Consider the following 57671-nt stretch of genomic DNA (forward strand, 5'->3'; position numbering starts at 1 on the left):
GAGAACGTACGGCTGGAGCTGCACAGGTTCGGCTTCGGGATGACATCGGGGACGATCTGGGACGCGGATTCCGAGATCCTCGATGAGGACGAGGCCGGGGAGATCCAGCGGGCCAGGAGCGCCGGCACCGTACGGCTGCCGAACGGTCACGCGCGGGTCGACCTCGCCCGGGATCCCGACTTCGGTGATCATCTCGGCCCGCTCGAGACCCTGATGCTGCGGCTCACCGATTCGCGTGAGCTGTGCGACCGTACGTTCCTGTCCGCCGAGCAGCTCAAGGAGCCATTGGGCCTGCCCGCCGAGGCCAGGCCGCTGTTCACGCTCGACGAATGGCGTCATCCGGGTGCCGGCGAGCCGGCGAGCGACTCCGAAGACCTCTGCCTCGCGGTCGAGGCGCTCCGGTCCCGCCGTGCAATCTCCGCGTCCCTCACCGGTACGTCCCGTGATGTTCCGCTGCGGGATCGCATCGGAATCATCGGCGGATGGGGAGAGGCCTGGTAGCGAACGCGGACGTCGTCCACCGGGAGACGTACGGCCTGATCACCGCCTACGCCGCGCGCCGATGTGACTCGCCGCAGGACGCGGCGGATGTCATGGCGGAGACCCTCACCATCGCCTGGCGGCGGGTGGAAGAGTTGCCCCCGGGCAGGAGGCCACGCTGTGGTTGTACGGCGTGGCGCGCAAGATGCTGGCGAATCATCGCCGTGGCCAGGTCCGCCGCCAGTCCCGCAGCGTCGAGCTCGACGCGGAGATGGCCGATACTACGCGGACTCTCCGGAGAGCCGGGCGGAGTTGATCACCATCGCCCAGGTGTTCCGGGCCCTCCCCGAGGACGACCGAGAGCTGCTGTCGATGGACGGTGGTCGCGGAGGGGCGATCTCGTACGCCAACTCCGCGGTCGAGGTCCGGCTCGAAGGTAAGGATTACGTCGCTCGCGTCAAAGACCCGTTCGCGGACCACGAGAAGTACAGCAGTGCGTTCAGAGCGGTCGGACTGAGCTCATCTGCCGAAGAGTTCGTCGGCGGATGTGGCGAGACCGGCACGGCGGAGCCATTCGTCGAGGAGGGTCAGGTCGGTGCAGGCCTGGATTCGATCACGGTCGTCTTGGGACAGTGGGATGCCTCGTGAGTCGAGCACTGTCAGGACGGCTTGGGCCTCGCCTTCCACGCGGCCTTCGGCGCGGCCTTCGGCGCGGAGCTGGGACACGTATTGGTTGGTCGTGGTCGACATGATGGCTCTCCATACCTGTCGGGCGGCGGTGTCCGCCAGCCCTGCCTCGGTGAACTCGGCGAGGAAGGCGGCGGTGCCGGTGTCGATGGTGTCCAATGCGGTGGCCAGCGCTTTCAGTATGCCATCGGGGTTGGCGTCACGGCTGTGCACCAGCGCGGAGAACACCGACAGCGTCACATCCCGGCTGGCCTGGGCCGGGTCGGTGACCGCGGGGACGTTGTCGGGTCCGAACACGATCGGCCGCACCAGCATGGTGGGCCATTCGGGCAGCCCGATCTCGATCAGGCCACGGGCCCATTCGGCGGTTTTGAGGTCGGAGCAGATCACCAAGAGTGTGACCTCGCAGGAGTACTTGGCCCGCACGTAGGCGATGTAGTAGGGCCAGGAGTAGAGCTTGTCGTCATCGGGGCCGGTCTGGCTTTCGATCAGGAAGGCGTGAGGGTCGTCGGGACCGGCGATCTCGGCCATCAGCAGGGTGTCCACCCGGCGTTCCACTGGGATGATCTCGGTCAGGTCGATGTTGAGGATCGAGACCGAGTGCGGGTTGGGCACGGGGATGTCGAGTAGCTGTCGAAGGGCGCGGGCGAACAGAGAAGTGTCCTCGTGGAAGATCCGGTGGAGGGCTTCGTGGGGGGAGCCTGTCACGAACAGAAAGTTACCATCTGTTGACAGAGCGTGCCCGACGGAGTTCATCGGTGTCCACGCCGATGGCGACCAGTAGCGTGGTGCACGGGTCGTCGGAATCCGCCAGCAGCGCGGTCAGCAGGTGGATGGTCCCGGTGGTCGGATCCTTGCGCTCAACCCCCGCGAAACAGATAGCAAGAATGAGATCTTGCATAAGTACCCATGAACGGGGATCTTGCAAATTGATGACCCTATGTAATTGTCCATCTTCGTAGAGCGGAAAAGTCGGTGAGAAACCCCACAAACGCCGCCCTATGTTTTGATTCACGGTGTGGCCAACGTACGGTCGAGGACTTGTGTGCGGTGCCGGGAGCAGCCGACGTCACGACGGCCGGTGCCGTGCCTGCCGGACATCCGCGCCTGCTGAGGCGGGCGGAGCTTTCGCGGTGTCCGGGGTCCCTGTTCCCGACCAAAGGATCTATTTGTGGGTGGCTCTGGCAAGCACCGGGCGAATTACCGGATCGGCTTGACGACGCGCGAGCAGATCGAGCTCGTGCTCGACGAACGCTGGCGGCCCCCCCGAGCTGAGGGCGGTGCGCGATGATCGATTACACCACGCTGCGCTCGCAAACCTACCGAGACGAGTTGGCGAACGTCGCTGCGGACACTCACGATGAGACCGGCCCGCAGCCGACCGTGCAGGAGATCGAGGCGGTTCTCGCTGATCTCGAGGCGCCAGGCCGAGGATGAGACGAGCGATGAGCGAGTTCCAGGTCGGTGACATCATCGACATCACCATCAAGGGCACGCGGATCGTCGGGACGCCCGACCACACGCTCCACTGAGCTCGGTACAGCCACCCGTTCCAGAAGGCATGCCGTACACCAGTCAGGCGAGCCCGCTGAACATCCGCCTCTTTGTCACGCCAGGCCGGTCGCGGAGCAGGTCCTGCACCCGGCCGGCCGGCGCGCTTCGTCGTACGCCATCTCGTGTCCTCGTACGGGTCCGGCATGTCACCGCGGGTGCGCAGAGGCGTACGGAGGCCGCGTGCCTGTACCCCGATGGCCTGCGCCGCCCGCGTCAGTAGGGGAACGGGATCGTGTGATCCGCAGGGGACCTCTGCGGGCGGCGCAGTCGCCGCTGGGCCCGGTCGAGTCGTGCTCTGTCGGCCACATCGCCCTCTTCCCGCTCGGCCCGGCGCTCGAGAATGCCCTCGACCCATATTCCGAGCGGCAGATCAGGAAATTTTTTCCAGGTCTTCGGCCGACGGGACGCAAGATGCCCTTCGGCCGCGTACGCCGCCGCGGCGTCGGGCCGGCCCATGGCGGCGAGTAGGTCCTGCCGAGCACGGTGCCGGTTCGCGCGGTTCACCTGCCGTTTCCTGGCGGGGACCGTCGTGCGTGCGGCCTTGTCGCTGTTGCCGTAGTTGGGGCGCCGATCCTTGGCGTAGCTGAGTCGTTTCTTCTCCTGTGGGGTCTTCCTTGGCATCACCACACTCCGTTTCCCCAGGCTGCCGTTGCGCGGAGGATACGACCCTTCCGAGAGCACGTCGACGGAATTTGCCGGCGAAGGTGCGGGAGTCAGCTGTGCCCGAAGACCCGCTGGACGGAGCCGAGACGCAGGAAGGCGGTTTCGCCGGTCGCGTCGTTCAGCGCGTCGTTGTCGGTGATCGCGTAAACCCGGCCGTCACCGCCGACGGTCAGGCCCTCGAGCTTCTCCTGGGTCCAGCCGTTCGTCGCCCGCAGGTCCGGCAGCACGTCATGCGCAAGGGTCTTGGGCAGCACCCGCAGCGGGCCCGGCGCCGCTGCGGTCCGCGGCATCTCGACGGTGTAGATCCTCTTGATCTTGGCGTTCGGGCCGTTCAGTTTGTCCCGCTCGATGACCGCGAGCCGGTCACCGACCACCGTGATCTCGGAGAGCCCGAGCCAGTCTCCCGGGGTGGTCGTGGTCTCCAACCGGTAGCCGTACCAGCTCCAGGTGCCGGTCGCCACGTCGTACCGCCCGATCCGGACGACGCCGGCCGGGTCGCCCGCGACCTCGCGCTGCAGCGCCGCCCAGACCGCCTCCCGGCCACGGGAGTCGGTGGTCGCGGTGACCCCCTCGAAGCCCTGCTTGGCGAGCCCGGCGGCGACGTCGGCGGGCAGCGCGACGACCTGCCGGGTGACCCCGCTGCTGTCCAGGCGGACCAGCTTGTTCTCCGCTCCGGTCGCCCCCTCGACCGAAAGCCAGAATCCGCCCTGCGGCCGGGCGAAGATGCCCTCGGCGTCGTAGCCGACCGGCTTGCCGGCCGCGTCCTTCACCGTCAGAGCCTTGTTGATCACGGCCGGCGAGGAGGCCGTGTCGATGGTGAGGATCCTGGTCGTCGAATAGGCCGCGTCGGTGGCGGCGTAGAGCTGGTGCGGCCTGCCACCTGCGGCCGAGAGCGCACCGAGCGCCCCCCAGCCGATCGGGGTGCCGTCGTGGCCTGAGGCCGAGACGATGCTCGGGAAGGCCGGCGTCGACTTGCCGAGCTTGAACAGCGATACCGAGGCACGCACCAAGGCGGTGGCGTCGTCCTCCTCGCTCGAGACCGCGAGCAGGTTCCGCGACGGGATCGGCAGCAACCCCTCGGGACCGTTGGTGGTGGCCAGCACCTGGCGGAAGACCGGCGCGGTCGGCTTGCTCAGGTCGTAGACGGCGACGAAGTTGCTCCGTTCCGAGCCGACGAAGGCGTAGGGAACACCGTTGAACCTGGCGATCGCGAGCCCCTCCGGCTCGGTGCCCTTCTTTTCCGCCCGGCCTTCGTTGTGCAGCCCGTACTTCACGGCGAGCCGCTCGTAGCTGTTGCCCGCGTCCCAGGCCACCCGGCCGGTCCGGCTGTCGAAGATCGACCAGCCCCGGGTGCCGCCGCGCCAGTCACCCTCGTTGGCGGTCGCCAGGTAGCGGTCGTCGATCCAGCCGGTCGCGTCCGGCTCACGCGGGGTGTCGGTGATCGAGCCGGTCAGGTCGATGACCCCGTCCTCGACCGTGTCGATGCCCTTCACCGACGCCGTACCCGTGCTGAAGGCCTTGGTGATCCTGCCGCTGGGCAGGTCCACCAGGACCATCCCGTTGTTCTCCTGCAGGGTCACGGCGAGCTGGTCACGGCCGTTGATCGACACGTACTCCGGCTCAGGGTCGGTCGGCTCGGTGATCCCGGCGGCGGCCAACGCCGGCAGCGCCTTACCGCCGGCGGTGGTGAGCGGTACGGGCCGGGTGCGCCACGACGCGGGCGACTTACCGGCCAGGTCGACGATCTGGACGAAGCCGGCCGGCGCCTGGGGCAGGTCCCCCTCCTCGCCGCCGGGCGGGGTGGCCTCCTCGTCGCGCTCGTTCTCGATCGCGATGGCCGCGTACCGCTTGCCCTTGCTGATCGCGATGGAGTCGGGCTGGCCGCCCAGGTCGTAGCTCGCCACCCGCTTGCGGGTGCGCAGGGCGATGACGTCCAGGCGGCCGGACGGGTCGGTGTAGCTAGCGCTGGTGTTCACCACGACCAGGACGTACTCACCGACGACGGCGACGGAGGTCGGCTCGTCCTCGGCGTTGCCGAGCTCGACGAGGGAGAGGGTGCCGAGCCCGCGCGGGCGGCCCGCGTCGCTGATGTCGAGGAAGCCGATCCGCCGGGCCAACGCGTCGGTGTAGACCAGGGTGCGGCCGTCCTCGCTGACCGCCGAGATCTCGGCGACGGTCGCGGTGGCCGGGTCCTCGCCCGCCGGCCGGTTCTGGAAGACGGGGTAGGTGGCGGTGCGGTCGAACGCCAGGGCCGAATCGGGCCTCTGGTGTGCACTCGCCGTGCCCGCGCCGGCCAGGGTGCCGGCGGCGGTGGCCGCGGCGACGAGCGCCGCAAAAGTCCTCTTCGGGGGCATCTCTGCATCTCCATAACGTTTTGTCGAGCAGAGCGGATGATCGCAGCCGTTGGCGAGCGGGAACCGGCTCGTATGTGAACATCCAGCGAAGATCGCCTTGCGGATGCCCTGGTCATGGCCGATGAGCCGGCTCGTCGACCGATTCACCACACCCGGCCGGATGCGGGTGATGTTTCATCCGGCAGGTTCTCTTCGCCGTTCGGTCTTTAGCGCACGCTCGCCGACGAGATGGAGAAACAGATCACCTGACGCACGTTCGTATGTCCGATTGGACACACTCGCTGTCTTGCCCGCGTCGTATTCTCGTTAAGGCGAGCCCCGCGTGACTCGAGCAGGAAGGCCTCCGTAATGGCCAGCAGTAACCGCCGTACCGGCGTCGGAGTAACCGCCCAGGCGCATTACCCCGAGCTGTGGCCCACCGACTGGGCCCGCGTGGCCACCATCTCGGCGATGAGACTCACGGCCGTACTGGCCGTCTTGTGGCACGTGGGATTCCAGGCCATTGTAAGCATCGCAGGCGTGGTCATCGCCATAGATGCCATGTACCGGGCCCGCCGGCACGACCCTGTCCGTCAGACTGCTGTGCGACGTGGGATCTATAAGCCCTTTTGATATGTAGCAGGGTGAGACGGGACGATCGAGACAGTGACGTTGGCCTTGCCGACCAGACCGCAGTGAGGGGGCGCCGCCGGTTTTGCGCGGCTGCGCCGGTGAGCGCGTAAAGCGCATCTGGCGCTCCGCGGCCCGCTGGAGAGCTCGGGTGGACGGCTATCCGACGAGTGACTGGGTGCCGAGCGTGGTGAGCAGGGCGAGGCGTTCGGCGTCCTCGGTGCCGGGCTCGGCCGTGTAGATCATGATGCGCAGGTCGCTGCCCGCCACGGTCAAGATGTCGCAGTCCAGGGTCACCGGGCCCACGTTCGGGTGATCGATGGTCTTGTGTGCGGACTCGTGCCGGCCGACGGTGCCGGCGTCCCACAGTTCGGCGAACCGGTCGTTGCCCGCGTGCAGTTGCGCGACGAGCCGCCGTAGCCGCTGGTCGGCCGGATAACGGCCGGCGGCCGTGCGCAGGTCGGCGACGAGGGCGGTCTCGAACGCGCGCAGGGATTCGGGCGTGTGCCGGGTGCGGCCACCCGGGCCGAGAAAATGCCGCCACACGGCGTTGCGCTCGTCGCCGCGCCATCCGGACGGATCGCCCATCAATGCCGCGTACGGAGGGTTGGCCATGAGCAGCGTCCAGGACGCGTCATAAACCCCGACGGGTGTGCCGGTCATGCGGTCCAGCAGCCGCTGGACGCTGGGGGTGAGGTAAGCCGGAACGGTCTCCGGGCCCGGTGGCGCCAGCCCGGCCAGCCGGAACAGGTGTGCGCGCTCGGTTCCCGACAGCCGCAGGGCCCTGGCCAGGGCTTCGACGATCTGTGCCGACGGATTGGAGGCGCGGCCCTGCTCGAGACGGGTCACGTAGTCGACCGAGATCCCGGCCAGCAGGGCGAGCTCCTCCCGCCGGAGTCCGGGCGCGCGTCGCTGCCCGCCCGTGGGCAGCCCGGCGGCCTCGGGCAGGACCCGGTCGCGCCAGCGGCGGACCGCCCGCCCGAATTCCCTCGTCGCCATGCTCCCAGTGTGCAGCCGCCGGTCCCGGATCTGCCTGGTACGGCTGGTCCCAGGAAGCCGCGACGACTGGCTGACCGCCCGACCCGGCCGCAACCTGGAGCCATGACGACAACACTCATCACCGGAGCGAACAAGGGTCTGGGTTTCGAGACCGCTCGCCGGCTCATCGCGGCGGGGCACACCGTCTACGTCGGCAGCCGGGACGCCGAACGAGGGCGCCGGGCCGCCGAACGGCTGGACGCGCGCATGGTCCTCATCGACGTCACCGACGACGCCTCCGTCGCCGCCGCGGCCAAGACCATCGAAGCCGACGGCGGACTGGACGTGCTGGTCAACAATGCCGGCATCGAAGAGCGGAGACCGGACAACGGCGTGATCGGCGCCGCGGACGTCACCGCCGACATGATGCGTGAGACATTCGAGACGAACGTCTTCGGCATGGTGCGCGTCACGCACGCGTTCCTGCCGCTGCTGCGGCGATCCGCGGCCCCCGTCATCGTCAACGTCAGCAGCGGCCTGGCCTCGATCACGCGGGTGAGCGAACCCGGCACCCCGACGTACGCCTACCCCGGCGTCGCCTATCCGGCCTCGAAGACCACGGTCAACATGATCACCGTGCAGTACGCGAAGGCGTTCCCGAACATGCGGATCAACGCGGTCGAACCCGGCTACACCAAGACCGACCTGAACGGGAACACCGGCATCCAGACCGTCGAGCAGGGCGCAGAGATCATCGTCCGGATGGCGCGGCTCGGCCCCGACGGCCCGACCGGGGGCTTCTTCGATGCGGAAGGCCCCCTGCCGTGGTGACCGAGGCGGCGTGGTGGCACGGTCCCTGACCGGTTCGCCGCCGCGTCCGCTTCCCCCCGAACAGGCATGTAGCAGCGCAGTGATGTCTCAAGGTTCCGCGCCAGATTCGCCGGAATTGTAGATTTGGCTCGATGCGACGAGTGGAGAGAATCGGCGGCGTACTGGTCCTGCTCGTCATCGGTACCTTCTTCATCGCCCTCGGCAGCCTGGACCGCGCGGACAAGTCCGCCAGCGTTCTCGGCGTCTTCATCAGCCTGATCGGCCTGGGCATCGGAATCGTGAGCTGGCGCGCAGCGCGTGGTGGTCTGGACCTTGACGCGGCGGCGCGTTCTCTCGCCGTCGAAGTGCGTGCACAGTGGGCGGCCGAAGAAGCCAGGATCGGGTCACTGTCCAGGCCGGTCCCGCTGCCCGTCCGGTGGTCCAGCACCGGACGGCCGGTGCAGGCTCCGCCGGAGGCCGTGCTCGGCCGGAACGTGACGGGCGCGCGTCCGGTCCGTCTTCGGCTGCGCGGCGACGTCGGCCGGATCGTCGAAGCCTTCCGGGCCCTCCCCCGGAGGCAACTCGTCGTCCTGGGGAAGCCGGGATCGGGCAAGACAGTCCTGGCGATGCAGCTTCTCCTCGATCTGCTGAAGGGACCGCAGGAGAACGAGCCCGTACCGGTCCTGCTCCCGTTGTCGTCCTGGAATCCCGAAGTACCCCTTCTCGACTGGATGACGCGCCGTATCCGGGCCGACCATCCGACGCTCACCGAGGACGTCATCTCCCGGCTGCTCACCACCGAGAGGGTGATGCCGATCCTCGACGGCCTGGACGAACTCGCCCCTCACCTGCACGCGAAGGCCATCGACGCCATCGACCGCGCCGTGACCACCGGCCCACTGGTGCTGACCTGCCGTGGCGACGAGTATGAGACGGCCGTGACGTCCACTGGCGCGTTCCTCAGCCGCGCCGCCGTCATCGAACTCAAGCCCATCAAGGCCACCGAGGTCATCGACTTCCTCGACCTCACCCATATCCCGGAAGACGACCGCTGGAATCCGGTTCGCGCCCACCTGCGCGCCCATTCCGACGGCCCTCTCGCCGAGGCCCTGTCGACCCCGCTCATGGCCGACCTGGCCCGCACCGTGTACGAACGCCGTCCCGCCGATCCCGCCGAGCTGCTGGACTTCACAGACCGTGCCGCGGTCGAGGACCACCTCCTCGATGCCTTCATCCCCGCCGTCTATGCCTCCGGCCACCCCCGTCGTGCGCGCCGCTGGCTCACCTACTTGGCGGAGAACATGGCCGCACACGGCACCCGCGACCTGTCCTGGTGGCAGTTCCGGTCCCAGGTCGTCGCCCTGACCGTCGCGGTGTTGTTCTGCGCCATGGGCTGGTGGTTCCTGCGCCTGTTGTTCGCGCCGCCGCTGGCCGCGCCCGGTGCGCTCGGGATGGCGGGCCTCGGCTACTTCGTCGTCAAAGACGGCGTCTGGGCCGAAATTCACCGACCGGACCCGCGAGCGATCGACCCGCTCGGCATGTTGCGTCGCCAGCGCCTGACGGCCATCGGTTCGGCGTTGCTGGCCGGGCTCGGAGTCGGACTCGTCATCGCCGCGGTGGTGACGGTCGTCTTCGCCGCGAGCAGCCGCTCGGCGGGGCTGTACGCGGCCGTTTTCGGTTCGGTCTTCATGGCCGTGTCCGCTGTGAACACGCCCTGGGGGACCTTCCTGCTTTCGCGCCTCAGGCTGGCGGCGACGAGACGACTCCCCCTGCGGTTCACCCGGTTCATCGCTGATGCTCACGAACGCGGCGTTCTCCGGCAGGCCGGAACGGTTTACCAGTTCCGGCACGCCCGGTTCCAGGACCGGCTGGCACCCCTTCGGCCTCGTCCCCAGCAGCCCGAGGGCGCACTGGACAGGGCGGAGGGTTTCTGGGGGCGCCAGGCCGGTCTGGTCGTAGCGGTCGCGTTGCCCGCGATGGTCCTCTTCGCCGTCCCCCAGGGGTACCGTCTCGACTACCACTCCGGAGCCGAACCACGTCATTACACTGCCGCGGACAATCCCCGCTGCATGGGTCCTGAATCGCTGAACTGCGGATTCGCGTTCGTCTGGGAGCTGCCGCCCGGCGCCGTCGTCACCACCACGTTGAAGGTCTCGAAAGGCCTCACCGAGCAGCCCGTCGTCGGTTTCCGCGGCACCATCGCAGCCGAAGGGTGCCAAGGGGCGGCGGTCGGGCTCACACTCGCGGGTGCCGGATCCGCCTCGGTCACCAGCAGCCGGTTCGGGGAGGCCCCACTCAAGGACCTCGCTCGGGGAATCGCCTCCAAGCCGACACGGCTGACGTTCACCCTCCGCAGGCTCGACAGCCGCCCCTGCACGGCCCGCCTGTTCTGGGACGGTGAAGGCCTCTCCTACGATTTCGCCTTCAAGCTCAAGCACAGACTCCGCGGTGATCGCCCCGCGGCCGAATGAGGCGCTGGAACACGCCAGGGCCGGGCGCCATCGCTTGGGCGCCCGGCCCTACCGAATGCCGTGGCCGTGGGGGTGGGTTTCGCGGCCGTCGGGGCCTTACTTGAAGGCGGGCATCAGCTCGTCGTGGATCAGGCGGAGCTGGCCGTCCACGTCCGGGACACCCTCCAGGTCGCGGCCGGTGAAGGACTTGACCAGGGCGGCGTCGGTGATCGCGCAGATCATGTGGTTGACGCCGGTCGGGGCGATGTCGGTCTCGATCTTGGCGCGCACCTCGTCGGGGGTGCCGGCGATCGACAGCTTCTCGGTGATCTCGGGGGTGGTCAGCTCGATCGCCTTGGCCAGGTCACCGTTGCCGATGGCCTGGATGATCGGGGTCATGTCCGCCGGGTCGACGCCGTTGCGCTCCAGCTGCTCGGCCGGCATCGCCGAGGCGTACAGGCCGACCATGCTGCGGGCCGCCTCCTTGGCCGCGGTCGAGTCGGGGCCGACCGCGAAGACGACCCAGGCGCCGATGTCGAGCGACCGCCAGTCCTTGCCCGCGCGCTCGGCGCCGATCTTGAAGTGCTTGACCGCGTACTCGTACGCGCCGCGCGAGTAGCTGAGCGCGTGGTGGACGCCGTCGGACAGCTCACCGGCCGCCTCGAACGACTTGGGCCCTCGCATCGCACCGATCTTGACCGGCAGGTGCTCCTGGACGGGACGGGCGAAGGTGAACAGGCCGTCGTAGGAGTAGAACTCGCCGTCGCGGGTGATGGCACCCTCGTCCAGCAGGGTCCGGACGACCGCGGTGGCCTCCTTGACCCGGGTGAGCGGCTTGGTCTTCGTCCAGTCGATCTTGTACTGGGCGAGCACGCCGAAGTTGCCGGAGCCCAGGACGACCTCGGCGCGGCCGCCGGTCAGCTCGTCCAGCGTCGCGGCGGCCTGCGCGATCAGCGAGGGCTCGCGCAGGGTCACCGCCGAGACGGACGGGCCCAGGCGGACCTGGGAGGTGTTCGCGGCGGCGGCGGCGAACAGCAGCCACAGGTCCTTGTGCCACGGCTCGTCGGCCGCGTACACCGCGTAGAACCCGAGCTCGTCGGCGAGCTTGATGGAGGCCAGCGAGTCCGCGACGGGGTAGTCAGGAAGCATGGCGTAGCTGAACTTCACGAAACGTCTCCTTATGGTGTGCGCTCTTGCACACGGTCTGGGGATGTGTGGAGATCAGTGGTGCTGCGGTCTGGTTTGGGCGTCCCCTTCCTGCTCGTTCCCTGCCTGATCGCTGCCCAGGTCTGGGTCCAGCGTGTAAAGGTGGAGATCCAGGCAGTGGGAGATTCGCGGTGCTCGCACTGAAGTGATCTCAGGGAGAGTGATCCGGACAATCAGCCATTCCAGTTGTCGAGTTGCGTGGATCGGATAGGCACTCGGACAAACCACGGGTGCTGGAACAGGCGTGGATCCTCCGAGTAGAAGAGGTTTCACCACCAGATCTTCTTGACCGGAACGCTGAACGTGATCACCAATCGTGCCACGCCGGATGGATTCCCACTGTGGATCTCCTGAAGTCGCCCCGGTTCGATGGACACATCAGGGCCGCTGCCTCGCGCAAGATCTTCTCTCGGCACGTGCCGTCATGCCGCCCGCTCACGGCCATACCGTGCAGGGCTAGGGCGGTGCGCGGACCGAAAATCCTTGGCGATCCGTATGCCCGGTCGGCACACTCCTGGGCTATGGGGAGCGACATACACGGCTTCGTGGAGTGCCGCGCCACCTACCGGATGCTCGATGATGACGACGACGTCGGCTGGGAGGCGGGGATCGAGCTGCCTGTACAGCAGCCGCCAGTACGACGCGGAAGTGGCGCGGGTCGACTGGGACGAGCCCGCCGAAGAGGTGGACGAGCGCGTGCACGAGTTCGCGCTCAAGCCTGGTCGAGGCTGGGTTCTGGTCGGCAAGTCGTTCCGCGATCGGGGCGGCCGGTCCGGGGGTGACGAGTGGCGGGTGGGCGACGAGCTCTACCGCGTCGTGCGGATGACACAAAGGGACGCCGTGCCGGAACACGGCGAGTGGGCGCCGGTCTGGACCGTCATGAGGGCCCTTGCCGGCGTCCACGGTGACGGATGTCCGGCTCGTCGTGTGGTTCGACTGTTAGGGCCGGTTGCGTCCACCGAGGTGCATGTCGCCCGGCAGGATCGATGCCGGTAAGCGAATGTCTCGTTTATTCAACGGAGACTCGGCGCCGTTTGGTGGGTGCGAGCGATATCGCCTGAGCGCAGCATGGGTGGATACAGCAACCGGGCCGTGCCTCGGCGGTAGACGGCGGCGGGCCGGCCGGTCTCTGGTGTGCGGCGCTCACCGGTGGGTTCGAGGAAGTGCTCGGCGCGCGTCACCTTTCGCCGGAAGTTACTCGGGTCGAGAGGGATTCCCCAGATCACCTCATAGATCTTGCGCAGGTCGCTGACGGTGAACGGCTCTGGGCAGAACACGGCGGCGATCGTTGTGTACTCGAGCTGCGACCTGGCGCGCTCCAGCGCCTCCTGCAAGATTTTGAAGTGATCGAACGCCAGGTCGATGCGACCATCGAGGATCGAACTGACCGACGTCCAGCTCGCGTTGCGTGCGTCTGATCCGGCCAATGGGGCAGGCAGGTCCGGGCCGAGTGCGAGATAGGCGACGGTGATGACCCGACCGCGGGGGTCTCGGTCGGGATCGCCATAGGTGCGCAGCTGCTCAAGATGCAGGCGCCTTCCGTCGAGGCCGGTCTCTTCGCCGAGTTCGCGTAGTGCGGCCTGATCCAAGGTCTCGGCCTCCCGTATGTATCCACCGGGCAGTGCGGGCCGGCCCAGATATGGCTCCTTTCCCCGTTCGACGAGCAGCACCTGCAGGTCATCGCCGCGTACCGTCAAGATCACCAGATCCACCGTTACCGCCACGGGGCGGACCTGACCTGCGCTGATGTCATTCGTCATCGCGTCACCCTACTAAAGGTCCCCTTGACCTGAACTCCAGCGCGACTTAAAGTCATTCCTACCTAAACCAGCGCTGGGAGCGACATGGGCAACTCTCCCTTCTCGTTCATCAAGGATCTCCGGCCGATCGATCGCACCGGGGAGGCCACCCGCCACCTGTGCGCCGGGATGTACCTGGAGCGGGAGTTCCGCAACACCGTCATCCGCCGCGTCCACAACGATCCGTATCGCAGCGTCGCTCCCTCCTATGGGTTCGACCTCGTGCCCGTGGTGCACCACGCTTGGCGTGCCTGGAGGTTCGAGACCGCTCAGGACATGATCGTCCTGTCGCTCGTCGTCTCGGCCTGCGTGCTCAACCCGTCGGTTGCTGTCACCGCCATCTGCTGCCTCGGGCTTTGGCATTTCGTTCGGCAGTTGCTCCGGAACGGCCTGGTCGTGCTGAAGTTCAAGGCGCGGAACGCATCCGATCGGTGGCTGAACCGAGAGGGAGGTCGCCGTGAAATCGCGAGCGCGGAAGAACACTTCCGGCTGCTCCGGAGCAACGCATTCCGTTGCGTCGTCTTGATCGCGTTACCTCCGCTGAGTATGGGTGCGCAGGACGCTTCGTCACACCAGGTGATGTGGTCCACGGCGGCCCTTCTGGTGCTCATCGCCGGCGTCGTGATCGGCGCGCGGATGTATCGGCTACGAGCCTTGGAAGAGTTGCGCGGAGCGATACCTCAGTTTCCCCCCGTGCTCAGCGACCGGCAGCGGCATATGCAGCGGCAGCAGGACGACCTCCTCGTCGTCTTCCACCGGCCCGAGCCGAAGCCGGAGACGGACGGACACCCACGAGCCTCTGGTGAGGATGAGACGCCGAAGCTCTTTGCGGGCAGCGGCAGGCTCATTCACCGCTGGCAGCCGCCGATGACGATTCAGCTTCTGAAATCCGGCGAAGGAAGCATCGCCGAGCGTGAGCACACCGAACCGCCGTTCAAGGCGCATGAACTCGTCGACCGCCTCAAACAAGTCATGAAGACCATCGGCCATACCGCCGATCCGGTCCGGCTTCCAGGCTTTCGGGTGAATGATCGCGTGTACGTCTCAGAGATCGATGCCGCGAGTGGCCGTGACAGAGCCCAGATAGAGGCGGGACGGAAAGACCTCAGCAAGATCATCAATGATCCGCACTGCGCGGCCCACCACTACCTGGAGGTGAGCGTCTCCAGCTCTGGAGAGCTCGTCACCACTGTCTTCTTGCGCGTGACGGTCAAGGGCCGGTCGCTCAGCCTCGACTTCGCGGCCTGCGCGCTGACACGTACGCCCAAGGATTTTCAGGTGTACGGCACGTTCCCGCAGGGTGGGCCAGGCGCGTTGCTTCGCTTCGTCATCCACATGTTGTCCGACCTCCCCGCTGAGGTCGGCCGGCTATGGCGGCTGTACGAGGGCCTTCCGCTGATGACCGGCGCCGTGCGGACCCGGAAAGCCGGGCCGGCAGGCCACCGGCCCATGTGCGGGACACAGCCGAGCATTCGTGAGGAGAAGTCCGCCACATGGAATGACGCGAAACTCGATCACCCGGTCATCTTCGACCAGATGAAAATCATCGAAATGCGCCTGCTCAAGGCCACCGAGGACTTCTTGAGAATCAAGAACGTGGACACCTCTGCCTTCAGTAAGCGCGCCGAGACCATCATCAACGCGAGCGTGTTGAACATGGGACAGATGGACGTCGTGGGCTCGGCCATCGGCGACAACGCACAGGTCAACCAGGGCGCCGCGCACGGTGCCCCCGAAGGAGCCCAAGCATGAACGAACAGCCCAAGGTCAGCGGAATTCTGAACTATGGCACCTCGAACGTGACGTCCTCGGCCGTTGGTGATCGCCCCGTGGTGAACATCGCGTCTCAGGGCACCGGAGATGAGTTCACGCACGATCGGCAGGACGGTGAGCGATGGGACGTCGGCGTCATCACGATCCTCCCCGTGGAGGCACAGGCCGTCCTACTCGCGCTCGGCCTACGGGAGGTCCAGGCCGGAGGGCTTCGTTTCTACGAAGGTGAGGTCGCGGCCCCCGGCCAACCGGTCAAGGTGGTCGCGACCCGGAGTCTCGGCCAGGGACAACGGTCGGCCATGGCGGCGTATGACAATCTGCGTCGGCACTATGACCCGAGGGTCGTCGTGCTTGCGGGCATCGGTGGCGGTACCCATCCTGAGGTGCAGCTTGGGGACGTCGTAGTGGCGACGCGGGTCGTCTACTACGACCTCCGGAAGTTGACGCCCGAGGGCACGCGGCACCGGGGCGAGGAGCGCGAGGCCCCGGCTGAAATCGGGCACGCCGTGAACTCTTTCTTCACCGACCACGACCCGGCCGAGTTCCCCACTGAGGATCCCGGCGGTACCAGTCGCCTCCTGTGCATGAGGAACGGTCCCATCGGCTCGGGAGAGGCCGTGATCGCGGACCGCGATGCTGAGACCCTCGAGTACCTGGCGCGGTTCAACGACAAGATCCTCGCGGTCGACATGGAGGCGGGCGGCCTGAGCCAGGCATGCCATGAACAGTCGGCCGGATCTGGGAAGTTGCACGGCTGGGCCGTCATTCGCGGCATCTCCGACAAAGCCGGCGCCGACAAGAACGACGACTATCACCGGATCGCGTCCTGGCATGCCGCGGTGGCTCTCCGGAAGTTGCTTCCGTATTTGCGGGTCAGTTCAAGGGTGAGCTGACGTACGGGGTCACGGACTCGATGACTTCGGTCGGTGAGGGCCAGGGAGTACTGGCGTTTGCGCGGGTCCTCCAGCGACACCTATAGCGTGTGCCGATGGGCGGGCCTGACCGCAGGGCGGTCGCGCTCCTGGCAGGCCAGTCGCTGATGGAGCATTCACCGCAGGAAATCTCCCATCGCGCCGAGCCGTCAAAGCCCCTACAGGCGGGTAAGAGAAATGCGGTGACTGGACATGGCTGAGAACCCCGAGGTGCTGTCGGCATACGTGGCCCATCTACGGCGGATCTGGGGCAGACACGGGTCACCGGGCGCGGAGCAGATCGCCGGCCGAACTCAGGGGCAGCTCTTCCCGATGTCAGCGCTCCAGGTCGAGGAGTGCCTGCGGGGTGAAACGATCCCCGAGAGTTCCCTGGAGCTCCACGTCTTGCTGTACGGGATCACGAATGGTTACGGGCGAGCATGGTCCAAGCGGCCCGAGGAGGCCGAACCCGAAGTCACGCCGGCGTTCCGACTATGGCGTGATGTCACGGGTGCGCCCGCGGAACCGGCCACCGCCCCGCAGCCCGCTGTGCACGACCACGACCCACAACCGTCCGCACGGGGCGTCGTGGAGATGGCCGTCGAAGTCGCCACCTACCTGGGGGCCGCCGGCATCGGCGGGATCATCGGCAACCGAGCCGACTCCGTCGTGACACGGACCGCCTCAAGGCTGTTCCAGTCCGTACGGGACCGCTGGCAGAGCCGAGGAGCGGATGGGCATCTCAGCGAAGAAGAAGCCGTCGACGCCGCCATCGCCGCCGCGCTCGCGCACGACTATCACTTGGAGTCCCTGCGGGTGACCAGTGCGGAAGAGCGGTCTGATGGTTCCTGGCGCGTGTCTTTGGCCGCACCCGGCCTTACTCTGCGTGTCTTGGTACCGACGGGCGATCTCGCCGAGGCCACCATCCTGATCATCCCCGAATGAGAGCCTTTCCCCCATGACGCTCGCGTGGATCAAGCTGAACTCGAATCGTTCGATCCAGTTGACCAGCTTGGAAGTCTTCCCCACTTATGGAGGGTTGCTGGCGGGTTACCCGAGTGCGCGGATCAACGATCGGCTGCTGGCCAGGCTGGCCAGGCCCCTCGAGGACGGGTCTCCGCCAGTGCATGTGATCACGCCGCCGCGCAGCCATCCCGGCACCAGATCCGAACGTCCGCCGCTCGGCCCGGAGGAACGATTGCCTGCGGTGTATTGCCGCGGGCACTTCCAGGCAAGCCCCATCGATAAGAAGCGCGACGACGGTTTCCTCGACTCTTTCCTGACAGTGGTCTGGTTCCAGGACGATCTGGCCGCCCCGATCGCCGATTTCGTGACGGCCGCCGTGGCCGACCTGGCGTGGGAGGGACTTGCGAAGGACTACGAGTTGTAGTTCGGCGGCCCCTGGCCAGCGGGGACCGCTCGTGCGTGCGGCTGCTGCTGGAACTGCGCAGTGAACTGGCGACGCTGCCCGCCGGGACGATCGTTCACCTCATCGCCTCTGATCCGGCGGCGCCGCTGGACCAGCCCGCCTGGTGCCACCTGACCGGCCATGCCTACCTCGGGCTCGTCCCTCCGCCGTACGGTGATGCGCCCGCCTATGCGCTGCGGGTCGCCGCGGCGCCGCGCGCCACCGCACCGGACTCGCCCTGGCGCCCGCAAGCCTGATCCGCCACCGGCCACATCGTGGGCGGCCAGAACCTTACGCCCGCGCTGATCGTTGGAGTCTCCGCTCCGTGTCATGCTCACCTCGAAGCGTACTGGCGAGGGCCGGAGGGCTTGATGGACCGACTGCGGGAAGTCGATCCATTGGCCGACAGGCTGCCTGCGGGGGTGGGCATCGTGCACGACGAGCGGCTCGTGGTCATCCCACGCAACATGCTCATCGCCGCGAAGCCCGATATCCCCGATGCTTGAGCGGCTTCTCGACCTGCGCGGCACGGAGCTCGGTCTCGATACCTATCTCGATGACTTCGAGTCCTGCTTCTGGCGGGTGACCGAGAGCTGGAAGCTGGAGCGGCAGCAGACCTTCAGTGAACCCGAGGTGCCCAGCTGGATGGCGATGGCCGAGGGCGACTGGGCGACGGCGCTCCGGCTCGCGGAGGACATGCGCCCATCGATCAAAGGGCTGCAACAGCGGCTCGACGACCATGGCATCACACAGAATCGGGTGCGGATCGTCGAGTGGCCACTGTCTCCGTACCTGTGGTGGGAACTTCATGTCCTGAGGATCCGGGCTGAGGAAGGTGAACGGATCAGGGTGCTCGACGCTGCGGCCGTTCGCCCGCTCGAGGAAGCCCGGGAGCTCCCCGAGGCTCTGGTTCTCGGAGGTCGAGTCGCCTACGTCATCAGATACGACGGGGTGGGCGTGCTTGACGGGGCTCGTAAGCTAACCGACGCTCAGACCATTGCGGCCTGCCATGAGGAGATAGCGGCGCTGCATCGTCAGGGCGAGGATCTGCTGAGCTTCTTTCCCCGGGAGGTAGCGCGGCTCTCACCGCCCGTCGTGTGAAGGTAAGAGAGCGAGCGATTGATGCCGGACGACGAGCGTCGGTGGTGGCATCGCGGCGCTGGTCGCCGCAGCATTGTCCGCTTGTTCGTCCTGGTCTTCGTCGTGCTGTCGGCGATGTTGGTCGGCCTGTCTCCCCTGGCCCTGGACTCCTTCGGCGGGAGCGCCACATCCTGGACGCGAGGGAGCGCTGATGCCTCATTTACGGGTCGCGGCGATGAGGCGGTGGGCGCCTTGGCGCAGCAGGTCGGCGGCGACCTGCGCGCCCAGCGACACCGGGTCGTCGGACGGTCCTCGGCCGTGTGAGCGGACCCACTGCGTGCCGTCCTGGTTGAACACCATGCCGAACAGGCTCAGCTGCCCGTCCGGGGTGTGCGCGTGCCCGGCGATGGGGCTGTTGCAGTGCCCGCGGAGCAGGTGCAGCATCGTGCGTTCGGCCGTGATGTGCCGGGTGGTGCCGGCGTCGTTGATCTCCTCCAGCAGTCGCATGATCGGCTCGTCGGCCGTACGTGCCTGCACGCCGATGACGGCCGCGCCGACGGCGGGGACCATCGCGAGGGTGTCCCCGTCCGCCCAGGTCGTGGGCAGTACCTCGGTGATCCGGTCGTCCAGGTCGATCCGCTGCAACCCGATGCGCGCCAGCAGGATCGCGTCGTACTCGCCCGCGTCGAGCTTCTTGATGCGGCTGTCGATGCCGCCGCGGATGCGCTCGATGTGCAGATCCGGACGATGCAGCGAGAGCTGCGCACGCCGTCGTACGGAAGAAGTGCCGACCTTGGCACCCGCCGGCAGCTCGGCCAGACCCCGCCCGTCACGGGAGATCACGACGTCATGTACGTCGCCGCGCCGCAGGTAGGCGCCGAACTCGGTGCCCTTCGGCAGCGGCACGTCACCGGGCACGTCCTTCATCGAGTGCACGGCGAGGTCGATCCCGCCGGAGACCAGCGCACGGTCGATCTCCTTGGTGAAATTGCCCTTACCGCCGAGCAGGGACAGGTCGCCGGTCCACAGATCGGCGGAGGTCTCGATCTCCACGATCTCGACGGGCAGGCCGGGAACGACCTGATCCAGCTGCGCGACCACGCGCTGCGTCTGCGCCTTGGCGAGCGGCGAGGTGCGTGTGCCGATCCGCAGCCGAGTGCCGGCCAGCCGGTCGGACAGCTCGCTCGTCATGGTGCCGGACGTCGTGGTCATCGCAGGTGTGCTCCGGTCGGCTGAGGGTCGGGTCATCGTGGTCGGCGCGGCCGTACGGTCTGGACGTCACTCACACTTAACTCCCTTCTACGCGGCAGCCCGCACCGGGGCATGCGGAAACCGAAGTCAGGCTGGTCACGCCGTGGGACACGGCTGCTACGACCCTTGTCCATGAAGTCCTTGGCATCGAAGTGAATCCAGCCTTTGGAGTGCGCAGCCTGAATGAGTAGATCCGGCTAGGCGCGATCGGCGCGTATTCGTTCGCCGTTCTGCTCGACTCGGTGCATTGAGAACCATCCGCACGCATCAGGTGCCGTGACTACTCCCGCCCTTTTGATCCTCATTTGTTACTTTCATGCCATACGCTGCCTAGCACCAATCGCGCCCCGCCAGTCACCGCATGTCGGCGGTCACGGGCGGGCGTTGCGCGTTCCTCTCAGCTCCCGGTCAGCCACCGGGTTTCTCCGTGGGAGTCAAGCACTGTGCGCACGCGCAGCATTTCGACCGCGACAGCGCTCGCGGTCCTCTTCGGTTCGACGGTACTGAGCGTCGCGGCGGCCCGGTCCGCCTCGGCGGCCTCCGCCGTCGTCGCCGTGCCCGGCGGCATCGTCGCGGACGGCGCCCTGAAGCGGGTCTTCGTCGGCGACCGCTCGGCCGGGAAGGTCCTCGCCGCCGACTACAGCGGCGCCCTCGTCGACTCGGTGAGCGGCGTCAGCGGGGTCTCCGGTTTGGCGCTGTCCGACGACGGCGCCACCCTGTATGCGGCCGCGGGGGGTAGCCACGAGATCGTGGCCCTCGACGCGGCCACGCTCGACGTCAAGGCCCGCTACGCCGTCGCCACCACCGAGGGCCCGCGCTACGTCGCCTTCGCCGGCGGCAAGGTCTGGTTCACGTACGGCGACCAGTGGGACGGTGACCTGGGCTCGGTGGACCCGGCGAGCGAAACCGACCCGGTGACCCTCGGGCGCTACCCCCAGGGGTACGGCGTCTGGGGCCCGGCGCTCCTCGACACCGACCCGTCCGCTCCGGGGCTGCTGGCCGTCGGTGAGACCGGCCTGTCCACGGACGCGATGGCCATCATCGACGTCTCCGGCGCAACCCCGCAGCCGGTCGCCTGGCACGAGGGCGACTACACGCTGAACAACGGCATCGGGGACATCGACCTGGTGCCCGGCGTCTCGGAGGTGCTGGTCAACGGCATGCAGCGGAACGCCTACGCGGACGGGAAGTTCACCGCCGCCGGGTCTTACCCCTCCGGGCACCGCGCCGACATCGCCGCGAACGGGCTCGTCGCCCAGATCTACGGCGGCAAGGTGGCGGTCTACCGGCCCAACGCCACCCAGCCGCTCCGTACCTACACCACCGGCACGTCCAGCACTGCCGCCGCCCTGACGTGGGCCCCGGACTCCTCACGCATCTTCGCCCTCGTGGGGACGAGCGGCGGCTACACGCTCCAGACGCTCACCGACCCGACCCTGAACGTCCCGACCCTGACGGTGAACGCCCCGGCGACGGCGGCCCGTGCCAAGTCGCTCACCGTGACGGGCAAGCTGTCGGCGACCGTGCCGCTGCCGAGCGGCGTCCCGCTCCAGGTCACCCGCACCGACCTGGAGTCACCGAATGGCAAGGCGCTGCCGTCCGTCACAGTGCGGGCGGACGGCACCTACAGCTTCACCGACACCCCGCCGGCCGGCGGAAACGTGAAGTACGCCGTCACCTACGCGGGCGACGCCGACCACACGGCCGTCTCCGCCTCCGACACCGTCGACGTCCCCCGCAGCGCCGTCACCCTGACGGTGAACAGGAACGGCGGCGTCTACGCGTACGGCACCGCGGTGAAGTTCACTGCGAACCTCGGCAAGACGTACAAGAACCGGACGCTGTCGCTCTACGCGGACACCGCGGGCGATGACAAGGGCAAGTACGTCGTCAAGACCGGCGCGGTCGACAGTAAGGGCAATCTGCCGGTCACCCTTACCGTGAGGCGCGACACCACTGTGAGCGCGAGCTTCTCCGGTGATGCCCGGACTGTCGCGAAGACGGCGACGAGCCGGGTGGGTGCGAGGGTCTGGGTGTCGCTGAGCGTCAGCCGCTACTACAAGAAGGCCACGGTCAGCGGGCGGACCCGGTACTACTTCAGGAAGAAGACCAACCCGCTCTTCACGACCACGATGACGCCCTATCCCGGGCGCTCGCAGCGGCTGCAGCTGCAGGTGTACTACAACGGCGCCTGGCGGTCGTCGGGATCCCAGTACTTCGCGCTCAACTCCGCGGGCAAGTCGGTGGTGCAACTGGTCGGCACGCATCAGGTCGGCTACGTGATGCGCGTGCGGCCGTGCTATCACGACGGCGCCTCGGGCGACGCCGTGAACGCGACCACGTACGGCTCCTGGCGGTACTACACCTTCACCAGCTGAGGCCGCCCGGGCCTCGCAGACCCGGGTCGTCCGATGACGCTGGGCCTCGGGTTACTTCGGAGGAGCACTCGTCCATGTGGCCTGACGCCTCATGGCCTGCCTATGGCATGAACGCCCCAGACCGTGTTCGGTTCTGGGGCGCTTTCCTGCGCCACACTGCTTGCAACGCGCGCAGCTCCTCGCGTGTGGAGCCGTGTGTGCGGATGGTGTGGAAGCCGGAGTCAGGCTGGTCACAATGTGGGACACGGCTGCTACGACTCACCACGATGACGCGTCCATATCGGAGCGGGTGAGCCGCTGCGCGAGGAACTCGCGAAGGTGCTGCCGTCGGGGTGGTGACGCGGCGGTGCGGGTGCCGGCCTCCGGGGGTGTGAGGTCGTCCGCGCACCGCCGCGCCATCTTCGGCCGTACGGGCCCGGGTCGCTGCTCCGGCGGGAGCTCGGGCCGTACGGCCTCGTCCGGGTCTTCCCCTGGCCCGGACGGTGGGGTGGGCTCGCCGCCTGGCGGGCCCACGATGAAGTGCCACATCACGCCCACGGCTACCGGCCTCCTTGGCCGGGGACGTCCTGGCCCTGTTCGGTGGCTGCCCTCGCCGCCTCGACGGCCGCCGCGTACTCGTGGATCCGTACGGCCTCTTCGACGACGTGGACGAGGTCGGCGATGGGCGTGCGTACGTATTCGCCCGGCTCGCCGGTGGGGTCGTGCCAGCGGAAGATCCCCGGCTCTTCGGCCCAGACGGTCAGGCCGGGGAGCGCGACGAGGGAGTGGCCGTTGCCGTGGTGGCACTGGAGCCTGGTGATGCCGCGGCTCGCGAGCTCGGCCAGCAGCGCCTGGGCGGCTTGGCACACCGGCAGTCGCGGGACCTGTTCGCACGGCACGTCTATCGGCACGCAGAACCAGGCGACCTTGCCCGGGATCAGCTGTGCGGCCAGGCGCGAGCGGGTCAGATGCCATCCCCACCGCTCGGACAGCGCCTCGACGATCTGCGTTCCTCGACCGCACTCGGCGTACGTGCCCGCCTGCTCGGGGCCGGGTCGACGCCAGCCCGGCAGCGGATCGAAGACCTTCACCACGAGCTGGCTCTCCAGCGTCGCGCGACGGTAGGCCCACAGTTCCAGATGAGCGGGTGCGGGTATCGCGGCATCATCGCGCCGCTGGTCTCTGCCGATGCCGTGGCGAAGGCCGTTGGTGACTAACTCGCTGGTGGCGAGTGTGATGTCGTGTACGGCGTCGCGCGACAAGTCGATCGCCAGCAGCTCCCGGCCGAGCAACGACCGCCCGGCCGCCGCACAGATCTCGCCTGTCGGCAATATCCATGCCGAGCAGCCACCGTTCGTCAGATTGAAGTCCTTGCCGTTCCGTGGAGCCGACTCTGTGAAGGGGATTTGCACGCTGCACCACCAGGGGATGTGGCCGGTCTCGTCTCATGCAGCGCCCTGCCTTTACCGGTCTGTGCGCTACCACCCGCAATCGTGGCGTGGCTCATTAGAATTCGCAATGCAGAAATTCAAATCAGTCCTTTTGAAGTTTAAATGTCAGCATATGCTCCACGGACTACCATCATCGTCACCCCTCGTGATGAAGCGGAGACGCAAATGGAACATTCGAGACGAAGTCCTACGGTGCGGCGCCGGAGGCTAGGCATCGAACTGCGCAAACTCCGCGAAGCTGCCGGAATGAGCGCTCTCGACGTGACTAGGGCGCTCGAGTGGTCACCGGGTAAGGTCACCCGTCTGGAGAAAGCTCAGGCGGTCAAGCCGATGGTCGTGGACACTCGCCTGCTGCTGGACCTGTACGGCGTGCCCAAGGAAGACCCGCGGTACGAGGAGTTGGTGACACTCACCCGCGAGGCTCGTCAGCGAGGCTGGTGGATCTCCTACAAGGACGTGCTGGATGACCCGTACGCCGAGTTCGAAGCCGGCGCTGAGAAGATCCAGACGTATGAACTGGCGAACATCCCTGGCCTGCTCCAGACGCCTGCATATGCGGCGGCGCTCTATCGAGGATGGCTCATCCGCGACCCGGCTGAGATCGAGCGGCTTGTCCAGTTGCGTATGCAACGCCAGGCCATCCTCAGTCACGACAGCCCGCCATACATCTGGGCCGTCATTGATGAGACCGCGCTGCTTCGCCCGTTCGGAACCGTGGAGGAGCGTCGCGAGCAGCTGCGGCGACTGATCGACACCGAACGCTTCGACCACATCACTATTCAGGTTCTCCCACTGGACGTTGGCCCGCACCTCGGCATGGCGGGCCCATTCTCCATCCTCGATTTCCCCGAGAACGATCCCAGTCTGGTGTACGTGGAAACTGAGCCCAACAGCCTGTATTTGGAGGAACGTACGGACATCCAACGGTATAGCGTGGTGTTCCAGAACCTGTCCGCGATGGCGCTCAGCCCTGACGCGTCGATCGCGCACCTGACGCAACTGGCTCACCACTGGAGTAGAGGGCGAACATGAACCTGTCCCTCGCGGGCGAGAGCGGCGTCGCCTGGCGCAAGTCCAGCTACAGCGGAGGCAGCGGGAGCGGTAACTGCGTTGAGGTGGCGGCTATCGCTGGGTCCGTTGCCATCCGGGATAGCAAAGATCCGTGTGGCCCCATGCACCTCATGCGGCCTAACGCTTTCCGGTCCCTAGTCGGCCGCATCAAGACCAGAGACCTAGACCTCTAGCTTGGATCTGCCCCAGAAGTTGACGAGCCGGCTTTCGGGTGACATGTGACTTGCCGGAGTCGGGGTGAATGGTCTACGCCCAAGCTGCACGGCAAAGCTACTGAGTGCCCGTGCGCGCAAATCCCGCTTGAGTTGAGCGCAGTTGCGATCCCTCCGGGGCGTTTGTGGCATACGGCGGCGACGATCCCCCCCGCGCGCCGGGCAGTGGCTAAAGATCGATAGGGCCTGCCCCGGAGTGCGTGTATGGCCCCGACCCGAAGCCCAGTCGGGGCGCCCAATGCCGAACCGCGCTGTACCAGCGCCCACGCCGGGCACGAGTCGTCCCTGGTGAGACGACATTCGCGGCCATGCTTTCCGGAGGAAGCGTCCTGTCAAGGGCTTCTGCTGCGGAGCCGCGGCAAGCCTGAAGAAGACGCGGCGCCGAATCCTCGCGCGCCCCCGGCATCGAGCATGCTGGGAGCGCGCAGGCGCGTTTGCGCTTGCATCCCTGCGGGATGTCGGACAGGATCACTTGGCTCGGACGGCCGTTGGTACCCTCGGTCAGCGCCGACGAACACATCGCGGTTCGCGCTGACGGCCAGAGCCGCGCCAGGCACCCATACCCATACCCCCTGTGTGCCAACGCGATCAGCTGCAAGATCACGGCTGGACAGGCTCTGCAAGCGTTCCGGTTGCCCGAGTGGCCGGATCAGGCCAATTTCCCGGACGGCGTCGACGTGGCACGATGCCAGCATCGAGGACCTCCGCTGGGCGGTCGCCACTACCCTCTGTTACCTAGAGTCGTGGCGAATCTTATCGTCGACGTGTCTCGCCAGCGCCTTGCAGTGCCCGCGGGTATGTGGAGTTGACAGAAAATGGCTGATCGTGGTAGCAGCACTAAGTGAAGTCGTGTCCGGCTCTGGCGGTGCTGCTGCCGTCTCGCTGAGAGCCCTGGTGATCGGCGCAGTGTCAGAAATAAAGCGGATCATGGCGCCTTACTTTCGTCATTAATTTCACTGCCGGTGATCAATGTTCGAGGGTTGATTACCCTCCGAAATCGATAATTATTTAGCGGCGCGCGTAGGGAGCCGACGTGTAGTTGGCCATCTGAAAACGAGCCGGGGTTCCCTTTGATCGAGTCACAACAAAGTGTTGCTCGTTGGCAAGCTGACGAGTCGTCGTCTAGGCGATACAGCACGCCTTGTTCGCGGAACAGCACCCATCCCCCTGCGTGTTCACGCAGTGTGACATTCAACGGGAGCTGTTGCGCTCGGATCATGCGGCTTGGTTAACTGAAGAGGCTCTTAGTGCTCATCCCACCAACACGACGTTCGGCTGGGATGTCCCTGGTGGGATGTACGATGCGTTAATCGCCGCATGATTAGAAGTACGTGACTTCCCTCTTCGTGCAGGGTGGTGTGTGCTTGCACAAAACTCAACCAGCAGTTACTCACGCTCAGGAGGAGCATTGGTAGGAGACGATCCATCAAAACATGCCCAAAACAGGGAGAGCGATGCCCCCAAAGTCGCCAAACCGGAAGGCACCGCTCTCTCGTCGACTCGCAAATCCAGCAACTACCTCGTGGCTAGCTCGTCGACGCATCTCATGGTAGGTCATGAGTCGTCGGCCAACGAACCCTTGTCCAGGGCCACCGAACACTTCCACCTCTTGCTGCGCGGAGGGCGAAGCTCCCTAGTGGGATTGCTGATGATCCCCGGTGCCCCGTCGAGGCAGGACCTCGTGTCAATGCCTGCCCAGGCGGGCGCTACCTCAAGCCGACCATCCTCGACGACCAGACCTGAACCAGGGAGCGCCCCCCATGACTGACGAAGTAGCGATACCACCGTGGGAGCGGCTTCAGCGGCTCTCCGAGAAATCCGTGCACGAGCAGCATGCCCAAGCCGCGCGATGGGCGGATGAGCTCATGAGCCGGCACGGAATGGATGTGACGCCCCGCTACATCTGGGCCGCCCAGCGGGACACGATCGCAGCAGTCCTCGTCTCCTTGGTAGATGGTCAGGCCTCGGTGTCGGACCACGGGGGCATCGGAGTCGACCGGTCGGACAGCGACGCGAGCGAGGTGAGTGATGCCCCGCGATACAACGACCGCTCGAATGACGTATCGCCGTCCATGATCCGGGCCTGGGCGCAACAGAATGGCATCTCCATCAGCGGACGCGGCCGTATTCCCATGTGGGTCATCAAGCGTTACCAAACCCAGGGCACCACCAACGATTCCGAGAAGGCCCTGGCTCGCAAGATCCGCGCGGCTTTGGAGCAGTATGGCGAGCTGACCAAGTCCGAGTTGTGGGACATCGTCGGCCGCAACCAGCACTCCTGGAAGATCGAAAACGCGCTTAAGCTCCTGCCGGAGGTCCAGACGCTTAAGGGTGAGAGCAGCGGTGGCCGTCCACCGGTGATCTTCCGACTGGTAAAGGAGGAGCTAGACCAGACTGGCGAATCTACGGGGACGACCGCTAGCAGCCAACTGACCCCCAGAAGTCTCGGGACACTGGAAGACGCCCCAGCTCTATCCGACGGTTCTTCTGATCTCGACACGGGCGACTCTAAGATCCACGACTTCCTCGAGATCCTGCGCGGCGAGTCGCGCAGCGGGTGACCGGGCCCGAGAGCGGGAGGACACGTCACGTCTCTCGCTCTCCGAAGAGTCCGGTTGAACTCATCCGAACCATTCGAGATGGAGATAAGTCGTGTTTGACCCCGTTGCGGTGCAGAACGCTAGTGGAACCGACCCCCGAGACACCCCTGGCTGCTTTTGCTTCGAAGATGCCTGGTGGATGTGTGTCCAAGGCTCGGCCATCTCGGAGGATAAGCTCTCCTTGCCCCCGGGCGGGCTCTCCGTCCTGGGCGGCGGTCTATGGAAATCGACGTCCGCCGTAACAGAGGTGGCCGGGGCCACCTGTGGGCTGTCCCTGGTGGGTGCGCCACACCCGTATATCAGCGGGCTTGTGAAGCTCCTTCAGGACCACAACCGCGAGTTCCATGTGGGTGACTACATCTGGCTGAACAGGCGCTGGGATGATGACGAGCCCCCGGTCCTGCGGGTTCGGCGCGTCCGGCACCGCCGCGAACTCGGGGTAGCCGAGGAGATCGCGCGGCGGAGTGGCGCCTACTTCCTACGGCCGTCTACCAGTGACCAGCTACGCAAGATGCTCGCTGGTGCGCTGGTTCTCCCTCGGTCCAGCCAGTGGAACGATCTGGTGTGCCGGCTCGACGAGCGCGGCGACACCCGGCTCGCGCTCTTGGTACGGCACTACGTCGATAGTGGGTGTGACGCGGACCTCACCATTGAGCCAGAGATGGCTCCTGACGAGGCAGCGAAGGCCAATTCCAAACCCGATGTCATGGACTTCCTTCAACTGATCAACGGGGATAGAGGATGAGCCTCGCCAACGTCCCGGTTGCGGACTCCTATAGGAGTGACACCAGTGACGTCGCTCGCGACTTCTACGTTCCAGTGCTTTCGGAGGCGGTGGGATACGACCGCGCTGTCGGTTACTTCACCAGCACGTCGCTGAAACTGGTCGCACGCGGCATCGAACGGTTGCGCGCGAACGGTGGCAAGATCCGCCTGATCGCCGGCCCGCTGCTCTCACCTCATGATGTCGAGGACATTCGCCGGGGCTACGAGTACCGCGAGATCATCACACGGGCCATCACCCGGGAGGTTGTCCCCGAAAGCCTTGATACACGGGCGGTCGAGCAGCTCGGAATGCTCGGCGAGCTGATCGCCGAAGACCTCCTTGAGATCAAGATTGCGGTTATGGCGGGAACTAACGGGCTCGGCATCTACCACGAGAAGATCGGTGTTGTTACGGACGCAGAGGGGAATACCGTTGCCTTCACCGGTTCGCTGAACGAGACGCGCGCAGCGATGGAGGAGAACTTCGAGTCAATCGAGGTGTTCACCTCGTGGACGCAGAGCGACGCACGTCGGGTGTGCCGGATCAAGGAGAACTTCGCTGCCCTGTGGGAGGGCAAGACCCCGCGTTTGGAGGTACTGAATTTTCCGAAGGAGGCTGAGGAGCACCTGCGTGAGTTGGCCGAACGAGTAGCCAGAGCCAGTTCGGACGCCGCCGCACGGGAGGCTCGTCAACGCCGTCGCGAAGAGGCCAACAAACACGGCTGGGCCGCCACTCCCGAGGGGATCGAGCTGCGCGACTATCAGAAGGAGGCCATCACGAAGTGGCTCCAATCGGAGGCGCGCGGAATCTTCGAGATGGCGACCGGCACAGGGAAGACCATTACTGCGCTGGCGGCGCTCGACCAGATCGGCCGCCAGTTGCGAGCGCGCGGCAGCTCTCTCATCACCGTAATCGTGGTTCCACTACTCGACCTCGTCGAGCAGTGGTCGCAAGAACTCAGTCGGTTCGGGGTCGTTCCGGTCAAATGCCGGGACTCAGTAGTGACGTGGCGAGCGCAAGCCGGCAACGCAATCGCGGGTCTGCGGCCGGGGTGGGCGGCGACCCTGGTGGTCACCAACAAGACCTTCGGTTCGGCCGCGTTCCAGAACGTTATGTCATCCGTCGGGGACGAGTTGTTGATCATTGCGGACGAAGCTCACCATCTGGGGGCTGAGCACTACCGCTCCGGACTGCCAGATCAGGCGTCGTGGCGGTTGGCCCTCTCTGCCACACCGGAGCGCTGGTTCGACGACGAAGGCACCGAGGCGCTCCGGGATTACTTCGGGAAGACCCTGATCAGCCTCGGGCTTAAGGAAGCGATCGAGCTGGGTGCGCTCGCCCGATACCGATACCGCCCGGTTCTGGTTCCCCTTACTGACGAAGAGGCGGCGTACTACACCTTCCTCACTGGAAAGATCGGTGCGCTCTACGGGCAGGTCAAGGGGGCGGGGGGAAAGACCCGTAACGATGCCGAAGCGCAGCTCGGTCAACTGCTCAATAAGCGGGCCAAGGTGCTCGGACATGCTGAAAAGAAGATCGCCGCGTTGTGGAGTGAGGTCGGCAAGCGGCGCGAGCTGCCATTTCAGCTGGTCTACTGTGCCGAGGGCAGCCGCCCGCAGGAGGACGACCCAGGCGGGGGCGAGCGCCAGGTGGATCAGGCGCTCGATCTACTTGGCAACCGGCTCGGCATGCGTGTGCATAGCTACACATCGCAGGAGTCCAAGGAGCAGCGGCGCGAACTCCTCGAGGCGTTCGGATCTGGCGACTTGGAAGCTCTGGTCTCCATGCGCTGCCTGGACGAGGGCGTCGACCTTCCAGACGCTCGGATTGCCTACATGCTGGCCAGTACCAGCAACCCTCGGCAGTTCATCCAACGCCGCGGGAGAATCCTGCGCCGGTCTCCAGGAAAAACGGAGGCCGAGATTATCGACTTCATTGCGGTTCCACCGCAGGACGAGGAGCTCTTCGAGACAGAGAGGAACCTGTTCCGGCGGGAGGTGCGGCGCTTCATTGAGTTCGCTAAATACTCCGAGAATTATGGTGAGGCGCTGAGCGAACTACGCGACCTGCGTGAGTACTACGAGCTGATGGATGTTTAGGGAGAAACCCCATGACCGACAAGATGGACCAGCAGGAAATCGAGCAGATCCAGCACATCCTCAGCCGTATCGACCCCAACGCATACGAGGTTATCAAGATGGTTCTCGCTCTGGAGCAGGAGAACCTACACAAGTCAGAGGCATTGGCTCGTAATACGGTTCGGGACGAAATGACGAAGAAGGTCGAGGGTATCGCGTAATGAAGTTCATCTCGGTTGAACTGGAGAACTTCCGCCCCTACCAGGGAACCCAGAAGATTAGCTTTGCGCAGGACCCGGAGAGCAATGTCACTGTCCTGTGGGGGACTAACGGTGGCGGCAAGACGACACTTCTGAATGCCTTCACGTGGGCGCTCTACAGTAATCTCAGTGCTGACGTTGAGGATCACGACCAGCTCATCAACAGTACCGTCTGGAACAAAACGCCCGAGGGGGCGCCCTTGTCGGCCTCTGTCACCATCGAGTTCGAGCACGGCAGCCACGTCTATATTGTGAAGCGGTCCGTTTACGCATCGAAACACGGCTCGATCCAACCTCGCCCAAAACCCGCGCTGCAATTGTGGCGGCGCGGGAGGAGCGGAAATCTCGAATCAGTACTCAACCCCAGTGGGCACCTCGACCAGATGTTGCCCGAGCGCTTGAGCCGCTTTTTCTTTGTGAACGGTGAGCGCATCGAGGCCTTGGTGAAACACGACAGCGGCGACGATGTACGCGACGCCGTCAAGACACTCCTCGGCCTGGAGGCCATGGAGCGTGCAGTTGTGCATCTGCCGAAGGTTGCGCAAAAACTGCGCCGCGGTATGAAGACTGAGGATGCGTCCCAGCGTAGATTGGACGACCTTCTCGGACAGTTGGAGGATGCTGAGCGCATGCTTCAGGAGCAGCAGCGGCGCCGCAACGCCGCTGAGAAGGAGAAGAAGCACTTCAACTCCGAGATCGAGGTGCTTAATCTCAAGATGACGCAGCTCGCCGAGGCGAAGGAGCTTCAGCACAATAGGTACCGGCTGGAAAACCAACTGAATCGCGGCAAGGCAGCGCGGCAGCAACAGGAGGAAGAGCGCGCCAAGCAGGTGGGAACTAGTGGCTACCTTGCCTTCCTCCCCGCTCTGCCGGGCAAGATCTTGGCTGCATGTGAGGAACTGCGCGAACGCGGCGAGCTTCCTGCGCCGCTCAAGAAGGCTTTTATCGACGACCTTCTCGAGCGCGGAATGTGCATTTGCGGGACGCCCTTGGCCGAGGTCAGCCCGCACCGTGCAGCTCTGGAACGCTGGCGTGCCCGTGCTGGCCTTGCCGAGGTCGAGGCTGCTTGGAACCAGCTCCGAGGCGCCGTGGAGAGCATAGACGAGCGACGGGTGGAGATGAACGATGCGCTGCGGGGCTTCGACGCGCGGATCGCCGAAGCACAGGAGGAGGAGCGCCGCCTCGAGCACGATATCGACGAGATCGGAAACAAGCTCAAGCGCCTGCCCTCCGAGGAGGTCGTCGAGACCGAGGAGAAACTTGAAGCAGCCAAACTGGCCCGGGACGAGAAGGTGGCAGCCATCGGTGCTGCCAAAGCCGAGGTCAAGCGGCTTGAAGGTGTAAAAGACGACCTGAAGAGCCAGATCGAGAAGCTTGACGTCAAGGATGCCCGCAGCCGCCGGATCCGGAGTCGGATCATGGCCGTCGAGGAGGCGAGCACCGCCCTCGCCCAGATCCTGGAGATCCTCTCTCAAGGGGTTCGGCGTCGGCTTGACGCTCGCATCCAAGAACTTTACCGCCTGGTGTCGCTCAAGAACTTCGAGCCAGAGCTCACCCCGGACTTCGAGCTGAAGCTGTGGGATCCGAGCGGCACAGAACGGGTCCCGGCGCTCAAGTCCACCGGCGAAAATATGCTGCTGTCTCTTGCCTTCGTCGGTTCGCTCATTGGTGAGGCGCGGCAAGCGCAGGAGCGTGGCCGAACCTTCGTCCAGGGGATAGGGGGCGACTTCCCGGTGGTGATGGACGCGGTCTTCGGCAACCTGGACGACGACTACCGCAAGGCCGTCGCCGATTTCCTGCCCAGGCTCGCCTCCCAAGTGGTGATGCTCACCAGCAAGGCCCAGGCCGGGGACATCGTCGAGCAGGAGCTACGCTCCCGCCTCGGAAAGCAGTACGTGATCACCGCGCATACCACCAAGATCGATGTAAGCAATGCGACTGGGACGTTGACACTGAACGGCAACACCTACCCCTATCAGGTCGTCGGTTCCGACCGGACCGGCGCGGAGTTGACGGAGGTTCGAAGCTGATGATTCTCAACGCTGATATCCGCGTCCGGAGGCCTCTAGAGCATGAGGATCTCATCGGCCGGCTGACGACGAAGGAGGGTGGCCCGTTCACCAATTACTGGCAGGTCCTCGCCTTCGCGGCGGCGCTGGGCTGGTCGCGAGGTCGGCGAGAGCAGTTCGAGAAGCACGGTGAGTCGATCCGGTACGGACTGTTCAACAGTTCCGCGACCATCTCTGCCCTGATCGACTCGATGGGTGTCCTAGCGCACCCGAACGACGCGGGGATCCTGGCCGAGGACCGCCTCCCCGAGCGGATCAAGGTCTTTGAGGAGTACGCTAACGGCGGACTTGCCATCATCCAAGGTGAGCTCAACAGCGGAGCGCATGTTCGTCCAATGGACGTCATTCTGAACCTCTGTCGACGGGGAGTGACGCGCGCCGAGAGCATGGTGCAGGACATCCTGGGGCCGCAGCTCGTGGGTTTCGGGATGCCGGACTTCGAAGGCTGATCGGCTGCTACTTCGCTGGACCAGTAGCGCACCTAATTCCGGTGCTTATGCTGAGGCCAGAAAAGTGGTCGACGTGCTTTTCCTTTGCTGCCGAGCTGTAATTAGGCATTTTGCTTGGGGTTGCCGGCTTCGGCAGACTTGCGCTGGTTTGACTTGAATGAAGAGATGTACCATTCGCATCGCACACGGATGCGACGCTGCTGTGTTCAAACGTGGGCGAGACTAGCCGGGGGTGAGAGCGCCGACCCAGCGCAGACAGTCGGTGATCTGAAACCAACCTCTACCTTTTAGCGGGTGTCTTGGTCGGCAATCACTAAGCGAGACCTTGCGAATTGCGGTAATAGTGAAGGCGCCGCCGACGGAACCTACGGGGAGCTTCCATGTCTGGTTTGCACTGGGCGAGCGATCGCCGCCTCACCGCGATCAGCCGTACCACGCTCTCTGTGGCAGCCCGGCAGGCGGTCGTCGATGGCGAGGTGAACGCGTCGACCAGAGTCCTGGACTATGGCAGCGGACGCGGAGGCGACGTCCGTGGTCTCCGGGAGATGCGGTTCCAAGTCGAGGGGTGGGATCCCTTCTACGCTCCTGACCAAAGTCCCCAAGCCACGGATGTCGTGCTGCTGACCTACGTCCTCAACGTGATCGAGGACTCCGAAGAGCGGCGCGAGGCACTGCAAAGGGCCTGGGAGCTCGCGGAACGCCTGCTTGTGGTCACGACCCGACTCACCTGGGACCGATCGAAGGTCCGAGGTCAGCTATACGAGGATGGTGTCCTTACAAGTAGGCGAACGTTCCAACACCTCTTCAGCCCAGCAGAGCTCCGTTCTTACGTTGAGGAGACGACCGGTGTCCGCTGCGTCTCCGCAGCGCCCGGAATTGTCTACGCGTTCAAGAACGACGACGCACGGCTTCGCTATCTGGCCCGGAAGATCGTTCCACACGCCGACTGGCTAGCCTCCGACGACAGCGGGTCGGCGATTGCCGCCGTTGTGGACTACATTGAGCAGCGCGGCAGGCTGCCTCAGCTGGAGGAGATGCCCGGCGAGATGGCAAAGCTGCTCTCCCACCTGCAGCCGAACGAGCTCCAGCGGATCGTGAAGAAGTCCGCTGACTCAAAGAGAGTGAGTGAGGGCGCCAAGCGCTCGACTCTCTCGACGCTGCTGTTCCTCGCGGTGGAGCTGTTCAACGGTCGAGGGCCCTACAGGAACTTGCCACTGCCGCTGCAGCTTGATGTCAAGGCCTTCTTCTCCTCTTACAAGGAGGCCTGTGTACGAGCTGATCGGCTACTACTGAGGCTGCGCGATGATGCCTACGTTCGCGGAGCGATGAGGGCATCGCGCGTAGGGAAACTGACCCCGACTGCGCTTTATGTGCACAGGCGGGCGGCCCAGCACATGCCGACCGTGCTCCGCCTGTACGAGCATTGCGCATCGATCGCTGCGGGTAGGCCAGGCTCCTGGGCAGTCGTCAAGCTCCGGCACCAAGGCCGGGCAGTGAGCTGGCTGGAATACCCCGAGTTCGACACTGATCCACACCCCAAGCTCTACTCGTCCTACATGGTGGACCTCACAACTCTAAGAACATCGTTCAAGTCCTACGAGGGCTCGGCGAACCGGCCACTACTTCATCGCAAGCACGAGTTCCTAGACGCCGACGACCCGGACGTTCCGAAGTATCGCCGGCTGACTCAGTCCGAGGTGCGGGTCGGGCTTTACCAGAATCCTCACCTTATTGGGACAGAAGATGGCTGGGAGGCTGAACTTGTGCGTTGCGAGCGCGAGCTTCGCGGGCATCGGCTGGTGCGACGCCGGTACGGAACTTAACCCAAGAAGGCTGTTCCTGCCTGGAACTCAGCGATCTCAGCGGCCAGTTCATCGACGTCTAGCTCGTTGGCTTGGTCGGGGAACCAGGAGAGGCGTAGACCGTTGGCGGCGATGTTATCTGGTAGCCCCATTCCGCGGAGCACGTGGCTGGGGGTGTACGAGGCGCTGGTGCAAGCCGATCCTGTGGAGACCGCGACCAGTTCCTTGATCTGGACGATCAAGGCCTCGGCGTCTACGCCGTCGAAGGAAACGTTGAGGATATGTGGAACGACGTGCTCCTGGTCGCCATTGAAGCGAACTTGCGTCTTCCTGAGCGCGTGGACCAGACGGGCTCGGAAGCCTGCTGTTGCGGCCCACCAGTCCGCATGTTCGTTTTCGAAGATCTCAGCAGCCTTGGCCAGCCCGGCGACCAACGGCACAGGCAAGGTTCCTGGTCGGAGCTTTCGCTCCTGGCCCCCGCCGTACATCAGCGGTGTCAGGGGCACAGTGTCCCGGCCACGCCGGCGGATCACCAGCGCGCCGACGCCCTTGGGTGCCCCGATCTTGTGGCCGCTGATACTGATCAGATCGATTGGTCCCCGCAGATCCTCCGTCAGCTTGCCGAAGCCCTGCGCCGCGTCGACGTGCAAGTAGGTGGCCGTGCCGCGAAGGTGATCGGCGAGCTCGGCGACCGGCTGGATCACGCCGGTCTCATTGTTCACGTGCATGAGGGAGACGAGCAGTGTGTCATCGCGCAGATGCTCTTGGATGGCCTCGACGCTGACTCGCCCCGAAGAGCCCGGAGATATGAAGTCGACCTCGAAGCCTCGGGACACCAGGTGCTCCAGCGGCTCGATGACAGCCTTGTGTTCGATGGCCGACGTGATGATGTGACGACGGCCTTGTCTTTCCCCGTGAGGAGCCAACCCGAGCAGCGCGATGTTGTTACTCTCGGTCGCGCCGGAGGTGAAGATCAACTCGGCGGAGCTGACACCTATCTGACGAGCAAGTTGCTCGCGTGCCTGTTGGACGGCTCGCTTGGCACGAGTGCCCCAGCCGTGCGTCCTGCTGCCGGCGTTGCCCCAGTCCTCGGTCATCCAGTGCAAGACCACCTCAGCGACACGGGGGTCCATGCGGGTCGTCGCCGCTGCGTCCAGGTACGCGGTCATCTTCTTCATCCCCCTGGGCCGTTGCATCACGTCAGCACGTCAAATAACTGACGTACGTACGGTACCGTAAGCCAGTGCGATCACCTGGGTCACCGTCGTCCGTTACGGGCACAACAGCAGGGTTTGAGTACGTCTTCCCGGCGATCAGGGGCGTGCAGGCGGGCCGTGAGTTCTATGTGTCGATGTGTCCACTGCGGCTCATCCCCAAGATCTTCCTGTTTGACGAGGAGGAGCTCGCTCCCGAGGTGCGCGCCCAGCGGATCCTGAATAAGGGGCGCATTCCGGCCCTGGCTGCGTACATCATCGACAATCCAGACGACTACGTCTTCTCTGCGCTAACTGCGTCAGTCGATGGTGACATGCGCTTTGCTGGCATCTCCGATGAGGGACCTGGTATGCGCATTGGGCAGCTTCATATCCCCATGGCGGCGCGGTTCCTCATTAACGATGGGCAGCACCGTCGTGCGGCGATTGAGTCCGCATTGAACGAGAACCCCGAGTTGGGTGACGAGACGATCGCCGTCGTCTTCTTCCAGGATGCGGGTCTGGCTCGCAGCCAGCAGATGTTTGCGGACCTGAACCGCCATGCGGTACGGCCAGCCCGATCCATCGGTGTCCTCTACGATCATCGTGATGAACATGCCAAGGTGGCCCGTCTGCTGGCGTTGAAGTCGCCGATCTTCCGTGGGTTCGTTGAGATGGAAAGCAGTACACTCTCCGCTAGATCAAGCAAGCTTTTTACTCTCAGCGCCCTGTACTACGCCACCCGCTCCTTGCTCCACGGGGTTGAGGACGTCAAGGACCATGCCGAGCTGGCAGATGCGTTCTGGTCGACCATCGATGAGTTGATCCCCGAGTGGCAGCTCGTCCGACAACGCAAGATGTCAGCGGCGGACGTTCGGCGCCAGTACCTCCACAGTCACGGGATCGCGCTCCACGCCCTTGGCCGGCTCGGCAACACCTTGCTCTGCGAGTCAGTTGAGCCAGAGTCGTGGCGCCCTCGGCTGAAGCCCCTGAGCCAGGTCGATTGGGCGAGAGTCAATCCAGACTGGGAGGGACGAGCGATTGTAGGCGGCCGGGTCTCAAAAAATCATTCAAATGTCGTACTCGCAGTGAATTATCTGAGGCAGAAGCTCGGGCTCGAACTCGGGCCCGAGGGGACACACGTGGAAGCGATCTACCTGCGAGGAGAGCGATGAGCGTGCTTCTGGGTACTCCTACCCGTCGGTCCATCCCTTTCAAGGACCGCGGCGGTCTGGCGGCGGTGGTCGCGGAGCTGACCGAAGAGATACGCGAGCTGTACCAAGCGGACTCAGTGCCATGGGTCGTGGGCTACAGCGGTGGCAAGGACTCTACTGCTGTCCTTGAACTGGTGTGGCTTGCCTTGCAAGGGCTGCCGGTAGACAAGCGCACCAAACCAGTCCACGTTATCTCCACCGACACCTTGGTCGAGAACCCGATCGTCGCGAGCTGGGTTACGCAGTCGCTCATCACCATGGGCAAAGCCGCTGAGGAGCAGCAGCTCCCTATCAAGCCCCATCGGCTGACCCCCGAGGTCAAGGACACGTTCTGGGTTGGGTTGATCGGCAAGGGATACCCCGCGCCGCGGCCGAAGTTCCGCTGGTGTACCGAGCGGTTGAAAATCCGGCCATCCAACTCCTTCATCCGTAACGTCGTCCGCGAGCACGGTGAGACGATCCTGGTCCTGGGTATTCGCAAGGCAGAGAGCCAGGCACGTGCCAAGGCTATGGCCAAGCACGAGAAGCGCAGGGTACGAGACCGGCTCTCTCCGAACGGCAACCTGCCCAATTCGCTGGTTTACAGCCCGGTCGAGGCCTGGACCAACGACGAGGTTTGGACGTTCCTCATGCAGCAGCCCAACCCATGGGGGCATGAGAACAAGGACCTACTCACCATGTACCAGGGGGCGTCCAGCGACGGTGAATGCCCGCTGGTCGTCGACAACACCACCCCCTCGTGCGGTGACAGCCGGTTCGGCTGCTGGACCTGCACTCTCGTCGACCAGGACAAGTCCATGTCGGCGATGATCCAGAATGACGAGGAGAAGGAGTGGATGCTTCCACTCCTTGAGCTCCGTAACAAGCTCGACGTCCGCAATGATGAGGGATACCGCGACGACAAGCATCTGCGGGACTGGCGGAAGATGAACGGCACGATCCAGCTGTTCAATGACCGCGTCGTCCACGGCCCCTACACTCAACAAGCGCGCGAGCAGTGGCTGCGTGAACTCCTCAACGCCCAGACCTGGATCCGAAAGAACGCACCGGATAGCGTCCGGGACATTGAGCTCATCACCATGAATGAGCTCCATGAGATCCGCCGCATCTGGGTGTTCGATAAGCACGAGGTCGAGGACGTCCTGCCCCGGATCTACGAAGAAGAGACGGGTGAGAAGTTCCCTGGCAAGCCACTCGACGAGCACCTCACCCTGGCTGGCGACGAGATGGAGCTCCTCCGGGAAGTGTGTGGAGACGACGAACTTCATTTCACTACTGTTCGCGAACTCTTGGCGGTGGAGCGCAAGTTCCGTACCATGACGCGTCGCGCAGGGCTGTTCGAAGAGCTGGAGAAGACGGTCCGCCGAGGCTACTACCAAGACAAGGATGACGCCGAGGCGCACGCACTTCGAATTCGTAAAGCCCAGGAAGCTCCAGAGCTGCCCCTCTTTGACGAAGACACAACAGATGCTCCTGCATAACGTCACTCTCGGGAACTTCGGCGCCTACAAGGGCGAGCAATCCCTGGACCTCACCACCAAGCCTGGACGTCCGATCATCCTGATCGGAGGCCTCAACGGGTGCGGTAAGACCACCCTGTTGGATGCGATTCAACTGGCTTTCTATGGCGCGCGAGCGCGTACCAGCGGCCGTGGTAGCCGGTCGTACGAAAGCTATTTGCGTGACAGCGTCAACCGGCAAGCGAGCCCCAAACACGCCCACGTTACTGTCGAGTTCTCCACAACCATCGAGGGGCAGGAGCGGCGCTACAAGGTCCGCCGTAGTTGGGAAGCCAACGGCAAAAGCGCCCGTGAGTTCCTCAACGTGCTCATCGATGGAGAGCTCGACCTGGTGGTGAGTGAGAACTGGGCAGACCACATTGAAGACATCCTCCCCCTTGAGGCTGCCTCGCTGTTCTTCTTCGACGGCGAGAAGATCGAATCGCTTGCCCATCCTGAGCGGGCAGCACCGGTCATTGAATCGGCAGTGCATTCGCTCCTTGGTGTCAACACCGTCGAGCGGCTCCGTACCGACCTACTCGCCCTGCAACGCCGGCAGAAGGTCTCGGACGAGGATAAGCAGGCCCTTGAGAGCATCCACCGTATAGAGAAAGACATCAGAGAATCCGATCAGCTCTGCGCCGACATCACTCAGAGGGTGGCGTCGGCACGTGACAGCCTGCACAAGTCCGAGGTCCACTTCTCTACGGTTGATGCGGCCTTTTCCCAGGAAGGTGGTGATCTCTACAACCGACGCGCTGAACTGGAGGCAGAAAAGGAGCAAGCGGAAGCCCTGCTTAAGAACATCAATGAAACGCTTGCCAATACGGTGGCTGCTGGCCCGCTACCTCTTCTTCTTCTTGGCCCACAGCTGGCCGCTCTAAGTGAACAAGTCCGGAAGGAACGTGTCGCCGCAGAGGCCATCCAGGTGATTGGGGTCCTGAGCGAGCGGGATCGCTTGCTCCTTGAGACGCTCAAGACTTTGGTGCCGTCCGATGGCCTTGCTGCCGTAGAGCGATACCTCGCTGAAGATCGGCAGAAGCGCGCAGAGGTAACCGCGGGCACCCGCCAGATACAGAACTTTCCAGCTGGCTCCCTTCCCCAGCTATCATCCCTCGATGAAGTCCTTGGCCAGGAGGTAAAACGGGCCAGCGAGCTTGTCGAGCAGGCACAACAGTTGCGGGAACGTCTCAGCACTCTTGAACGCCAGCTGGCCGGTGTGCCAGACAAGAACGTTGTCGCTGCTCTCGTCGAAGAGCGAGACGCGGCTCGCGATCAGGTAACCCAGTTGAAGTTCGTGCTGACTTCGGTGGAGGAGGAGCTAGCCAGCGCCCGGCGGCGCCGCGAACAACTGCTTGCGGATCGGGAGCGTGCCTACAAGGGACGTGCGCAAAAGCTCGCCAAGGCGGAGGCCGCCGCCCGTGTCATCTCCTACGCAGACCGTGTCCGTGACACTATGGAGAGATTCGGGGCAGCATTGCTGCGTCGACATATCAGCAGACTCGAAGTCGCAGTCTTGGATAGTTTTAACCGACTTATGCGCAAGAGCGAACTAGTACGGGATCTCCGTATCGACACTGAGAAGTTCACCCTCACCTTGATTGGCCCTGACGACGAGAAGCTGGACCCATCACGGCTCAGCGCTGGTGAGCGCCAACTTCTCGCGGTCTCCCTGCTCTGGGGACTTGCTCGAGTCGCCGGTAACCGCCTCCCTAGCGTGATCGACACCCCTCTTGGCCGCCTCGATAGCCGGCACCGCGAGCACTTGGTGGAACGTTACTTTCCGCACACCAGCCACCAAGTTCTGTTGCTATCCACCGACGAGGAGATCGACGAGCACCTCCTCAGCAAGCTGCAGCCGTCGATCGCGCGTACTTACACCTTGGTTCACGACGATAAGACCTTCACCACGACGATCGAGCCTGGCTACTGGTGGGCCACAGGAGCTACCTATGTCGCTTGACAGCGTTCGGCTCTCTCAGCCGGCAAAGGATCAGCTGATCAAGCTCAAGCGCATTACCGGCATCAAGAACTGGAATACCCTGTGCCGATGGGCGCTCGTGCTCTCCCTCCAGGACCCGTCGCCACCGCTTGTACGGGAAGTTGATACCGACTCGAACGTAGAAATGTCCTGGAAGACCTTCGCTGGCGCCTACGGTGACATCTATCTGGCGCTCCTGAAACAGCGCTGCCTCGTTGATGGCCAGGAACCTACCGAGGACAACATCTCTTATGCCTTGACCATCCACATCCATCGAGGGATCGGCCACTTGGCTGGCCGCCAAGGCCTCAAGAACGTCAGCGATCTAATCTCACTCGCCGCTGTCTGACGAACAGCGCGAGTTTCCCGTTGTGGTGCGATGAGGGCAGCAGACTCATGTTTCGGTTGTCCGAATTACTGAGATCGGGCGTCCGAGTAACCGAAATTTCCCCGAAGGGGCGGATGGATCTCATTTGCCCCTTCGGCAGTACTCCAGGCACCTGTGTGTGGGGCTACACTGCCGCGCATGTCCTCAGCACAGGTCGCCGACGCATCGTCGATCAATTTCATCCTCCCGGGAATCATCAAGCTTCTCACTGATCACGAACTCCGAGTTCCGGTCTACCAGCGGTCATATTCATGGCAGCAGGACGACCAAGTAGAGGACTTCTGGTCGGATCTAGAACGTTCCTTCGACTCCAAGGGAGAGTACTTCCTCGGTACCGTCGTCCTGGCTAAGGATGGCAACGAAGGGAAGAGAACCATCATCGACGGTCAACAGCGCTTGGCTACCGTCTCGCTTCTGCTTGCAGCGATTCGCGATGAGTTTGCCAATCGCGGCAGTGACAATCAGCAGGTCGTTCAGAATGACTACCTCGCCAAAAAGACGCTGACGTCTGATGGTCCGGAACCGCGCCTGGAGCTGAATCCTGATGATGACGAATACTTCAATAAGTTTGTCACAGGAAAGGATATTGAGCCACCTATACAAGGAGGTAAACCTCAGTTCGCGCGTACATCACACAAGCTGCTGTACGAGGCCTACAAGTATCTCGCTGGCAAGGTCCGGACGAACGCTGATGCGGCTGGAAGTGCGGCCACAGAGCGACTGTCCCAGTGGGTCATGTTCCTGCACAACAGGGCGCGAATCGGAGTCATTGAGGTGGCGTCTGAGGCGGATGCCTATGTTATTTTCGAGACTCTGAATAACAGGGGTGCCGACCTTACTACGGCCGACCTGCTGAAGAACTATCTCTACGGTCGCGCAGGCAACAAGCTGGATACGGTCCGGCATCGCTGGATTCAAGCACTCAGTACCCTTGAATTGACCGCTGCTGATCGGAAGTTCACGGCCTTCCTCCGGAACTACTGGAGCTCCTACCACGGGCTCACCCGAGAAAAAGACCTTTACAAGGCCATTCGTGACGACGTGAGTAATGCGACCAAGGCTGTTAAGCTCAGCGGAGACATCGCTGAAGCGGCGTCCCACTATGCGGCGCTTGACAACCCGTCGCATGATTCTTGGGGAACGCAACTGGGCAGTGCTGGAGAGACTAATATCGCTCTCTTGGCGGACTTTGATCTGTCTCCGAATAAGCCACTGATGCTTGCAGCACTGAAGCTCTTTCCCTCAGAAGAGATCCGCAACCTCCTGCGTGCCCTGGTCAGCTGGTCAGTACGTGGCATGATCCTGAACACCATGAACGCCGGGTCGGTCGAGAAGGAGTACTGTCGAGTAGCAGTCGAGATTCGGCGTGGCCAAATCTCGACCGTGGAGAAGGTTCGCGATGAGCTAGACAAGGTGATCCCTTCGGATCACGAGTTCAGGTCAGCTTTCGAGATCGCTCAGGTCAAGCGGAACAAGACGGCCCGTTACTACCTTCGCGCGTTGGAACGCGGTTACGCGGGTAAACCGGAACCCGAGTTGGTTCCAAATCCGGACGAATCTCAGATCAATCTGGAGCATGTCCTTCCCAAAAACGCCAAATCTGAAGAGTGGCCGCTATTCAAATCTGAGGAGCGGCCGGAGTTTGACGATATCGATACATGGGCTTACCTGCTGGGAAACATGGTGCTCTTGCAGAAGACCAAGAATAGCAAGATCGGCAACCGCTCTTTCGCGGAGAAAAAAGAAACGCTGTTGGAGTCGGAATTTGCCTTGACGAAGGAGGTTGGAAGTCTTCAGGAGTGGACTCCCGAGGCCATTACCAAGCGGCAGGAAGGGCTGGCTAAGCTGGCAGTAAAAGTGTGGCCTCGTTAGACGTAGCCACGCGTCGCGCGCAGCTCGGGCAGTCGTTCCAGGTACTCTTCGGGATTTGATAACACTGTCGATCTCGGCGATGGCGGAAGAGAGACTGGCGTACTTCATTTATTTCAACCGCCGAGTCTGCGTGCGAGTCTGTCCAGGGCCCTCTTTTGTGTCATCAGCAGTGCACGCCCACACCCGGTGGTGTGCACCTCAGATGAGCTTATGCTGTGCGTCGCCACTCGCTAGATCGCCGATTAGATCAGCCGATACGACCCTGCACTCTGTTCACCGGGGCATGACGTGGCCGTGCGACTGAGTGGACTCGGTGAGGCGCGCGCTACGGTGGGGCGCAGTCGCTGTGGCTCGACCTGCTCCCGGCGAGCCAGCACTTGATCACCTGCTCCTGGCGCCGCGCTGGCCAGCCGCAATCGAGTACCGGTTTCTCGCTATCGCGCGAGATGGGTTCGGCGCCCGCTATACCTGACCCGTGGAAGATCAACAGTATGAGCGGGATGCGGAGATCAGATGCCGCGTCAGGAAAATCCACAGGCACCACAGCAGTACGTCGATCTCGCGCAGGCGCGCCAGATGGGTCGCGTGGTCCAGGTCCTGCAGGGCGGTTCACGCCTGCAGTCCATGCGGAACAAGCTCCTCACGATCAGCCTGTTCGAGGGCGGGTCCGTGCTCGGGCTTCCCGATGATCCGAAGCCGTTCGACTTCCGGTACGACGAAGTCGACCGCTTCACCCAGCACGCCGTACGCAAGTACGTCAACGGCGGCTACCGGGGCACGGACTTCACCTGCTGGATCGGGCTGTACGACGGCCGTACGCATCGAATCGGCGGCCAGACCACCCCGTCCGAGCGGCACATCGTCGAGGACTTCATCCAGTACATCGACCCGCGAATCGCGACGGCGCAGCTTCTGCGGATGCAATCCGCCCTGCGGCAGGGACAGCCTGTCGAGTTCGGCGACTACGCGCTGGAGGCCGGCGGCCTGCGCCTGGCGTACGGGTTCGGCAAGAAGAAGCAGAAGAGGCTCGCCTGGCCGGATGTCCAGGAGGTGACCATCAAGGCCGGCTCCGTTCAGGTGAAGGCTCGCGGGAAGCGCCTCACGTGGGCGACCGTGAACGTCTTGAGCGTGCCGAACCTGACCGCCTTCATGACCCTCGTCCGCGCAGCGACCTCTGGATAGCGTCGGCCGCTCGTGGCCGGAACGCATCGCGATCGCTCTCGCCACCGTTAGTTGTGGCGCGGCGCTGCGCTGACGGTCGACACCCTCGATTCATAAGTCCTCTCCACAGGCTGTGGACAAAGTCGGCTGCCGACTGCGCCTGACATCTCCACATTGTTGAGAGTCCGGTGGTGAACCGGCCGCGCCGACGCCGCGCACCCAGGTGATTCCTCGAACCTGAGTTGGAATCCGGCTCACCTTTTTGGGTGATCAAGAAGCAGGCGATTTCGAGTAGCGTCGGATTCGTCGTGTCACCGGACGCCGGCCGGACGCCGGACCTGATCGGAGTTGAGCATGGCGGAATCGCCCCCGGTAACGTCGCCGTTCGTTGAGGCCGCGCCGGCTGTTCGGCATGCCGCGTTCGCTGAACTGGCGGCGGCCGGGCCCGTGCAGCGGGTCACGTTGTTCACGGGGGTGCCGGTATGGCTGATCACCGGATACGCCGAGGCGCGGGAGGCGCTCACCCATCCCGACATCATCAAGGGCAGCGGTGGTGACGGCCCACATCGCGACGCTGTCTCGGCCGAACTGGCCGCGGCGATAGACCACCACCTGCTCGGCGCCGACCCGCCCGATCACACCCGGCTGCGCCGGTTGGTGTCCGCTGCGTTCACCCGGCGACGGATCGACGGGCTGGAGCCGGGAATCCGGCTCATCGTCGACGGTCTGCTGGACGATGTCTCGCTCGCGGGGAAGCATGGCGCGCCCGTCGATCTCCTGGCCGCCTTCGGTTACCCGCTCCCGCTCACCGTGATCAGCGAGCTGCTCGGCGTACCGGCGGACCGGCGGCACGACTTCCAGGAATGGACGAAGGTGGCCATCAACGGTTCGGTCCACTCCGCCGAGACCTTCGTCGCCGCAGCGACCTCGTTGATCGCCTATATCCGGGAACTGATCGCGCAGAAGCGGGCCGACCCGTCCGATGACCTCCTGTCGGGATTGGTCGCGGTGCGCGAGGACGGCGACCGGTTGTCGGAGGATGAGCTGACCTCGATGGTCTTCCTGCTGCTCGTCGCCGGCTATGAGACCACAACCCATCTGATCTGTGGCGGCATGCAGACGCTGCTGGCCCATCCCGACCAGCTCGACCTGGTGCGCGCCGAACCCGATCGGCTGCCCGCAGTCGTTGAGGAACTGCTTCGCTGGAACGGCTCGGCGCAGGTGACGATCCCCTACCGGACCGCGGCACCGGTGCGGATCGGCGGTATCACCATCCCCGCCGGCGAGGTGGTGTTGCCCGCACTGCTGCCCGCCAACCGCGATCCCCGCCGATTCCCCGACCCGGAACGACTCGATGTCACCAGGCAACCGGCATCGCACCTGGCCTTCGGCCACGGCATCCACCACTGCCTCGGCGCGCCGCTGGCCCGGCTGGAGGCCAGGATCGCGCTCGGCGCCCTCATCGACCGATTTCCGAAGATGCGCCTGGCCGTCCCCCCGGAGGAGCTCACCCTGCAAGCCAGTCTGCTCATCAACGGGCTTACCACTCTGCCGGTCGCCGTGGACTGACACGATCCGGAGGCACTGGACCGCTACCGCCGAGGTGGGCCCTGGGCGGCCTTGCGGAAGACCGCCACGAGGCGGTTGCGGTCGTCGGCGCGGGACGCCAGGACGACATGGCACGGCTCGACGCGTCGGCGTCGGCCACGGCGATCGTGTGGCGCTGATGCCGCGCCGTCGCTGAGAAGGTCGGCGCGGGCGGTCACTGACCCACCTCGGTCAGACGTACGAGTGTGGTCTCGCGCTTGGTCCGGCAGGGGGCGGAGGGGGAATCCGGGACGCGATCCGGTCGCGAGCGTGTTCGCACTCGGCGAACGGTATCGGGCAGGCGAGCGCGTGCTCGATCAGCTCCTTGGCCGCTCGTGCCCGTGAGATGCGCCGCTCGAGTTCTTCGGCATGGCGGCGCAGCAGGTCCCGATGGTCCATCGGGTTGGGCGTGGAGAGCAGCGTACGCAGCTCTCCCAGTGTGAAACCGGCCTCCTTGCCCATGAGGATCAGCGCCACGCGTGCCAGGTCGGCCTGCTCGTACGAGCGTTGACCGCCTGCGCCGCGCGCGGGCTCGAGAAGACCCATGCTCTCCCAGTACCGCAGCACGTGCGTGGGAAGACCAAAGCGCTCCGCCAGCTCACCGATGGCCAGTTCCTCGCTTGACTTCATGTGTACATTAACCGGCACCGTGACGGCATGATCAAGCCATCGATCGCCGTCACCCGCGTGGTCAACTCCTGCGTGCTGCTGGAATTGGACGGCCATGTCGTACTCACCGACCCGTGGTTCACGCAGCGGTGGTGGTTGCGCCGTGGAGAGCCTCTGGGCCTGCGGCTTCAGGACCTGCCGCCGCTCGCCGCCATCGTCGTCACCAACCTGGCCACCAATCATTGGGACCTGCGCGCGCTGCGCTCTCTGCCGGCCAAGGAGAGCACACCGCTGTACGTGCCCACCTCGGGCATGGCCCGCCGCGCCAGGGCGCTGGGCTTCCTGCGCGCCGAGCGGCTCGGCTGGGGCCGATCCCGCGACATCGCCCCCGGTGTCTCCATGCGGGTCGTTCCCTCCGGGCGGACGCTGGTGTGGCCCAACAACGCCTATGTATTCGATTCGGCGGGCGGCCGGGTGTTCTTCGGCGGTGAGATCGCCGAAGTCGCGCCATTGGAGCGGTACCGGGCCGAGCAGCCTTCGGTGGACCTCGCCCTGCTGCCGGTCAACGGGTTGCGGCCGCCCTTGGGCCCGCGCATGGTGATGGGTCCGAAGCAGGCCGTCGCCGGGTCGTCCGTGCTCGGCGCGCGGGTGCTGGTCCCGGTGCACGATGCCCACGGAGACGACCTGCTGTCGCGACTGTTCCGCACCAGCGGAAACGCCTCGGACGCCGTGCGGCTGGCCGGCCCGGATCTGCTTGTAACAGATCTGCCGACCGGTGAGCGGTGGGAGCTGCCGTGTTGAACCTGCGCCGACAGGGCGGGTTCACCGCATTCATGGAGAGGGCACGTGGCCTGAGACGCGACTTCGACCCCACGTACACGGAGGCCGGGCACTGGATGCCCGAGGATCGCCGGTCACCTGAGGTCGCCGTCGCGCTCGGCGGGCGGCCGGAGGTCAGGGCAGTTTAGTCGCCAGCAGGTCGACCGGCCGGATGTCGGGTGGCGCGCTGAGCATCGTCGGCGCGACCTCCATCAGGGCGGCCGCGATCTTTCCCTCCAGGTGGGCGTGGCGGCCGTCCTCATCGGCGAACGTGTCGAAGATGCCGAAGGTGGTCGGGCTCTCCCGGAAGGCGAACCAGGTCACCGTCTGCTCCTCCTCGCAGGCGAGCCGCAATGCGTACCGCAGCATGGTCTGGACTTCGGAGGCGTACTCCGGCTTGGCCTCGATGCGGGCCAGCAGGCCGATCGTCGTCATCACGCGTCCCATCTGTCGATGCCGGTGTCGGTCGTGACGACGTTATGGCCGCGTGGATTTTTTATGGAGTGTCGGACACGACGAATCCGATACCGTTCCCGTCATGAATGTGACCGTTCTGGCCATTGATGGGGTGTTCGACTCCGGGTTGTCCGGGATCCTTGACGTTCTCCAGGTGGCCAACGGCATGCGCGGTGAGCTCCCGGTGCCGCCGCCGGAATGGAAGGTCACCACGGCGGGATTCCGCCGTCGGGTGCACACCGGGCTTGGGCACGTGGTGAGCACCGCGCCGATCAGCGAGGCCGAGCACTGCGACCTGCTCATCGTGCCGGCGCTGGCGGAACGGCGTCCCGACGCCCTGATCGAGGAGGTCTCCGGGAGCGGAACGGTCGCCGTCCGGGCGCTGCTGGGGCGGGCACTCGCGCGGAAGACGCATGTCGCCTCGGCGTGCACCGGCACGTTCCTGCTGGCCGAGGCCGGCGTGCTGGACGGGCGGCGGGCCACCACGGGCTGGTGGCTGGCGCCACTGTTCCGCAGCCGCTATCCCGCCGTGATCCTCGACCAGACGCGGATGGTGATCACTGCCGAGGGAGTGACCACCGCCGGTGCGGCGTTCGGGCACGTCGACCTCGCGCTGGCGGTGGTGCGCATGCGCAGTCCCGCGCTGGCGGACCTTGTCTCGCGCTATCTCGCCGTCGACGAACGTCCGTCCCAGGCCGTCTATACGATTTCCAGCGCGCTCGCGCAGAGCGATCCGACCGTATCCGCCTTCGAGAGGTGGGCGCGTACGCACTTGGACGAACCGCTGAGCGTCGGCCGGGCGGCGCAGGCTCTCGGTGTCAGCGAACGCACGCTGCAACGCTCCGTGCAGGCCACCCTCGGCACCTCTCCCGTGCGCTTCGTTCAGGATCTGCGGGTGGAGCAGGCCACCCACCTGCTCAGGACCACCGACCTCGCGCTGGAGACCATCGCGCGGCGAGTCGGGTACGAGAACGCCAACACCCTCCGCATCCTGCTCCGCGAACGTGCCGGCACGACCGCGGGCGCGCTGCGCCGGGGCTGACTCCGGGACTCGGCGACCGGCGACGGTTTCAGCGGCTACAGCGGCCGGTGGTCGTCACGCTTCGCGCCGAGCTGCTGAAGAAAGGCGCAAAGCCGTCCAGAGCCTCGGCGCACTCAGCTCGTCTCAGCCGGGCCACCAGTCGGCGCCACCGTGGCACGAGACGACGGCCGCTCAGCGCCATCCCACCAGGCGAGGACCACGCGGGGTCACCTTCACTTCGCGGGCAGCACCTTCAGCAGTTCGGCCGCGAGCCGCTGCGCGGTGGCCCGCACGGTGGCGAGGTCGGTGCGCGGGTCGCCGTCGGGGAAGTCGGTGGTCTGGTAGATCACCTCGACCAGCAGCAGCCCGTCGCGGATCACCACCTCAGCGTTGCGGCTGGACTCGTCGGACGAGGTCTTGATCTTGGCCTCTGTGCCCAGGCCCGGCAATGGGGTGTACGGACCCCCGGTCGAGTCGTACCGCTCGTGGAACTGTCGGCGGGCCCCATCATTCTGTCCCCCGTAGGTGTCGGGGTCCGGGCGATGGGCCCGCAGAATCACCATGAGGCCGGGCCTAGATCCGGCCCTCGCCGTCTCGAATGTGCAGCCGACCTCGTTGCGGTCCACGGTGCGGCGGTCGAATTGCGGATGCGGAGCCGGCGTTCCGGGAAGGATGCCGCCTGGGAGCGCGGTGCAGAGATCGGGCAGCGGATCGTGCACGTCGGCGGCGCGGACCCGTTCGAAGAACAGCGTCGAGAGGTCGAGCCCGGTTAGGGAGAACATCAGGGTCATCGCGGTGAGGACGGTGGCCGACGACACCCAGATGGTCTCGGCGCGGGTCAGCGGGAGGGCCCTGCTCCGGCGGCTCATGAGCGGCTCCCGTCGAGATTGGCGACGGCGGCCCGGATGGCTTCGGACACCTGCTGCTCGGCTGCGGCGCGCGTCAGCCCGTACCCGCTACTGCGCAACTCCACCTCGACCTTGTAGCCGCCGGTCGACGCGCGGGCCGTGGCCTTGACGGTGCCGGAGTCCAATGCCGACCAGAAGTAGCCGTCTGACTTCGGCACCGGATGGATCACATGCTTGGCCCGGTCGACCCGCCTGTCCTCCTTATGCGAGGTACGGGCGTAGTCGCCCGCGTACGAAACGGCCGACAGACTGAGCACCGCAACGTTCCGCTGCGTCTGGTCGTTCGGGCGCTGCCAGCGGCATCCCTCGCCGGGCCTCGTCGCACCCGATGAGTCGGTTCCGGCGGGGACGGAGCCGGGGATGATCCGCTGGGTCACCTCCGCCGGGATGAGCCGGCAGTTCAGCACGTCCGGCGGGCCGGTGAACAGACCTGAGAACAGCGCGATCACGACCGCCAAGTCGGCGGCGATCACGACCGCCGACAGGCCTGCGACCAGCGCCCGCCGGCGCATGGGGGGCACCGGCACCTTCCGGCCCGCCGCGACCTGGGCGGGGTCCAGGCCGGTGGCCTCCAGATGCCGCTGCTGCAGCTGCGTGAGCTTCTCGGAGATGCCGCGCCCCCGACGGCCGGCCGGCATCCGCACCCAGACCACGCCACCGTCGTTCAGATGCAGCACGGGCAGGACCCCGGCGGCGCCCCGATGCGCCTTGATCGCGGCGATGTCGTGCCAGGGCACAAAGGTCCGGCGTAGCAGCCGCCACGGCCTGCCGACCTCGCTACAGGTGATCCCGGCCCTGGTCACCACGGTCTTACTCCGGGCCTGCGTCACCAGGACCAGGCCGATCAGCGCCGTCAGCGCCGCCAGCGCCGGCCATCTGGCCCTGTTCTCGTAGGGGTCGTCGTCGATCAGAGCGAAGATCAGCGGGGTGAGCAGCCCAGGCAGGACCAACGGCAAGAGCGGAATGGCCAAAACTCGAGCCAGCCGATGCGTCCACGGCACCGAGAACTCGACGGTGTCGTGGGTGCTGTTGGGAACCACGGGGTACTCGCCTTCTCGGGTTATCGGCACCCTAGCGATCTTTCCGGGTCTGTGAGCTTCCCCTCGGGAAATGCGCCGTACCGAGACGAGATCCAGCGAGGACTTCGCCACGCTATGGCGCGACGTCGAAGCAGGCGCCCATGCGTTGGTCACCCGGCCGAAACGGCCTCCTCGGTCATCCACGGTCCGGGAGGGCCGTCACCTTCGTCGGTGTTGATGAGCCGACCAGCAGGCAACGGAACCGACAGCGCCCGTTTACCGGCTCCGTCCGCGAATGGTTCGCGAGCTCGGCTGGAAACAGCTGTTGATCAGTCACGAAGGCACGATGAGGCGACGACAGGGCGGCGGTGGGGTGGTTTTCAGCCCTGGCCTCGGCCGGTATTGCCGTATCTCGCGTTTTGCGGAGGGTGGAGGCCTGCCGGCCAGCCGGGTGACGGATGTGCACCTGGTCCCCAGCTCACGTCCTGAACCGGGTTTCCGCGCATCGACGTCTGATCTCTGCTTCCGGAGACCGCCGCCCTGAGCTTGCCGATGCCGTAGAGGACGTAACCGAAGGCCAGTACGCCTGTCAGGAAGGCGAGCACGATGCCGGCGAAGTCCGCGTCATTCGGGTCGAGAAATGGATAGAGCGGCAGGCCGTCGCCGACATAAGCGACGTAGAACACCAGGTATGCCAGCGGCATCGCGAGCCATGTGATCGGGAACCACCAGCGGACGTTCCGCTGGTCGCTCCCCACCGCGATCCAGTCGATCAGGACGACCAGTGGCGTGAGCAAGTGCTCGAAAAGACTCGAGGTATCGCTGAGGTCGCCGCTGAGCATGGTGAGAAAGGCCACGCTCACCAGCGCCAGCAGCACGGTCGTCGCACCACGCAGCCACGGCGTACGAGGCTCGTGACGCCGGCCGCGCGTGAACAACGGATAGACCAGCAGCGCGACGTAGACAATGGCGGCGACCAGGCTCGCGAACTGACTGAGGTACTGCAACTGGCCGAAGCCTCCGCCCGGCACGGTACTGATGCCCACGAGCGCGAAGGCGACGATCAGGAGACGCCACAGGCTGAGCAAGATCAACATTGTTCCGTTCCCCCTCGCCGCGATACTCGGCTGTTGATCATAGGGCCTATTCGCGTGGGCCGTTCGGCTTCACGAGTCGGTGTGAGGCTTCAGGGAATGTTTAACGTTGTCGTTGAGATGGCGCTTTTCGCAGCTCAACCGGCTCATCACGGCTTGAGTCCACATAGATCGCTGGCCGGTGGCTGGCCACCAACGTGGATCGCCCACTCTGAGAAGGAATCAGCGGCACCGACCTGGAAGAAGACGTTCGGGTTCCACCCGATGACCGCGCCCCAGCGACGGTGGTGAGTACTGCGTCGGCCACTGTCAGAACGTCATGAGGCAAGAGTTGGCCCTGCATACCTCCTGCCATACCAACATCCTTGCCGATTAGGTACACAGAGTTACCACAAACTTGCCGAACGGCCTTTGGCAGCTCGGTCAAGCGGAGTGCGAAGACGTTTCTGTATGACGTCGTTGCTGGGAAAATCATTTCATCAACCAGAGATCCTTTGGGCGGTAAGCCGTGATGAGCCCGCTGAGCTGCGGCGACTGCCATGCCGCTGGTGAGGCGTGCAACCGGACACTCATGGCGAAGCTCATGCTCGCCTCTAAGGTCTCTCTGCGGGAGGTCGATTACTCTCCAGTGGAGTGATGCAACCGACTCCGTACCGCTGCTACATCAGGCAGACTACGAGCACGGACCCACCCGCATCTCTTGAGGAGATCCGACCCATGTCCGGTGCAGGTACGCGACCAGGCCAGCGAAACCGGATAAAGGTGCTCATACTACTCACGCATCTACCGGGCCTAGTGCGGAAAATCTACTCTAAACGGCTTGGGGCGGTCGCGCCGTCCCGACAAACCCACCAGGTAGACCCTCAGATGGGTGACTGTATCTTCTGCCTCCGCGAGGATCCTGCACTTAACACCATCGTATGCCAGAACACCACCTTTTTTGCAAGGTATGACAACTATCCATCCGCACCGGGCCACGTACAAGTAGTCTCTAAAAGGCACGCTGAATCTTTCTTCGATCTTACTGACCAGGAACTCCTGGACGCTTACGCACTGATTCTCGAAGCTCGAAAAAAGTTGGTCGAAGAGCATGATCCACCGGATGGATACACGATCGGCGTGAACGAAGGCCGCGCTGCGGGCCGCAGTGTCGACCACCTCCATATCCATCTGATTCCGAGATACTTTGGCGATGTCAAGGACGCAAGAGGGGGCATCCGCCAGGCGACGCCCAACTGGGATCCGGACAGTTGGAAATAGGCTCGGCTACTTTTGGCCGATCGCGACGAACCAATCCTTCCGGCCTGTGTCCCGAATCCGTACGCGGCGGAAGCCCACCCGCTTCATCTGGGAAGCGAAATCCCCGGGGTCGACAAGTGTGAACCAGCGGCGTCCTGCCAGGGTGCCACCCACTCTCCAGCCCTCACCTGCTCCGGCGCGCATGCTGATGGCGGCGACCCCTCCTCCTGGCGCCAGCGTTCTGAAGATCTCGGAAAGAGCCCTCGTGATCGCGGCCGAGGGTAGGTGCAAGAGGCTTCCTGAAGCCCAGACTCCGCCGAACCGGTCAGCCGGAAAGGGAAGTTCGAGCAGGTCAAGACGAACGAAATGCAGATCGCGAGCTTGACTGGACGACCGTGACCGTGCGCACTGCAGCATGGACATCCCGAAGTCTGCGGCCACGGTCTGCCGGCCAAGATCTGCCAGCAGCCTGCTGTCTCGGCCGCCGCCACAGCCTAGGTCCAGTACCGGAAGCCCTAGAGGTAGCATCTTCTCAAATGTCAATACTTCGTCTCTGAGTCCCGGAAAATTGCCATATTCGTCGGTGGCGTCAGCGTATTCACCCGCCATCTCGTCATATGTACCGCAGGTCGCAACTGTGATCGCCTTTGGATCCGTGGGGCCATGGTGGATTTGGCCCGACTCAAACATTTTCGAATCCATCCTGGCTGATTATCGTGCAGAGGGCGTTGAGCTCGTGCCACATCCGGTGGCAGTTCAATTCATCATATCCATGTGCCGCATCGAAGCTGATGCAGCCGACGAAGCTCGAGCGGGCATTTCTGATCGGACTGGCAAAGACCGCGCCCCGATGGCTGAATCGGTCGAAATCTTCCCAAGAAAAGCCCATGACAGCCTGTCTGCCATGCTCCTGCCGGTATGTTGCGAAACTTTGCTGGTCTGTCAATATAGTGACGAGCTGCTCGACGTTCTTGCTCACTTCCTGATTGAGCTGCCAGCACAGCCCGACGACGCCCACACCACGTGTCGGCCGGATCGTTCGGGTCGCCGGGGTGGAACCGAGCCGGTAGGTTGCGACCCTGCGGAGCTCGCCTTGCACTGGATGCTTCAGCGTGTGCTTCTTCTTCCAGATGTGCAGACCTGGGTCACTGATGGGAACCGGTGGGTTCGCTGCCGTGCCCAGCGAAATGAGCTGCCCGAATGCCGTGAGGATCTGCCTTCTCATCGTGACCCGCTGGGCGAGCGTACCCCTACGGGAATAGGTCTCGAAGGGGCTCAGAATTGCGAACACCCCGGCCAGGATGGTGAGGCCGATAAGTAAGAATGCCCGGCCTTCGCCGAGAGAATCCCAAAACGATTTGGATGGAAGCTCATACTGTTTGCTCGCCAGCGCGACGGTGGCCAGCAGGATCACGCTTCGATCCAGGCTCCGGGCCACGGCCGAACGCATCACCCAGACTCCAATCTTGAGGCTTACTGATTAGCCTAGGGTGTGCTTCAATGTAACTCACATGTCGCGCGGCAGTAAGTACTTTGACTCTTGGCGTTACGGCTAACCCGTAAATGGTAGACATGTCGCTCCGGAATTGGCTGGTACACGATGTCCGAATCAGGAGTTCGCTCTTGTGTTGGCGCGGACCTCTGTCAAGAGCTGTCCGGTGCGACCGACACCGACTTCACGCGCACGTATCAGGGAGATCCTGACAGCAGAATCATCTGCCGTAGCGACAACCTCACGTTGCTGGCTGACATGTCACCTCTGGTGGTCGGCCATCTGCTACTAGCTTCAAACGATCATTATTTCAGCTTCGGAGAGGCCGTCCGCGATCATGTGGAAGAGGTCAAGGGCTTACTTGGCGGGATATTCGACCAGTATGCAGAGACATTCAGTGAGCCGGTTATCATGGAACACGGATCATCGCAGGTGATGGAGGGTTCGGGGTGTATTACACACGCTCATATCCACATTCTCCCTCTGCAACTGGACGCCGTGCACAGGGTCATGACCCAGGATGGCTTGATCGCTTCGGAGTTAAGTGATCTAAGGGACCTAAAAGATCTAGGGGACCGGGGACTGCCGTACTTCTATTGCAGCGACAGGGCGAGGCATCGTGTGTATGGTGTGGCGCGCGCGATGCGTCGGCAGTATTTGAGATCAGTGGCTGGTCTGTTACTCGGGATCGCCGACCCGGAGTGGGATTACGCTGTTGTAGTACGTAAAGATCTCCTTAGAATCACACTTAATCGGACGGCCGGCTGGCACATAATTCCGTATTAGGGAAGACCCGTCACAGAGAGGCGAATCCCGACATGTCAACGACGAGTCCGGCCTCCGACGAGCCCACCCGGCTCGCCAACATCATCAGCACGATGTTCGCCGGCCAGACCGGCCGGTCGCATCGCCTTTCCAACGGTGAGACCGTACAACTGCTGGTCGGTGCCGATGCGCAGGACGACTGTGCGGTGTTCCGCATGGACGGTTCCCAAGAGATGGTCCTGGGATCCGACTATGTCCGGGGCTCCAAGTTCATCCTCTACGAACTCGGCTATCTCGATGACTATGACGTGGGCTACTACCTGGCGATGGCGAACTTCAGCGACATCGCCGCGATGGGTGCCCAACCCATCGCCCTGTTGTCGGTCATCCGATATCCGAAGACGATGCCCGACGAGCAGTTTGCCCAGGTAATGAATGGCATCAACGATGCCTGCGAGTCGGTGGGCGCGCCCAATGTGGGCGGTGACATCGGCACCGCCGAACGCCTGATTCTCTCGGCCTCGGCGATGGGTGTCGTCGAGGCAGGAGGTTCGCTTCTGCGCAGCGGAGCCCGTCCAGGTGATCGGCTGTGCATCACGGGACCGACAGGGATCGCGGCGGCGGCACAGAAGTACTTCACCAAGCCGCACATCGCTGAAGGTGCGATATCTGCGGCTGCCGAGGAGTTCCTTCTCAGCTCTTGGAGGAGGCCACAGGCGCTGGTCGGTCAGGGACGGTGCCTGAGCACCAGCGGACTGGCGACAAGCTGCCAAGACTCCTCTGACGGGCTCAAGGCGGGAATCGAATCGATCGCAGCCCGCAGCGGCGTCGGGTTCATCGTGGAGGAGAAAGCACTGCCGGTCATCGACGTGGTGAGGGAGGTCGCCGAGCTGAGCAATACCGAAGTGACCTCCCTCATCCTCGGCGACTCGGTGGATTTTCAGCTGATATTCACCGTGCCCGAGGATCGTGTGGAAGAGCTCAAGGAGATCTTTAAGGGCCAGGGGTACACGTTCCACGACATCGGGTTTGCCACGGAGTCGCCGAACATCGTGCTACGTCGTAGCGACGGGACAACGCGAGAGCTGCCAGGCGCCGCCTGGCGACACGCCAACCCTGATCTTCCGTGAGATCGTTGAGCCTGCGGCCGTTGGCTGGGGTCAGCCGAAGTACCTCGTAGATGTTCAGTGAAACGTCCACCTCGTGGTCGGCCAGGGCGTCGATCTGCGTTTCGGCGATCGGGCTGCCCATGCGGACGACGTACACGGCTAGATCTGGACTCCCCGACGGGTCAGCACCTCGGCCAGGGTCGGGCCGACCGGGTGGCGGCCGGTCTGGATCTGCTCGGCTTCCGTATGCATGCGCTGCCAGTCGGCCCGGTCCTGGGCTGCGGCGCAAGGCCGGTTGCGGCGATCATGACACCTCAGCGGTTCACTGGACCTGATGCGGCAGCTCACGCGCGTCCCCGAAGGGCGGCTGGGCAGTGGGGCGCCGGCCGTGGAGTTGGCGGTCGGTCATCTCGGCGATCTCGGCGTGTACGTGGCTCCATGCGGCCCAGACAGAGCGTCCCCACCGCTCGTCGTTCCGGCGAAGCGTGGAATGTGGGATCCGGCGGCCCTCCGCCGCGACGAGGTTCCGCGCCCGGTAGATCGAGGCCGTACCCTGGACAAGCGCTCGTGGCCACGCCTTCCTCCCACGCGACGTAGAGATCTGTTTCAGCGGAGTCGTCGACATCAGAGGTGTCCGAAGAGCCGGCGGGTAGAGACCACCCGAGCAGTCTCCCGCCGCCACGCCTGGCGACGAGATGTGGAGCTTATGCACAGGTACGCGGGCGGGCCGACCGGTTTTCGGATCCGGCTGTCACCGCAGTCGGTACGTCGCGCCTGCTCCCAACTTGATCGTCGACTCTCCGGCTAATTTAGGGTTTTACGCCACGTACCTGGATCGCCTCGTTGCGGAGTGTCAATGGCAGATCGTCGTGTCGGCGGCCGTTACCGGCTGCTCGACCGGCTTGGGTCAGGTGGGATGAGCACGGTGTGGCGGGCACACGACGAGGTGCTCGGACGTCCCGTCGCGGTCAAGGAGATCGAGCCGCCCGAGGATGTGACGCCAGGTGAGAGGGAGGTGTTGTACGAGCGGGTCGCGCGCGAGGCGCGGGCCGCCGCGATGCTCGATCATCCCGGTGTCGTCACCGTACACGACGTCGTGACGGAGGCCGAGCGTCCC

Annotated in this window: 52 protein-coding genes (2 of these 52 only partly in view); 34 read left to right on the forward strand and 18 right to left on the reverse strand. The window is 64.6% G+C overall.

Features of this window, described 5'->3' with window-relative positions:
* Positions 1 to 501, forward strand: the final stretch of a protein-coding gene (locus HKK72_RS01435) for a DUF7003 family protein (protein WP_187232340.1). The gene continues 930 nt to the left of window position 1, outside the view; only the last 501 of its 1431 coding nucleotides appear in the window; its start codon lies off the left edge, out of view; it ends in the stop codon at positions 499 to 501.
* Between the two features lie 498 nt (positions 502 to 999).
* Here the strand turns inward: HKK72_RS01435 and HKK72_RS01440 are convergent, their stop codons facing one another.
* The 5 genes from HKK72_RS01440 to HKK72_RS01460 all read right to left on the reverse strand — a co-directional run bounded on the left by HKK72_RS01440 (position 1000) and on the right by HKK72_RS01460 (position 7346).
* Positions 1000 to 1875 (reverse strand): hypothetical protein, encoded by an 876-nt coding sequence (locus tag HKK72_RS01440; RefSeq protein WP_187232341.1) that lies wholly within the window; start codon positions 1873 to 1875, stop codon positions 1000 to 1002.
* Between the two features lie 10 nt (positions 1876 to 1885).
* Positions 1886 to 2068 carry a Clp protease N-terminal domain-containing protein gene (locus HKK72_RS42600; RefSeq protein ID WP_187232342.1) on the reverse strand — a complete coding sequence of 61 codons (183 nt, stop codon included), beginning with the start codon at positions 2066 to 2068 and terminating at the stop codon, positions 1886 to 1888.
* An 866-nt stretch (positions 2069 to 2934) separates the two neighbouring features.
* Complete coding sequence (locus HKK72_RS01450; protein WP_187232343.1) at positions 2935 to 3342, reverse strand: hypothetical protein; 408 nt, start codon at positions 3340 to 3342, stop codon at positions 2935 to 2937.
* Between the two features lie 92 nt (positions 3343 to 3434).
* A complete protein-coding gene (locus tag HKK72_RS01455) occupies positions 3435 to 5738 on the reverse strand; it encodes an esterase-like activity of phytase family protein (RefSeq protein ID WP_187232344.1) in 2304 nt (767 codons plus the stop codon).
* A gap of 768 nt (positions 5739 to 6506) precedes the next feature.
* Positions 6507 to 7346 carry a helix-turn-helix transcriptional regulator gene (locus HKK72_RS01460; RefSeq protein WP_187232345.1) on the reverse strand — a complete coding sequence of 280 codons (840 nt, stop codon included), beginning with the start codon at positions 7344 to 7346 and terminating at the stop codon, positions 6507 to 6509.
* A 102-nt stretch (positions 7347 to 7448) separates the two neighbouring features.
* Between HKK72_RS01460 and HKK72_RS01465 the strand changes: the two genes are divergently transcribed.
* A complete protein-coding gene (locus tag HKK72_RS01465; RefSeq protein WP_187232346.1) occupies positions 7449 to 8156 on the forward strand; it encodes an SDR family oxidoreductase in 708 nt (235 codons plus the stop codon).
* Positions 8157 to 8287: 131 nt separating this feature from the next.
* Positions 8288 to 10606, forward strand: a complete 2319-nt coding sequence (locus HKK72_RS01470; RefSeq protein WP_187232347.1) for an NACHT domain-containing protein — start codon at positions 8288 to 8290, stop codon at positions 10604 to 10606.
* A gap of 96 nt (positions 10607 to 10702) precedes the next feature.
* Here HKK72_RS01470 and HKK72_RS01475 read toward each other — a convergent pair whose 3' ends face one another.
* The gene (locus HKK72_RS01475; protein ID WP_187232348.1) at positions 10703 to 11752 is read right to left on the reverse strand and encodes an LLM class flavin-dependent oxidoreductase; all 1050 of its coding nucleotides are present in this window, start codon (positions 11750 to 11752) and stop codon (positions 10703 to 10705) included.
* 615 nt (positions 11753 to 12367) lie between these two features.
* Here HKK72_RS01475 and HKK72_RS01480 point away from each other — a divergent pair.
* Positions 12368 to 12787 (forward strand): hypothetical protein, encoded by a 420-nt coding sequence (locus tag HKK72_RS01480; RefSeq protein WP_187232349.1) that lies wholly within the window; start codon positions 12368 to 12370, stop codon positions 12785 to 12787.
* Between the two features lie 17 nt (positions 12788 to 12804).
* Here the strand turns inward: HKK72_RS01480 and HKK72_RS01485 are convergent, their stop codons facing one another.
* Positions 12805 to 13551 (reverse strand): NUDIX domain-containing protein, encoded by a 747-nt coding sequence (locus HKK72_RS01485; protein ID WP_187232350.1) that lies wholly within the window; start codon positions 13549 to 13551, stop codon positions 12805 to 12807.
* Positions 13552 to 13635: 84 nt separating this feature from the next.
* On the opposite strand from HKK72_RS01485, the gene HKK72_RS01490 reads away from it, so the two are divergent.
* The 7 genes from HKK72_RS01490 (at position 13636) to HKK72_RS01515 (ending at position 18783) form a co-directional block, all read left to right on the forward strand.
* Positions 13636 to 15342 (forward strand): hypothetical protein, encoded by a 1707-nt coding sequence (locus tag HKK72_RS01490; protein WP_187232351.1) that lies wholly within the window; start codon positions 13636 to 13638, stop codon positions 15340 to 15342.
* Positions 15339 to 16256, forward strand: coding sequence for a 5'-methylthioadenosine/S-adenosylhomocysteine nucleosidase (locus tag HKK72_RS01495; RefSeq protein ID WP_187232352.1), 918 nt, complete (start codon positions 15339 to 15341; stop codon positions 16254 to 16256). Before HKK72_RS01490 ends, HKK72_RS01495 begins: the two co-directional genes overlap by 4 nt.
* Positions 16257 to 16487: 231 nt before the next feature.
* On the forward strand, positions 16488 to 17219 hold the full coding sequence (locus HKK72_RS01500) for a hypothetical protein (protein WP_187232353.1): 732 nt from the start codon (positions 16488 to 16490) through the stop codon (positions 17217 to 17219).
* 13 nt (positions 17220 to 17232) lie between these two features.
* Positions 17233 to 17664 (forward strand): hypothetical protein, encoded by a 432-nt coding sequence (locus tag HKK72_RS01505; protein ID WP_187232354.1) that lies wholly within the window; start codon positions 17233 to 17235, stop codon positions 17662 to 17664.
* Between the two features lie 35 nt (positions 17665 to 17699).
* Complete coding sequence (locus tag HKK72_RS01510) at positions 17700 to 17939, forward strand: sulfurtransferase TusA family protein (protein ID WP_315987011.1); 240 nt, start codon at positions 17700 to 17702, stop codon at positions 17937 to 17939.
* A gap of 114 nt (positions 17940 to 18053) precedes the next feature.
* Positions 18054 to 18188 carry a hypothetical protein gene (locus HKK72_RS40495; RefSeq protein WP_261986470.1) on the forward strand — a complete coding sequence of 45 codons (135 nt, stop codon included), beginning with the start codon at positions 18054 to 18056 and terminating at the stop codon, positions 18186 to 18188.
* Positions 18181 to 18783: a DUF6879 family protein gene (locus HKK72_RS01515; protein ID WP_187232355.1), complete on the forward strand. Its 603-nt coding sequence runs from the start codon at positions 18181 to 18183 to the stop codon at positions 18781 to 18783. Before HKK72_RS40495 ends, HKK72_RS01515 begins: the two co-directional genes overlap by 8 nt.
* 195 nt (positions 18784 to 18978) lie before the next feature.
* Here the strand turns inward: HKK72_RS01515 and hemC are convergent, their stop codons facing one another.
* Positions 18979 to 19974 carry a hydroxymethylbilane synthase gene (gene hemC, locus HKK72_RS01520; protein WP_222720176.1) on the reverse strand — a complete coding sequence of 332 codons (996 nt, stop codon included), beginning with the start codon at positions 19972 to 19974 and terminating at the stop codon, positions 18979 to 18981.
* A 482-nt stretch (positions 19975 to 20456) separates the two neighbouring features.
* On the opposite strand from hemC, the gene HKK72_RS01525 reads away from it, so the two are divergent.
* Positions 20457 to 22391 (forward strand): YncE family protein, encoded by a 1935-nt coding sequence (locus tag HKK72_RS01525; RefSeq protein ID WP_187232356.1) that lies wholly within the window; start codon positions 20457 to 20459, stop codon positions 22389 to 22391.
* A 258-nt stretch (positions 22392 to 22649) separates the two neighbouring features.
* Here the strand turns inward: HKK72_RS01525 and HKK72_RS01530 are convergent, their stop codons facing one another.
* Entirely contained in the window at positions 22650 to 22928 is a 279-nt protein-coding gene (locus tag HKK72_RS01530) for a hypothetical protein (RefSeq protein WP_187232357.1), read from the reverse strand.
* Between the two features lie 2 nt (positions 22929 to 22930).
* Positions 22931 to 23782: an ATP-binding protein gene (locus HKK72_RS01535; protein WP_187232358.1), complete on the reverse strand. Its 852-nt coding sequence runs from the start codon at positions 23780 to 23782 to the stop codon at positions 22931 to 22933.
* Between the two features lie 204 nt (positions 23783 to 23986).
* Between HKK72_RS01535 and HKK72_RS01540 the strand changes: the two genes are divergently transcribed.
* The 9 genes from HKK72_RS01540 (at position 23987) to HKK72_RS01580 (ending at position 35149) form a co-directional block, all read left to right on the forward strand.
* The gene (locus tag HKK72_RS01540; RefSeq protein WP_187232359.1) at positions 23987 to 24853 is read left to right on the forward strand and encodes a helix-turn-helix domain-containing protein; all 867 of its coding nucleotides are present in this window, start codon (positions 23987 to 23989) and stop codon (positions 24851 to 24853) included.
* Entirely contained in the window at positions 24850 to 25065 is a 216-nt protein-coding gene (locus tag HKK72_RS01545) for a DUF397 domain-containing protein (RefSeq protein ID WP_187232360.1), read from the forward strand. The genes HKK72_RS01540 and HKK72_RS01545 overlap by 4 nt, the downstream gene beginning before the upstream one ends.
* A gap of 1799 nt (positions 25066 to 26864) precedes the next feature.
* Entirely contained in the window at positions 26865 to 27665 is an 801-nt protein-coding gene (locus HKK72_RS01550) for a histone-like nucleoid-structuring protein Lsr2 (RefSeq protein ID WP_187232361.1), read from the forward strand.
* A 349-nt stretch (positions 27666 to 28014) separates the two neighbouring features.
* On the forward strand, positions 28015 to 28449 hold the full coding sequence (locus HKK72_RS39625) for a hypothetical protein (RefSeq protein ID WP_222720177.1): 435 nt from the start codon (positions 28015 to 28017) through the stop codon (positions 28447 to 28449).
* Entirely contained in the window at positions 28446 to 30569 is a 2124-nt protein-coding gene (locus HKK72_RS01560; protein ID WP_187232363.1) for a DEAD/DEAH box helicase family protein, read from the forward strand. The genes HKK72_RS39625 and HKK72_RS01560 overlap by 4 nt, the downstream gene beginning before the upstream one ends.
* An 11-nt stretch (positions 30570 to 30580) precedes the next feature.
* Complete coding sequence (locus HKK72_RS01565; RefSeq protein WP_187232364.1) at positions 30581 to 30769, forward strand: hypothetical protein; 189 nt, start codon at positions 30581 to 30583, stop codon at positions 30767 to 30769.
* Positions 30769 to 32838, forward strand: a complete 2070-nt coding sequence (locus tag HKK72_RS01570; RefSeq protein WP_187232365.1) for an AAA family ATPase — start codon at positions 30769 to 30771, stop codon at positions 32836 to 32838. The genes HKK72_RS01565 and HKK72_RS01570 overlap by 1 nt, the downstream gene beginning before the upstream one ends.
* The gene (locus tag HKK72_RS01575; protein WP_187232366.1) at positions 32838 to 33326 is read left to right on the forward strand and encodes a DNA phosphorothioation-associated protein 4; all 489 of its coding nucleotides are present in this window, start codon (positions 32838 to 32840) and stop codon (positions 33324 to 33326) included. The genes HKK72_RS01570 and HKK72_RS01575 overlap by 1 nt, the downstream gene beginning before the upstream one ends.
* Positions 33327 to 33706: 380 nt before the next feature.
* Positions 33707 to 35149, forward strand: a complete 1443-nt coding sequence (locus HKK72_RS01580) for a DNA phosphorothioation-associated putative methyltransferase (protein WP_187232367.1) — start codon at positions 33707 to 33709, stop codon at positions 35147 to 35149.
* Here the strand turns inward: HKK72_RS01580 and dndA are convergent.
* Positions 35146 to 36297 (reverse strand): cysteine desulfurase DndA, encoded by a 1152-nt coding sequence (dndA, locus tag HKK72_RS01585; protein WP_187232368.1) that lies wholly within the window; start codon positions 36295 to 36297, stop codon positions 35146 to 35148. The two genes, HKK72_RS01580 and dndA, sit on opposite strands and share 4 nt — an antisense overlap.
* A gap of 74 nt (positions 36298 to 36371) precedes the next feature.
* Here dndA and dndB point away from each other — a divergent pair, with 74 nt between their 5' ends.
* The 7 genes from dndB to HKK72_RS01620 all read left to right on the forward strand — a co-directional run bounded on the left by dndB (position 36372) and on the right by HKK72_RS01620 (position 46005).
* On the forward strand, positions 36372 to 37496 hold the full coding sequence (gene dndB / locus HKK72_RS01590) for a DNA sulfur modification protein DndB (protein ID WP_187232369.1): 1125 nt from the start codon (positions 36372 to 36374) through the stop codon (positions 37494 to 37496).
* Positions 37493 to 39016, forward strand: coding sequence for a DNA phosphorothioation system sulfurtransferase DndC (dndC, locus tag HKK72_RS01595; RefSeq protein ID WP_261986418.1), 1524 nt, complete (start codon positions 37493 to 37495; stop codon positions 39014 to 39016). Before dndB ends, dndC begins: the two co-directional genes overlap by 4 nt.
* The gene (gene dndD, locus HKK72_RS01600) at positions 38985 to 40997 is read left to right on the forward strand and encodes a DNA sulfur modification protein DndD (RefSeq protein WP_261986419.1); all 2013 of its coding nucleotides are present in this window, start codon (positions 38985 to 38987) and stop codon (positions 40995 to 40997) included. The genes dndC and dndD overlap by 32 nt, the downstream gene beginning before the upstream one ends.
* Positions 40987 to 41364: a DNA sulfur modification protein DndE gene (gene dndE, locus HKK72_RS01605; protein WP_187232370.1), complete on the forward strand. Its 378-nt coding sequence runs from the start codon at positions 40987 to 40989 to the stop codon at positions 41362 to 41364. The genes dndD and dndE overlap by 11 nt, the downstream gene beginning before the upstream one ends.
* 177 nt (positions 41365 to 41541) lie before the next feature.
* Complete coding sequence (locus tag HKK72_RS01610; RefSeq protein WP_187232371.1) at positions 41542 to 43275, forward strand: DUF262 domain-containing protein; 1734 nt, start codon at positions 41542 to 41544, stop codon at positions 43273 to 43275.
* 513 nt (positions 43276 to 43788) lie between these two features.
* Complete coding sequence (locus tag HKK72_RS01615; RefSeq protein ID WP_187232372.1) at positions 43789 to 44457, forward strand: DUF6585 family protein; 669 nt, start codon at positions 43789 to 43791, stop codon at positions 44455 to 44457.
* A gap of 333 nt (positions 44458 to 44790) precedes the next feature.
* Entirely contained in the window at positions 44791 to 46005 is a 1215-nt protein-coding gene (locus HKK72_RS01620; protein WP_187232373.1) for a cytochrome P450 family protein, read from the forward strand.
* Between the two features lie 210 nt (positions 46006 to 46215).
* On the opposite strand, the gene HKK72_RS01625 is transcribed toward HKK72_RS01620, so the two are convergent.
* The gene (locus tag HKK72_RS01625; RefSeq protein ID WP_187232374.1) at positions 46216 to 46653 is read right to left on the reverse strand and encodes a MerR family transcriptional regulator; all 438 of its coding nucleotides are present in this window, start codon (positions 46651 to 46653) and stop codon (positions 46216 to 46218) included.
* Positions 46654 to 46680: 27 nt separating this feature from the next.
* On the opposite strand from HKK72_RS01625, the gene HKK72_RS01630 reads away from it, so the two are divergent.
* Positions 46681 to 47433, forward strand: a complete 753-nt coding sequence (locus HKK72_RS01630; RefSeq protein WP_187232375.1) for an MBL fold metallo-hydrolase — start codon at positions 46681 to 46683, stop codon at positions 47431 to 47433.
* Positions 47434 to 47586: 153 nt separating this feature from the next.
* Here the strand turns inward: HKK72_RS01630 and HKK72_RS01635 are convergent, their stop codons facing one another.
* Entirely contained in the window at positions 47587 to 47886 is a 300-nt protein-coding gene (locus HKK72_RS01635) for a putative quinol monooxygenase (RefSeq protein WP_187232376.1), read from the reverse strand.
* A gap of 103 nt (positions 47887 to 47989) precedes the next feature.
* On the opposite strand from HKK72_RS01635, the gene HKK72_RS01640 reads away from it, so the two are divergent.
* A complete protein-coding gene (locus HKK72_RS01640) occupies positions 47990 to 48949 on the forward strand; it encodes a GlxA family transcriptional regulator (protein WP_187232377.1) in 960 nt (319 codons plus the stop codon).
* 212 nt (positions 48950 to 49161) lie between these two features.
* Here the strand turns inward: HKK72_RS01640 and HKK72_RS01645 are convergent, their stop codons facing one another.
* The 3 genes from HKK72_RS01645 to HKK72_RS01655 all read right to left on the reverse strand — a co-directional run bounded on the left by HKK72_RS01645 (position 49162) and on the right by HKK72_RS01655 (position 51952).
* Positions 49162 to 49797: a hypothetical protein gene (locus HKK72_RS01645; protein WP_187232378.1), complete on the reverse strand. Its 636-nt coding sequence runs from the start codon at positions 49795 to 49797 to the stop codon at positions 49162 to 49164.
* On the reverse strand, positions 49794 to 50876 hold the full coding sequence (locus HKK72_RS01650) for a hypothetical protein (protein WP_187232379.1): 1083 nt from the start codon (positions 50874 to 50876) through the stop codon (positions 49794 to 49796). Before HKK72_RS01650 ends, HKK72_RS01645 begins: the two co-directional genes overlap by 4 nt.
* 359 nt (positions 50877 to 51235) lie before the next feature.
* Complete coding sequence (locus HKK72_RS01655; protein WP_187232380.1) at positions 51236 to 51952, reverse strand: hypothetical protein; 717 nt, start codon at positions 51950 to 51952, stop codon at positions 51236 to 51238.
* 864 nt (positions 51953 to 52816) lie between these two features.
* Here HKK72_RS01655 and HKK72_RS01660 point away from each other — a divergent pair.
* Positions 52817 to 53209, forward strand: a complete 393-nt coding sequence (locus tag HKK72_RS01660) for an HIT family protein (RefSeq protein WP_187232381.1) — start codon at positions 52817 to 52819, stop codon at positions 53207 to 53209.
* Positions 53210 to 53215: 6 nt separating this feature from the next.
* Here the strand turns inward: HKK72_RS01660 and HKK72_RS01665 are convergent, their stop codons facing one another.
* Together HKK72_RS01665 and HKK72_RS01670 are read right to left on the reverse strand one after the other, a co-directional pair.
* Complete coding sequence (locus HKK72_RS01665) at positions 53216 to 53797, reverse strand: class I SAM-dependent methyltransferase (RefSeq protein WP_187232382.1); 582 nt, start codon at positions 53795 to 53797, stop codon at positions 53216 to 53218.
* A 73-nt stretch (positions 53798 to 53870) separates the two neighbouring features.
* On the reverse strand, positions 53871 to 54602 hold the full coding sequence (locus HKK72_RS01670; protein ID WP_187232383.1) for a hypothetical protein: 732 nt from the start codon (positions 54600 to 54602) through the stop codon (positions 53871 to 53873).
* 186 nt (positions 54603 to 54788) lie between these two features.
* On the opposite strand from HKK72_RS01670, the gene HKK72_RS01675 reads away from it, so the two are divergent.
* From HKK72_RS01675 to HKK72_RS01685, 3 genes are all read left to right on the forward strand, one after another.
* Positions 54789 to 55466 (forward strand): hypothetical protein, encoded by a 678-nt coding sequence (locus tag HKK72_RS01675; RefSeq protein WP_187232384.1) that lies wholly within the window; start codon positions 54789 to 54791, stop codon positions 55464 to 55466.
* A 32-nt stretch (positions 55467 to 55498) separates the two neighbouring features.
* On the forward strand, positions 55499 to 56575 hold the full coding sequence (gene thiL, locus HKK72_RS01680; RefSeq protein ID WP_187232385.1) for a thiamine-phosphate kinase: 1077 nt from the start codon (positions 55499 to 55501) through the stop codon (positions 56573 to 56575).
* An 835-nt stretch (positions 56576 to 57410) separates the two neighbouring features.
* Positions 57411 to 57671, forward strand: the start of a protein-coding gene (locus tag HKK72_RS01685; protein WP_187232386.1) for a serine/threonine-protein kinase. Its footprint extends 1266 nt past the window's final position; the window shows 261 of its 1527 coding nt (coding positions 1-261); its start codon is at positions 57411 to 57413; its stop codon lies beyond the right edge, outside the window.

Origin of the sequence: Actinomadura sp. HBU206391 (genome assembly GCF_014323665.1) — a bacterium.
Lineage (GTDB): Bacteria > Actinomycetota > Actinomycetes > Streptosporangiales > Streptosporangiaceae > Actinomadura_C.

Coding starts and splice junctions, on each gene's coding strand:
- HKK72_RS42600 (WP_187232342.1), bottom strand. CDS start 2,068: ATGCAAGATCTCATTCTTGCTATCTGTTTCGCGGGGGTTGAGCGCAAG.
- HKK72_RS01450 (WP_187232343.1), bottom strand. CDS start 3,342: ATGCCAAGGAAGACCCCACAGGAGAAGAAACGACTCAGCTACGCCAAG.
- HKK72_RS01455 (WP_187232344.1), bottom strand. CDS start 5,738: ATGCCCCCGAAGAGGACTTTTGCGGCGCTCGTCGCCGCGGCCACCGCC.
- HKK72_RS01460 (WP_187232345.1), bottom strand. CDS start 7,346: ATGGCGACGAGGGAATTCGGGCGGGCGGTCCGCCGCTGGCGCGACCGG.
- HKK72_RS01465 (WP_187232346.1), top strand. CDS start 7,449: ATGACGACAACACTCATCACCGGAGCGAACAAGGGTCTGGGTTTCGAG.
- HKK72_RS01470 (WP_187232347.1), top strand. CDS start 8,288: ATGCGACGAGTGGAGAGAATCGGCGGCGTACTGGTCCTGCTCGTCATC.
- HKK72_RS01480 (WP_187232349.1), top strand. CDS start 12,368: ATGATGACGACGACGTCGGCTGGGAGGCGGGGATCGAGCTGCCTGTAC.
- HKK72_RS01485 (WP_187232350.1), bottom strand. CDS start 13,551: ATGACGAATGACATCAGCGCAGGTCAGGTCCGCCCCGTGGCGGTAACG.
- HKK72_RS01490 (WP_187232351.1), top strand. CDS start 13,636: ATGGGCAACTCTCCCTTCTCGTTCATCAAGGATCTCCGGCCGATCGAT.
- HKK72_RS01495 (WP_187232352.1), top strand. CDS start 15,339: ATGAACGAACAGCCCAAGGTCAGCGGAATTCTGAACTATGGCACCTCG.
- HKK72_RS01500 (WP_187232353.1), top strand. CDS start 16,488: ATGGCTGAGAACCCCGAGGTGCTGTCGGCATACGTGGCCCATCTACGG.
- HKK72_RS01505 (WP_187232354.1), top strand. CDS start 17,233: ATGACGCTCGCGTGGATCAAGCTGAACTCGAATCGTTCGATCCAGTTG.
- HKK72_RS40495 (WP_261986470.1), top strand. CDS start 18,054: ATGGACCGACTGCGGGAAGTCGATCCATTGGCCGACAGGCTGCCTGCG.
- HKK72_RS01515 (WP_187232355.1), top strand. CDS start 18,181: ATGCTTGAGCGGCTTCTCGACCTGCGCGGCACGGAGCTCGGTCTCGAT.
- hemC (WP_222720176.1), bottom strand. CDS start 19,974: ATGACCACGACGTCCGGCACCATGACGAGCGAGCTGTCCGACCGGCTG.
- HKK72_RS01540 (WP_187232359.1), top strand. CDS start 23,987: ATGGAACATTCGAGACGAAGTCCTACGGTGCGGCGCCGGAGGCTAGGC.
- HKK72_RS01545 (WP_187232360.1), top strand. CDS start 24,850: ATGAACCTGTCCCTCGCGGGCGAGAGCGGCGTCGCCTGGCGCAAGTCC.
- HKK72_RS01550 (WP_187232361.1), top strand. CDS start 26,865: ATGACTGACGAAGTAGCGATACCACCGTGGGAGCGGCTTCAGCGGCTC.
- HKK72_RS01560 (WP_187232363.1), top strand. CDS start 28,446: ATGAGCCTCGCCAACGTCCCGGTTGCGGACTCCTATAGGAGTGACACC.
- HKK72_RS01565 (WP_187232364.1), top strand. CDS start 30,581: ATGACCGACAAGATGGACCAGCAGGAAATCGAGCAGATCCAGCACATC.
- HKK72_RS01570 (WP_187232365.1), top strand. CDS start 30,769: ATGAAGTTCATCTCGGTTGAACTGGAGAACTTCCGCCCCTACCAGGGA.
- HKK72_RS01575 (WP_187232366.1), top strand. CDS start 32,838: ATGATTCTCAACGCTGATATCCGCGTCCGGAGGCCTCTAGAGCATGAG.
- HKK72_RS01580 (WP_187232367.1), top strand. CDS start 33,707: ATGTCTGGTTTGCACTGGGCGAGCGATCGCCGCCTCACCGCGATCAGC.
- dndA (WP_187232368.1), bottom strand. CDS start 36,297: ATGACCGCGTACCTGGACGCAGCGGCGACGACCCGCATGGACCCCCGT.
- dndC (WP_261986418.1), top strand. CDS start 37,493: ATGAGCGTGCTTCTGGGTACTCCTACCCGTCGGTCCATCCCTTTCAAG.
- dndE (WP_187232370.1), top strand. CDS start 40,987: ATGTCGCTTGACAGCGTTCGGCTCTCTCAGCCGGCAAAGGATCAGCTG.
- HKK72_RS01610 (WP_187232371.1), top strand. CDS start 41,542: ATGTCCTCAGCACAGGTCGCCGACGCATCGTCGATCAATTTCATCCTC.
- HKK72_RS01615 (WP_187232372.1), top strand. CDS start 43,789: ATGCCGCGTCAGGAAAATCCACAGGCACCACAGCAGTACGTCGATCTC.
- HKK72_RS01620 (WP_187232373.1), top strand. CDS start 44,791: ATGGCGGAATCGCCCCCGGTAACGTCGCCGTTCGTTGAGGCCGCGCCG.
- HKK72_RS01625 (WP_187232374.1), bottom strand. CDS start 46,653: ATGAAGTCAAGCGAGGAACTGGCCATCGGTGAGCTGGCGGAGCGCTTT.
- HKK72_RS01630 (WP_187232375.1), top strand. CDS start 46,681: ATGATCAAGCCATCGATCGCCGTCACCCGCGTGGTCAACTCCTGCGTG.
- HKK72_RS01635 (WP_187232376.1), bottom strand. CDS start 47,886: ATGACGACGATCGGCCTGCTGGCCCGCATCGAGGCCAAGCCGGAGTAC.
- HKK72_RS01640 (WP_187232377.1), top strand. CDS start 47,990: ATGAATGTGACCGTTCTGGCCATTGATGGGGTGTTCGACTCCGGGTTG.
- HKK72_RS01645 (WP_187232378.1), bottom strand. CDS start 49,797: ATGAGCCGCCGGAGCAGGGCCCTCCCGCTGACCCGCGCCGAGACCATC.
- HKK72_RS01655 (WP_187232380.1), bottom strand. CDS start 51,952: ATGTTGATCTTGCTCAGCCTGTGGCGTCTCCTGATCGTCGCCTTCGCG.
- HKK72_RS01660 (WP_187232381.1), top strand. CDS start 52,817: ATGGGTGACTGTATCTTCTGCCTCCGCGAGGATCCTGCACTTAACACC.
- HKK72_RS01665 (WP_187232382.1), bottom strand. CDS start 53,797: ATGGCGGGTGAATACGCTGACGCCACCGACGAATATGGCAATTTTCCG.
- HKK72_RS01675 (WP_187232384.1), top strand. CDS start 54,789: ATGTCCGAATCAGGAGTTCGCTCTTGTGTTGGCGCGGACCTCTGTCAA.
- thiL (WP_187232385.1), top strand. CDS start 55,499: ATGTCAACGACGAGTCCGGCCTCCGACGAGCCCACCCGGCTCGCCAAC.